This window comes from Streptomyces araujoniae, from assembly GCF_050871195.1.
GTDB lineage: Bacteria > Actinomycetota > Actinomycetes > Streptomycetales > Streptomycetaceae > Streptomyces > Streptomyces bacillaris.
In genome coordinates this window covers 566,279-623,148 of sequence record NZ_CP194070.1, presented here as the reverse complement: position 1 = coordinate 623,148, position 56,870 = coordinate 566,279, and the positions used below count along the sequence as shown (strand labels likewise).

Here is a 56,870-nt window from a genome sequence, read left to right as displayed (position 1 = left end):
TGGCGGAAGAGCTGAACCTCAGCCGGGCGGCACCCCGTCTCTTCGTCACCCAGCAGGCGCTCAGCAAGCAGCTCCGCGACCTTGAGGAGGCCGTCGGCGTGCGGCTGCTGGACCGCTCCACGCGCCGGATGGCGCTGACCCCGGCCGGGGAGGCGTTCCTGGCCTCGGTCAGGGAGGCGCTCGCCGTGCTGGACGCCGGGGTGGCCGCGGCGCGGAGCGCGAGCCCGGGCGGCACGGTGCGGCTGGGGTTCCTCATGGGCGGTGCGCTGGAGCTGACCACGCCGATCCTGGCCGCGTTCTCGGCGCGGTGCCCGGAGGTCGGGCTGGAGCTGCGCGAAACCGGCCTCGCCGACCCCTCCGCCGGGCTGGCCGACGGCTCCTCGGACGTCGCGATCGTCCGGCTCCCGCTCGCCCTGCCCGATCTCGACGTGCTGCCGCTGTTCGTGGAGCCCCTGGTCGTCGCGTTGCCGCCGCACCACCGGCTGGCCGGGCGCGCGAGTCTCACCGCCGAGGACGTGGTCGACGAACCGCTGGCCGTCGGCCGTACCGACGACGCGGTCTGGCGGAGCTACTGGACCCTGGACGAACAGCGCGGCGGCCGCCCGCCCGGCCTCGTCCGGGAGACCACCACCCACACCGAGGAGCTGCAGCTCGTCGCCGCCGGCCTGGCCTGCTCGATCACGGTGGCCGGCGCCCGGCGCCACACCCCGCTCGCGGGCGTACGGTACGTCCCGCTCACCGGGGTCCCCGGTTCCACGGTGGCCGTCGCCCGGCGGCGGGGGCACGGCGGCCCGGACGTGGAGCGGTTCGTGGCCGTCGCCCGGGAGGTACGTGACCGGGAGCGCGCCATCGTGCGCGCCATCGAGGCCCCGCTGGACTGATCGCGGCCCCGTCGGCCCGGGAGCGCTCTCTCGGTCCGGGGGCGTCCTGTCGATCCGCGAGCGCCCTGTCGGTTCGGCCGTCCCCGGGGTGCCCGCGCGCCCCGGGGGTGTTCCCGTGCCCTCAGGGGGCGAGCAGGGCGGTGAGCATCCTCCGTACGGCCAGGGTCAGTTCGGCCGGGTCCGGTGCCGGGCGGCTCGCGGCCGGGGCCCCGGCGAGGCGGTCGTACAGCAGGCCGTCGGTCCAGGCGACGAGCAGGTCCGCCGCCTGTTCCGCATCGGGGGCGCCGAGCGAGGCCAGCAGCGCGGCGGCCCTGGCGCGTGCGGCACGCCCGCCGGTCTCCAGGCCGGCGCGGAGTTCTGGGCGGCGGGTCGCCTCCAGGCTCAGTTCGAAGCGGGCCAGCTGTCGCTCGCGTCCCGTGGTCAGCCAGTGGTGCAGCAGCGCGGCGAGGGCCTCGGCGGCGGAGTCCGGGTCCGGGGTGCCGTGCTCCTCCTCCCAGCGGTCCACGTCGGTGACCGTCAGTGCGGCCAGGCGGAGGTAACAGGCGCTGATCAGGGCGGATCGCGTGCGGAAGTAGTACGACGTGCTGCCGGCGGGCAGCCCCGCCGCCGTGTCGACCGCGCGATGGGTCAGGCCGCGCAGGCCCGCGGCGGCCACGGTGGCGATGGCGGTGTCGGCGATCAGGTCCCGGCGGTCGGGGAGGGGAGCAGGCATGGTTCGCACTCTATAGGTGTAGAGTGCGGAGCGTGATCCTCTACAGATGTAGAGGGCGTGCGTGGGGAGGCGTTCCTGATGGGTGTTCGTCATGCTGTCGTGGCCGGGGGCGGGATCGGGGGCCTGACGGCCGCGGTGGCGCTGAGCCGTCGCGGGTGGCGGGTGACCGTGTGCGAGCGGGCTCCCGCCCTCACGGGGATCGGCGCGGGTATCGTGCTCGCCCCCAACGCCCTGCGCGCCCTGCACTCGATCGGCCTGGGGCCCGCGGTCTCGGAGGGCGAGCCCCTGGCCGGTGCGCTCGGCCTCCGTACCCCCGACGGCGCGTGGCTCAGCCGGACCGGCGCCGCGGCCTCCCGCTACGCGTTTCCCGCCCGCGCCGTGCACCGCGGCTTCCTGATCGACGCCCTCGCCACCGCCCTGCCGCCCGGCGCACTGCGCCTGGGCGTCTCGGTGAGCGGGGTGGACGACGACGGCGACGCGGTGGTGGCGGTGACATCGGCGGGGGAGCTGCGTGCGGATGCCGTCGTGGCGGCCGACGGGCTGCGCAGCGTGCTCCGGAGGCAGCTCTTCCCCCGGCACCCCGGTCCGCGCTACGCCGGAGAGACCGGCTGGCGGGCGGTGCTGTCCGGGGCCGGCCTGCCCGCGCTGCCGGCGGCCGAGACGTGGGGGAGAGGGGAGCGGTTCGGGATCGTCCCCCTCGTCGACGGCCGGGTCTATGTGTACGCGACCGCCGTCACCGGGCCCGGTGAGCGGCCGGCCGACCATCTCGCGGAGCTGATCCGGCGCTTCGGCACCTGGCACGACCCGATCCCCGCACTGCTGGCCCGCCTTGAGCAGTCGCAACGGCACGGCCCCGGTCCCGGTCCCGGCCCCGTGGGCATCCTCCACCACGACTTCTACGAACTGGCCGCGCCTCCGCCCCGGTTCCACTCCGGCCGGGTGGCCCTGCTCGGTGACGCCGCCCACGCCATGACGCCGAACCTGGGCCAGGGCGGCTGCCAGGCCATCGAGGACGCGGTCGTGCTGGCGCACCTCCTCGCGGGCGACGCCGCCGTACCGGCCGCGCTCGCCGCCTACACCGAGGCCCGGCGCGGGCGCACCACCCGGATCAGCCGCCGCTCCCGGCGCATGGGGGACCTCGCCCGGCTCTCCCATCCGGTGGCCGTCTCCGTCCGCAACTTCGCCGTACGGGCCACGCCCTCGGCGCTCACCACGAAAGGGCTGGACACCCTCCTCGGCTGGCAGCCCCCACCGGGCCCAGGCCCGGCGTCGGGTACGGCCACGGCGTCCGGTCCGGACCCGACACCCGGTCCGGCCATGGCACCCTGCCCGGCCACGGCATCCGCTTTGGCCGCGCGCCTGACCCCGCGATCCGGCCCGGACCCGCGATCCGGCCCGGACCCGCGATCCGGCCCGGACCCGACGCCCGGTTCGGACCCGGCACCCGGTTCGCCCGAGCGCCCGGCCCAGAGATCCGGCCCGGACCCGACGCCCGGCACAGCCCCGGCACCCCGCCCAGACCCAGCCCCGACATCAGGCCCGGCCGCGTCCCCGACACCCGCCCTGACCTCCCACCCGTCCGTCGACACCGAGGAGCAGCAGCCATGACCACCGCGACCCCCGCCGCCCGTACCTCCGCGGGAGGCGACGCCGTGCGGCCCTTCAAGGTCGGCGCCTACGGATTCGTCGTCCTCGGGGTCGGCCACCTCGCCCTCTCCGCCGCCGCGGCCTCGGCCGCCCCGACCCCTGAGCAACGTACGGCCGACACCGCGATGCGGGAGTCCGCCTTCACCCTGCTCGGTCTGGAACGCACCACCTTCGAGGTCACCCACGGGATGAGCATCGCCATGGCCCTCTTCGCCGTCGCCTGCGGTCTGCTGATGCTCGCCGCCGTCCGGCACGCCCCCGACCTCGTCCGGCGGCGTACCGCCTTCGGCCGGATACCCCTGGCGGCCTCCCTGGCCGTCCTCGGAACGGCGGTGATCCTGCTGCCCGCGCCGCCGATCGTCGTCCTGGCCGTCACCAGCTGCGCTTTCGCCCTGTCGCTGCGGAGAGGGGCCGCGGTCTGACGTACGGGCGGGGAACCCTGCCCCATGGCGCCGCCGCCCGTCGTGCCGCGATACTGCGGGCCAACCGTTTCTGCCGAAAGGGCCCACGTGACGCACCCGTTCCCCGCAATCACCCGGCTCGGCCTCGGCGGTGTGGCGCTGGCGCTCGTCCTGGCGGGCTCCACCCTGCCCGCCACGGCGGCCCCGGCCGACGCCGTGGGTACCACCGAGCTGACCACGGTCGAGGAGCAGCGCCTCGACCGGGCCGCGCCGCAGGAGATCCTGCGCCGCAGCGGATTCGATGTCCTCGCCCCGCGCTTCGCCCGCGCCCTGGAGGGCTCGCGCACCTACGCCCAGGCGGAGCGGGAGGTCACCCGCCACGCCTCGGCGCTCTGGCGGCGGGCCGTGGACCGTGCCCAGGGACGCGGCCCGGCCGGGGGCCATCTGAGCCGGGGCGACGACCGGCCCCTGTACTGGGCCCGGCTCGCGCTCAGCGGCGAACTCCGCACATGGGCACCCCGGTTCGCCCTGGACGAGCGGCAGCGCGCGGCCCTGCGCACCGCTCTGGAGACCGCCTCGCGCGGCCAGGACGACATCCGCCACCCCGGGCCCCGGGTGAAGCGCGTGCTCGTCACCGGCTTCGACCCGTTCACGCTGGACCGGGACGTCCGGATCGGCAACCCCTCGGGCGCGAGCGCGCTCGCCCTGGACGGCACCCTCGTGCGGACCGCCGGGGGACCGGCCCGGATCGAGACCGTGGTCTTCCCCGTCCGCTGGACGGACTTCGCCGAAGGGGCCGTCGAGCGGGCCCTCGCCCGGCACCTGCCCCACCTGGACCTGTTCACCACCGTCAGCCAGGGCCGGCCGGGCCGCTTCGACGTGGAACGCACCAACGGCGCCTGGCGCGGCGGCTTCCCGGACAACGAGAACCTGTCCCGCACGGAGACCGTCCCGGTCACCGATCCCGCCTCGCAGCCGCAGTGGACCTCGACCACCCTCCCGTACCGGCTGCTCACCGAGGCGGACACGGGCCGCTTCCCGGTGTACGACAACACCCAGGTCACCGAGATCCCGGCGGGCTCCACCCAGCCGGTGACCAGGCCGGACGGCCCCACCCCGGGCTCGACCGCGCGGGCCGGGGGCGGCGGCGACTACCTCTCCAACGAGATCGCCTACCGGGCCACCCTGCTGCGCGACCGGCTGGGACTGCCCGGCCTGCCCGGCGGCCATCTGCACACGCCGGTGCTCCAGTTCGGCACGGCCAACACGGACCCGGCCACGGGCACCGTCACCGACCCGGAGTTCGAGCGCAACCGCGAGGACATCGTGCGCCAGGTACGGGCCCTGGTGGTGACGGCGGCGGGGGACCGTCCCGGCGCCTCGTGATCGCGCGCACCGGACGCCACACGGCCGCCCTCCGGGCGACGACGGCAGTTTGACGGCAGGTCCTAGGGGTGGGCGCGGCCCCGGAAGACCGGGCGGACCGTCCGGGGGACGATCCGCCGATGAGTTTTCGTGCCCGGGGCGGTCCAACCGGGTATGAAGACTCACACGCTCACCACAGCCGGCGCGGATCTCGTCTACGACGTGCGCGAGCCGCAGGCCGGAGCCGACGGGCGTCCGCCGCTGTTCATGGTCGGCGCGCCCATGGACGCCACCGGGTTCACCGCGCTCGCGGCCCGTTTCCCCGAGCGGACGGTCGTCACCTACGACCCGCGCGGACTGGGCCGCAGCACGCGCGGCGACGGACGGACCGACCACACCCCCCAGACCCAGGCCGAGGATCTGCACGCCGTGATCGGGGCGCTCGGCGGCGGTCCGGTCGAGATGTTCGCCAGCAGCGGCGGCGCGGTGACCGGGCTCGTGCTCGTGGCGCGCCACCCCGGCGACGTCTCCGTCCTGGTCGCCCACGAACCGCCGCTCCTCACCCTCACCCCGGACGGCCCCGCCGCCGTCCGGGCCCGGGCCGCCGTCCGGGAGGCGTACGAGCAGCGCGGGTGGGGGGCCGGGATGGCCGCCTTCGTCGCGATGACCTCCTGGGAGGGCGAGTTCACCGACGCCTACTTCGCCCGGCCGGCCCCCGATCCGGCCGCGTTCGGGATGCCCGCCGAGGACGACGGGTCGCGGGACGACCCGCTGCTCTCCGACCGGTCCTGGACGATCAGCGACCACCGCCCGGACGTCGCGGCCATCACGGGTGCGCCCACCCGGGTGGTGATCGCCGTGGGGCAGGAGTCCCGGGCCGTCCTGACCGGGCGCACCTCCGACGCGGTCGCGGAACTGCTCGGGCAGCGGGCCACCGTCTTCCCCAGCCACCACGGCGGCTTCCTGGACGGGGAGTTCGGCTACCCGGGCAAGCCCGACGAGTTCGCCCACCGCTTGCGCGAGGTGCTCGACGGCGTCGCCTAGGGCCGCGGCGGGCCCGTGGGCAGCCGGGGCGTGCCCGGCCGTACGTACCCCGTCCGACCGAGTGATCGTTCCCGGGCGGGGTAGCGAACGGATATGACCACTGACAGAACAGCCCCCGCTCCCGACGGATACGTGCAGCCGCAGCTCGACGTCCCGGCCCTGACCGGGCTGCTCGACGGCGAGTACGCCGAGGTCCGCGACCTGGTCCGCACCAACCTGGTGACGTACGCCTCCGTCCTGGAGGAGGCCGAGGAACTCGGCATCGACGCGTTCCGCGAGCGGGTGCGCGAGCTGGTGGTCGCGATGGCGGCGACGGGGCAGACAGGCATGGGCTTCCCCAAGGAGTACGGCGGGGGCGGCGACGTCGGGGCCTCGATCGCCGCCTTCGAGACGCTCGCCTACGGTGATCTGTCGGTGCTGGTCAAGGTCGGCGTGCAGTTCGGGCTCTTCGGCGGCGCGATCCTCCACCTGGGCACCGAACGCCACCACGACGCCTATCTCCCCCGCCTGATCACCGGGGAGCTGATGGGCTGCTTCGCGATGACCGAGACCGGGCACGGCTCCAATGTGCAGGCGCTCGGCACCGTCGCGCGGTACGACGCCGCCACGGGGGAGTTCGTCATCACCACCGAGGGCGAGCAGGCCCGCAAGGACTACATCGGCAACGCCGCCCGCCACGGCGAGCTGGCCGTCGTCTTCGCCCAGCTGGAGGTCGGCGGCACGTCCGAGGGCGTCCACGCCTTCGTCGTACCGATCCGGGTCGGCGGCGAGCCCGCGCCCGGCGTCGGCATCGAGGACGACGGCCGCAAGATGGGCCTCAACGGCGTGGACAACGGGCGCATCCGCTTCGACGGGGTGCGCGTGCCCCGGGAGGCGCTGCTCAACCGGTTCGCGGACGTCACCCCCGACGGCGTCTACGAGAGCACGATCGACAACCCCGACCGCCGCTTCTTCACCATGCTCGGCACCCTCGTCCAGGGCCGGGTCAGCGTCGGCGGGGCCGGGGTGAGCGCGTCCAAGGTCGCCCTCGCCGTCGCCACCCGGTACGCCCTGCGGCGGCGCCAGTTCGCGGCCGGCTCCGGGGGCGAGGAGCAACTGCTCCTGGACTACGGGCTGCACCAGCGCCGGCTGCTGCCGCTCATCGCCCGTACGTACGCACTGCACTTCGCCCAGGACGTCGTCCGGGGCCAGCTGCACGACGTCTTCTCCGGCGTCGAGGACGACCCACAGGCCCGGCGCCGGCTGGAGGCCCGGGCCGCCGGGACGAAGGCGCTCGGCACCTGGCACGCCACCCGGACCATCCAGGAGTGCCGCGAGGCCTGCGGCGGCGCGGGCTATCTCGCCGTCAACCGGTTCGCCGCCCTCAAGGCCGACAGCGACATCTTCACCACCTTCGAGGGCGACAACCACGTCCTGCTCCAGCTCGTCGCCAAGGGACTGCTGACGGACTACGCCAGCGAGTTCGAGGACCTGGACCAGCTCGGCATGGTCCGCTACGTCACCAACCTCGCCGTCGAGACGGTCATCGAGAAGACCTCGGCCCACAAGCTGCTCGAACGGGTACGGGATCTGCTCCCCGGCGGCGACGAGTGGGACCAGGAGGCCGGTCTGCTCGACTCCGAGTACCAGCTCGCCATGGTCCGCTACCGGGAGGAGCACATGCTCGCCGGGGTGGCCCGCAGGCTCAAGAGCGGCATCGACCGCGAGCGCGACGCGGGCGCGGTCTTCTCCGAGGTGCAGGACCACGTCATCGCCGTCGCCCACGCGCATGTCGAGCGGCTGGTGCTGGAGGCGTTCGTCGAGAAGATGCGGACGCTGCCCGAGGGCGGCAACAAGGTCGCGCTCGGCCTGCTCTGCGACCTCTTCGCCCTGTCGACGATCGAGGCGGACCGGGCGTGGTTCATGGAGCACGGCCGGCTCACCGTCCAGCGCTCCAAGGCCATCACCCGCGAGGTGAACGACCTCTGCCGCAAGATCCGGCCCCTCGCGGGGGACCTCGTCGACGCCTGGGGCATCCCGGCCGAGATGCTGCGCGCCCCGGACCTGGTGGGCTGATCCGCCGCTCTCCGTGCCGCTCCCGGGGTGACGTCACCGCTCCTGGACCGGCTCCCGGGGCGGCGCCACTGTTCCCGGGTGACGTCACTGTTCCGGGGGGACGTCGCTGTTCCCCCGGGTGACGCCACTGCCCCTGGGTGAGACGTCACCGCTCCGGGGGTGAGGTCGCCGCCAGCACCAGCTGCACGCAGTGCGCCTCCAGCCGCTCGCGCGGGACGTCGAGCGTGCCGTGCAGCCATCCCGCGAAGAGACTCGCCAGGCCGCCCACCAGCGCGTGGGCGGCCATACGGCGGTCGACGCCGTCCCCCGTACCGGCGAGCTGACCGCCGACGAGATCGGTGAAGACCGGCATCAGCCGGTGGCTGTGGGCCCCGAGCGCCGGGTCCGCGAAGGGCTCCAGGAGCAGCAGCCGGCCCTTGTGCGGGGCGTCGAGGACCAGGGCGACGAAGGCGGCGACGGCGGCCCGGGCCCGGACCTCCGGCTCCGGGGCGCTCACCGCCACGGCCTCCTCCAGCGCCCTCCTGGCCTCGTCCGCCACCCGCTCGAAGGCGGCGAGGAGCAGTTCGTCGCGCCCGGCGAAGCTCTCGTAGAAGTAGCGGTCCGTCAGCCGCGCCCGCCTGCAGACGGAACGGACCGTGACGGCCGCGCACCCCTCCTCCCCGGCCAGGTGCTCGGCGGTGTCCAGCAGCGCCTGCCGGCGGGCCGCGCGACGATCGGCAAGCCTGGTCCCGCCCCAGCTCCGCTCGGCCAACTCGCCTTCCCTTCCACGTTGTTGCCCGCCAGCCCATTGACGACAGGTGTCCTCACATTTTAACGTTCCAAGTGATGACAGGTGTCCTCAGAAGTGGAGGCGCACGTGGAACCATCAGTCCATGCCCCCGACCCGCACGGCCCGGACCCGCACGGCCGGGGCCCGTCCGGTCCGGCCCCGGCGGATCCGCCGCCGGCCCCGACCGGACCGCGAACCGTCGAACCCCTCGGCCCCGACTCCCTCACCTGGCGCTGGTTCGGTGACTGGCGGGGGCTCCTCCTCGCTCCCTGGGCCGGGTCGATGCAGAACATGCACCCCGAGCTGGGCGCGGGCGTCGCCGAGCACTCGCGCTTCTTCGAGGAGCGGTGGGAGCGTCTCTTCCGCTCGCTCTACCCCATCGGCGGAGTCGTGTACGACGGCCCGCTCGCCGCCCGTACGGCCCGTGAAGTCCGCGGCTACCACGCCTCGATCAGCGGCATCGACGAGCGCGGCCGTCCCTACCACGCGCTCAACCCGGGAACGTTCTACTGGGCGCACGCCACGTTCTTCATGCTGACCGTGCGGATGGCCGAGTGCTTCGGCGGCGGCCTCACCGAGGCCCAGCGGCACACCCTCTTCGACGAGCACGTGCGCTGGTACGCGCTGTACGGGCTCTCCATGAAGCCCGTCCCCGGCAGCTGGGAGGAGTTCCAGCGGTACTGGGACCACATGTGCGCCCACGTCCTGGAGGACAACCGGCCGACCCGGGACGTCCTGAACATGCGCCGGATCGCCCGGCCGCCCGTCCTGCGCCGACTGCCGCAACCGCTGTGGGCCGTCCTCCGGTTCCCGATGGTGCGGCTGACGCTGTGGATCACGGTCGGCCTCTACCCGCAGGCGGTACGGGACCGTCTCGGGCTGCGCTGGACGCCCCGGGACGAACGGCTGCTGGCCGCGCTCGGGTGGCTGGTGCACCACCTCTGGCGCCGCGTGCCCGAGCGGTACCGCTACCACCCGCGCGCCCGTGCGGGGTGGGACCGCGAGCGGGGCCGCCCGGTGACCGGCCCGGTGGAGACCCCCGCCCGCAACCTGCCGCCGGAGGAGCGGCGGGGGCTCCCGCAGCACTACGTACCGGGGACGTGACGGGGCGGGTCCTGGCCGGGCGGCTGGGGGCGGGCTCCGGGCCGTCGGTGCGGGCGGGGCCGCGAGGGGGCAGACCCCGGGCGGGGCCCTGGTGAGACCCCGGGCAGGGCCCGACCGGCCCCGGGGCATGGCCCGCCCGCGGCTTCGCCCCGACCGCCGCCTCCGGGCTCCCCTTGCGACCTCGCCCCGGTCCTCCGCTTGCGCCCGCCGCCTCCGGGCCTCCGCCCGCGACCTCGCCCCGGGCCCCCGCCTCGCCCTCCGCCCCCGGATCACCCCCGCCGCAGCACCGTGGCCTCCGTGCCCCAGCCCAGCGCGACCGTCCGCTCGACCGCCCAGCCCGACCGCTCGGCCAGCGCGGCGAGCGCGGCCGAGTCGCGCAGCGGGCTGCCGGTCGCGGCGTACGCGTGCAGCCCCGCCTCGGCCGCGTGCGGGCTCAGGCCGTCCGGGCGGGAGGCCTCGACGAGCACCGCCGTCCCGGTCCAGCCGGCGAGACGGGTGAGCAGCAGGACGGCCTCCTCGTCGGTGCGGTGGGCCAGCGCCTTCGCGGCCACGGCGACATCGGCGGGCCCGGCCGTCCACTCGACGCGGTCCGGTGAGGTGACGTGCGCGCGCAGGACCGCCGCCGGGGTGGCGTCCTCCGCGACCCGCAGCCGCGGCCGCAGCTCCGCGTCGGCGAGGGCGGCCACCACCGAGGCGCTGCCCGGGCCGGTCAGGAGACAGCTCCCGACGCCCTCCCAGAGCGGATCGGCCGTCAGGCCGCCGAGCAGGAACACCAACTGCTCGCACTCCTCGACCAGTTCGCCGTAGCGCTCCGCGTCGCCCGACACCGTCTCGTGCAGTGTGGTCCCCGAGGCGAGACGCCAGGGGGAGGAGCCGCCCCGGAGCGCGGGGGCGAGGTGGGTGAGGGCGAGCAGCAGCTCGGCCTCGTGGCCGGTGTACTCCTCGCGCTCGTGCTCGTCCAGCAGCTCCTCGCCCGCCGTGCCCAGGCGCAGCCCGGACGCACCGTCGTCGTCGCCGACGACCACGTCGTAGGCGGCCAGCACCGGCAGCAGGACGCCGATCCCCGCTGCGGGCACCCCCAGCCGGGCCGCCAGCGCACCGGCCGTCAGACCCGGTGCGTCGGCCACCGTGTCCACGACACCGAGCCGCACCGCCGCCCGTACGGCCAGCCACGGCAGCGGCGAGGGGACCGGACCGGCGGCGGAAGCCCGTGCCGCGGCCTCGGCCGTGCCCTCTGCCTCCGTTCCGGCGGGGGAGTCCTCCCGGTGCCAGTAACCCGTGATGTTCAGCTGGCCCTTGGGCAGCCTCCGCTCCCGCTGGAGGTACCGGCGTACGGGAAGCAGCGCCCGGCTCTCCGCCGCCGCCCAGACGTACCCCTCGCCCTCCGGCACCGGCAGCGCCCGCACGGCGGCGTCCAGGGCCGCCGCGTCACCCGGCTCCGCGACCACCCAGGTGACCGTGTCGCCGTCGCGCAGGGCGAGTTCCTGGCGGGCGGAGGCGTCGGAGACGGTCACCAGGACGTGCGCCGGGGCGTTGACGGGGCGCTCGTCCAGGAAGCGGCCGATCGCGGGCAGTGCCGTCTCGTCCCCGACGAGCTGGATGCAGTCAAGCCGTTCCGGCAGCCGTAGCGACGACTTGGGCCCGACGAACCACAGCTCGTCGCCCTCCCGCGCCGACGCCGACCAGGCCTCCGCCGGTCCTTCTCCGTGCACCACGAAGTCGAGGTGCAGCTCTCCGGCGTCGAGGTCCACCCGGCGGGGCGTGTAGTCGCGGGTCAGCCGGTGTTCGGACGGCGTCCACTCGATGCCGTACGGCAGTTGGGCGGGCAGCGCCGCGCGGATGTCCCCGTCGGCGGCCAGGATCAGCTTGATGTGGTCGTCGAACCCGGGTGCGGCGAAGGCGGGATGGCCGGTGCCGTCCCGGGTGAACGCGGCGAGGTCGTCGCCCCCGAGGACGACCCGCCGCATCCTCGGGGTCACCTCGTGGACGCGGCGCACGGTGACCCGGCGCAGGACGAGGGGGTGCGTGGTGTACGCGCGCTGGGCGGCCATCAGGAGAACTTCTTCTCGATGATGTCGAGCAGCGCCATCGACTCGTCGTAGTCGCCGCGCAGCACCCAGTACGGCAGGTCGTAGGCGTGGTCGGTCTTGAAGGCGGGCAGCGCGCTGTAGACGGGGTTCTTCTTCAGCGTGGCGACATCGGTCGTGTCGGCGTTGAAGCCCATGACGAACACGGACGGCTGGGTGACGGTCTGGCCGGCCTTCTCGGTCGACAGCTCGAACATGTCACCGCCCTGCCCGTACACCTTGAACCCGCCGTCGGCGAAGACCGGCGCCGGTTCGATGCCGACCTTCTTCAGTTCGTTGGGCAGACCCACGCTCTCCACCAGGCCGAAGGCGGTGCCGTCGCCGGTGAAGGTGAGGTAGGAGACCGGGCCGGGCGGCGGTGTGATCGACGCCTTCACCTCCGCGATCCGCTTGTCGTAGGCGGCCACGTGCTCCTTGTAGACATCCGCCTTGCCGAAGACATCGTCCGCGAGGAACGAGAACTGGCTCCGCCAGTCTCCGAGCTTCTTGCCCACGAGCACGGTGGGGGCGATGCCCGAGAGGTCGTCGTACACCTTCTCCGCCTGGAAGAGCGGGAAGCCGATGCCACCGCCCACGATGAGGTCGGGCTTCAGGGCGAGGATCGCCTCCAGGTCGAAGCCGTCGACGCTCCAGGGCAGGAAGGTCGTGCCGTCCTCCTCGGCCTCCTTCTCCCAGTACGGGGAGAACTCGCCCTTGCCGTCCGCGTCCTCCGGGATCGTGGCGCGCACCGGCACGTCCAGGTCATAGAGGTACCCGGCGAGGGCGTGGTTGAGGACGACCACGCGCTTGGGTGCGGTCGGCACCTTCACCGTGCCGTAGTCGGTCGTGACGGTACGGGTCCCGGCAGCGGACCCCTTGTCCCCGTCGTCCGGCGAGGAGGAGGCCGAGCAGCCGGTGAGGGCCAGCGCTGTGACCAGCGCGAAGGCGAGAAGGCGGGCAGGAGCAGACATGGGACCTCATGTGACTGGGCAGGTTCGAACGTTCGAACCGGATTGGTAAGGTGAGGCTAACCTCGCTGGTACCGCCGCGCCGATCCGCGTACGACATCGCTGGTGACGGAGACGACGCGTCGCACACAACGGGAGGCACGCTTGCCGGTGACATCCCTCGGCACCGTGGTCGCGGAGAACGCCATCCGCTTCCTCGGCCACGACACCCACCAGCACGACGAACCGCACCTCGTCTACGTGGCCAGCGGCACCGCCCGGCTGACCGCCGACGGCGAGGAGTGGCGGCTCGGCCGCCACGAGGCCCTCTGGCTCGCCCCGCGCGTCCCGCACGCCCTGCGGATCGAGCCCGGCGGCATGGCGCTCGGACCCTTCCTCGACTCCGCTGACCAGCCACGATGCCGCGTCCAGCCACTTGGGGTGGTCCCCGCGATCGTCGAGGTCATGACCACCACGCTCGGCGCCGCGCCGACCACGGCGGAGCAGGTCGAGCCGTTCCGGCAGGCGCTGGGACGGGTGCTGAGAGGCATCTCCCGGCAGTACTTCCCCGTCGTCCTGCCCGCCCATCCCGCCGTACGCGCCCTCGCCCGCGAGGCCCTGCGCACCCCCGCCGAGACCCTGGAGCAGCTCTCCGTACGGCACCGGATGAGCGCCCGCCAGGTGCAGCGCGTCTTCCTGGACGAGACCGGACTGCCCTTCACACGGTGGCGCAACCGGGCCAGGATGAACGCCGCCGTCGAACACCTCCGCGGTGGAGGTGAGCTGACGGCGGCGGCCAAGGCGGCCGGATACGCGACCCGGGCCGGACTGCTGCGCGCGCTGAGCCGCGAGTCCGGAGTGCCCGTGAGCGCGCTCACCACGGATGCGGTGGGGGCGCTCGGCGGCCGCTGAAGCCATGGCCGGGCCGTACCGGTCCCACGCAGTTCACGTACGTCGATCACGCACGGCACTTCCGGCTGTCCGGTGGCGGATCGCTCAGGGAGGTCCGATGTCACAGGTGCTCACGAAGACGGCCGAGCCGCCGCCGGCCGCCCCGCCGTCGCGGCCGACGCGGCGCGGCACGCACCGGCTCCTCGGCCTGGGCGTCGCCCTCGGCGTGCTCTCCGTCGCCGTCCTCCTCAGCGTCGCGGTCGGCTCCGCGATGCTCCCCCTCGACGTGGTGTGGCAGGCGCTGACCCACACCGACGGCTCCGCCTCGCACGCCACGGTCGGCGACGCCCGCGTGGACCGTACGCTGCTCGGCGTCGTCGTCGGCGTCTCCCTGGGCGTGGCGGGGGCGCTCATCCAGGCGCTCACCCGCAACCCGCTCGCGGACCCGGGTGTGCTCGGCGTCAACGCGGGCGCGGGGTTCGCCGTCACCCTGGCCGTGGCCGGCTTCGGCGTCACCCGGATCGAGCAATATCTGCCCTTCGCCTTCGCCGGGGCCGTTGCCGGTTCGGCGCTCGTCTACCTCGCCGCGAGCGGTGGACGCGGCGGCCCCTCGCCGCTGCGGCTCACCCTCGTCGGGGTCGCCTTCACGGCGGTGCTGGCGGGCGTCTCCCAGACGCTCGCCCTCATCGATACGGAGACCTTCGACCGGATGCGGTTCTGGGGTGCGGGCACCATCACCGACCGCCCCACGGGCACCGCCGGAGACATCGTCCCCTTCGTCCTGGCCGGGCTGGTGGTCGCCCTCTGCTGTGCGCGCCCGCTCAATGCGATCGCCCTCGGTGACGACGCTGCGCGGGCGGTCGGGCTGCGGGTCGGCGCCACCCGGTGCGGGGTGGTGATCGCGGTCGCCCTGCTCTGCGGTGCGGCGACGGCCGCGGCGGGCCCCCTGATGTTCGTCGGCCTGATGGTCCCGCACGCAGTGCGTTGGCTCACCGGCCCCGACTGGCGGTGGATCCTCGCCTACTCCGCCGTCCTCGCCCCGGCCGTCGTGCTCGCCGCGGACGTTCTCGGCCGGCTGATCGTGATGCCCGCCGAACTCCCGGTCGGCGTCATGATGCCGTTCATCGGCGCGCCCGTCCTGATCCTGCTGGTCCGCGGAAGCCGGGCGAGGGAGCTGTGAACGGCGTGTACGTCCTCAGGGCCGGGATCCTGAGCCTGAAGGTGACGCGCCGCGCGGTCGCAGTCTGCGGGGTGCTGGCACTCGCGCTGGTGGCGCTGGCACTCTGGGCCTTCACCCTCGGCAGCTACCCGCTCAGCCTCGGGGAGCTGGCCGCCGTCGCGTCGGGCACGGCCGGGACCGGGGTCCGTACGGTCGTCCTGGAGTGGCGGGCGCCGCGCATCGTCGCCGCCGTCCTCTTCGGGGCCGCGCTCGCCGTGGGCGGCGCGGTCTTCCAGGCCCTCACCCGCAACCCGCTCGGCAGCCCCGACGTCATCGGCTTCACCACCGGCTCGTACACCGGCGTCGTCCTCACGCTGCTCGCGGGGGCGAGCAGCTACGCGGCGCTCGCCGCGGGCGCCCTGGCCGGGGGGCTCCTCACCGCCCTCACCGTCTACCTGCTGGCGTTCCGGCGGGGCGTACGCGGCTTCCGCCTCATCATCGTGGGCATCGCGGTCGGGGCTCTGCTCTCCTCGGTCAACACATGGTTCTCGGTGAAGGCCGACGTGGACACCGCGCTGCGCGCCGCCGTCTGGGGCGCGGGCTCCCTGAGCGCCATCGGCTGGCCCGCCGTCCTCATGTCCTCCGCCCTGCTGGCCGCCGTCGCGCTGGCCGCCCCGGTCGCCCAGCACCGGCTGCGCCGACTGGAACTGGGCGACGAGACGGCGACCACGATGGGCGTGCCGGTCGAGCGCACCAAGCTGCTGCTGGTCGTCCTCGGCGTCGCCGCGACCGCCGCGGTGACCGCAGCCGCGGGCCCCATCGCCTTCGTGGCCCTGGCCGCACCCCAGATCGCCCGCCGCCTCACCGGGCGCGGCACCTCCGTCGACCTGGCCGGCTCGGCCCTCGTCGGCGCCCTCCTGCTGCTGGGTGCCGACATCGCCGCCCAGCACGCCGTCCCGGGCGTGGTGCTGCCGACCGGCGCGGTCACCGTGTGTGTGGGCGGGGCGTATCTGCTGGTGCTGCTGGTACGGGAGTCCCGGCGCGGGCGGTAGGGGCGCCCGCGCACCCGGGTGCGCCCTCCGCGGATCCGCGGGACCGGCCCCTCAGCCGCGCCACCACGGCTCACGCACGTACAGGCTCTCCTCGCCCGTGCACCCCAGGCCGTTGGAGATCTCCCCTGTGTCCAGGTTCCAGCCCACGACACCGTTGCCCTTGCGGCCCAGCTCGATCAGGCGGTCGCTCCCGGCCCGGGTGCCGTAGGTGACCTCGCAGCGGACGATCGAGGTCCACGCCTGCCCGTCCAGCGCCGAGACGAAGCACAGAACGGGGAGCGCGACGGTGGTCAGGCCCAGCGCCACCCACTGTTCGAGGGCCGCCGCCCGGCGCAGCCCGGACGAGGGCCGGCCGCCGCCCTCGCCGCGCGCCCCGGCTGTCGTCGGCCGCCCGGCACGGTGTCCGTGCGGCCGTCGTCTGCCGGTGTGGTACTCCACCACGACGCCCTTGCGCAGCGCGTACGCGGCGAGTCCGGTGCCCAGCCCCCACCAGGGGCCGAAGAAGCACGCGACCACCACCCCCACCGCGATCGGGTTGACGACGGTCAGCGCCGCCCGCCGGACAACTGCCCGGAAACCGTCTCCCACCGGGACCGCGCCGCGCGCGGCGAACAGGGCGAACACCACCCGGGAGACCACGACGGCCAGCACGGAGGCGAGGAGCGGATCGGTGAGGACCATGCCGATCAGGACGTCCGGCCAGTTCGCGGGCTCCATGCCGACGAACACGTCACGGGCGGCGCCACCGCCCCCGACCGTGTAGGCGACCTTCGTCACCGGAACCGCGAGGACCAGCGCCAGCAGGACCGTATGCCCGGGGCCGCCCTTGAGGTCGGCGGACCGGGGCGGCTCCTCCCGGCCCGGTCCGGTGCCGCCGCTGCTCGGGCCCGCCTTCTCCGCCATGGCGCCTTCCGTAGAGGCAAGTCCGCCGACGGCGGAGACACGTGCCGTTCAGCAGTCTCCGCCGCCCGCCGCACACCGGCCACCGGCGCTACGCCGACCGGGACGCCACCGGACGACCTGCCGACATGACCTGCCGATGTTCCGAGGCCTGGAGACGTGCCCCGGAGGGGTTCGGGAGGCGCCTTGCCGGAAGTTGCCCCCGCCGTACAGCGCGTTCCTATCGGCCGGATCCTCACAGAGCCCGCACGGGAACTCCTGGATGTCGCTGTGAGCGCCCCTGCGGCTTCGACAGGGCCGTCCGTGCGAGGACCACGGCCTGGTGAGTACGAGGAATCCGCAGGGAATCGCCCCACAGATTATTTCCGGATCTCCGCGTGTGACGGTTCCGCGCGGTGCTAGCGTCACCGATTGTGTACAGCGATCTGCCCCACCCACCTCAACTGCCTGATGAAGGGCTGGTTCGTCGCGTCAAGGCGTTGGCCTGTACGGCGCCGTTGCAGGCGTTGGACCAGCGAAAGGCATCGTTGGAGTGGGCGGACGCCAAGGTGTATCACATGGCGGAGATCGCTCTGCATACGATCGATCAGGTCACCATCGCGATGGACTTCGACACCGGAGCCGAGCATGCCAAGGTGATTGAACAAGTAAAGCACTTCGTCGCGGCCCAGGCGCCCGACAGAGGTGACACCGAACATGAAGCGGTAGCCGACTGGGTGCTCCAGCGGCTGATCAATGTCGGCACCGTCGAGCGTGGATTCTCCTGGCCTTATGGTCTCGTCGGTGATGAGGGTACCTACGACCGTTTCGCGTTCGACTTCAAGTTGCTGGTGGAGCAGTCGACGTCCGACGGCTTTTCGCTGCGAGCCACCGACGAGGCCATCAACGTGCTCGTCGGCGCGTTGGACACGGATGTGGAGTCCGCGCAGATCGCCGCCGAGGTCAAACTCGACAACCTCATCAGACGGGGTCGGCTCGCCGATGCCAAACTCGCAGCCGAACAGGCCAGGTACCGCACGGTCCAGTACGGAGAGACCCTGCGCCGTTACCTCGACGCCACCCGTCGTGACGTACGTACGGTGGACTGGGAACGGGTGGTGCCGGACCTGCTGTTGGATGCGCTGAAACACATCGAGGGCCGCTACACGGCGGAGCACGCCATCCTGACCAACATCACCGCCGCACGTGACGATTCCGACGATCCGCGCCACAAGCAGCGGGCAGCGGAGCTCGTGGAAATCGTCCGCGACTGCATTCGCCGTCACATGCAGCTCCAGAAAGCTGTGCAGGAGGCGGGCGATCAGTTCCGGTCCGAACAGGACCGTCAGCTGTTCTCCGGGGAACCGCAGCGTGCCGCACTCCACCTGCACGGACAACTGTTGGTACCGCTACTCGGACTGACGGTGGGCAAGGCGATCGGGCCGGTCTACGACTTCTTCCGGGGCGCGGTCGCCCCGGCGCCCCCCGAAGTCCTCACGCTGGAGACACTTGTGGCGCGCCTCCTGCAACCGCCCCTGGAACCGGAGAGATTCGCTGGGGAGGTCCGGGAGCCGGAACTCGACCCCATGCCGGAAGCGGAGCTGTTCACCCCCGAACACTTCAGGAAGGCGAGCGAAATTCTCTCTCTTCCCGGCGGCCCGGCGCTGCTGACTGACTTGCTCGCCCGCGCGCGCCGCCACGAGCCGCAGGTCGCACGACTGGTGATGCACCGAGCCGCCCACGCGTTCAATCCGCCCGTAGGCGACGCGGTACGTGAGCGCTTGCCCGAGGTATTGATCGCCGTACCCACCGGGGAGCCCTTGCGCTGCGGGGAATTCGGTGGCGATGAACTGTGGCTCACAAAAGCCGGGGTGAAGCCGGATGAGCCGGATGACCCCAGATCGGAAGAGCCCGGTGCGGCTCGGTACGAGGAGTTCGGTGATGAGATCCCGCTTCACGGATGACGATGCCGAACAGGCTGCGCAGTTGCTCGCCTTCGCGATGCGCCCGCGATTGCTGCCCAGCCGGGACAACGCCTACAAGGAGCTTCTGCGCCGCTACCGGCACGAGGGTCCGTTCCGTACGCTGACCGGGCGGATCGCCACCGGTCTGGGGCTCAGGGTGCTCGGAGAACACGAGGACATCGGCCTCGCGATCGCGGCCGATGGGGGTTCTCCCTTCGAGACCAGGATGGAGACCTATGCCCGCCGCACCCAGAAAGAAGGCGGCTATGCCGAGCGTTTCCTGCACGGCATCATCCATCTGGCAGTGGCAGCGGTTTCCTTTCCCCGGCCGGACGACCTGGCCGAGGACGGCTACGTCGGCCGGGTCAGTGTCGACGTGGTCGACGCCGTTGTCCGCGAAGCCTGTGACCGACTGCGTGAAAAGGCGGCGTCCCGTGATGAGTCGACCGACGTGCCCAGCGACACGCCCGAGCTGGAGCTGGCGTGGCACGCGTACGCCAATCGACCCGAGACGTTTCCCACCAAGGACAAGCGCCGGGCGACGAACACCACCAAGGGCATGGTCTCCCGCGCCTTGAACTTTCTCGCGGAGCAAGGGTTCCTGACGTCGTTGAAGAACGCCGGCGAGGACGTCTTCCAGACCACGCGTCGCTATCAGCTCCAGGTGCGCGAACTTGCGGCCACCAAGGCTTTCGATGAGTTGATGGCGCTGGGGGTGGTACCCCCCATGGCTGGAGCGGCCGGCCAGGCGGCCACCACGGAGGACACGGAAGATGTATGAGCTGTCCCGGGTGCTCCTACAGTCCGTCGGGCCCAAGGGAGCTCGCTACGAGAACGTGCTCCTGGACCTCAGCGGAGTCGGGGACCCCGTAGCTGACCGCCCCACCACCCTGTTCAGCGTCAGGGACGAGGAGCCTGCCCGGCGGCCGTCCCCGGCCACGGTCCTCTTCCTGGAGAACGGCGGTGGCAAGTCCGTACTGATCAAGCTGATCTTCTCGGTTCTGCTGCCCGGGCGTCGTCAGGTGGTGGGTGCACGCGACCCTCGTACGCTGAGCGGGTTCGTGCTCGACGACGACGTGGCCCACATCGCGCTGGAGTGGACACACGCCCGCAGTGGACGTCGACTGGTGACCGGGAAAGTCGCCGAGTGGCGTCACCTCAAGGCCACCGCCGACGCGTCCAACCTGGGGGAACGCTGGTACCACTTCCGCCCCACACGACGGACCACACTCGACACCCTCCCGGTGGCCGAGGGCGGCCGTTACCTACGGTTGGCCGACTTCATCGGTGAACTCGACGAAGCTCAACGGGTCGAACCTGAACTTGAGTTCAGTCACTTTCGTATTCAGTCGGAGTGGACCGAACGGCTCACGGACCTTGGTCTCGACCCCGAACTCTTCCGGTACCAGAGGGCGATGAACGCCGGAGAAGGCGAAGCCGCAGATGTCTTCTCCTTTGCCACCGATGCCGCCTTCGTGGAGTTCCTGCTGTCGGCAGTCCTCCCCACAGGCCCGGCTCAGGACCTGGCTGACCTGCTGAACTCCTACGGCGACAAGCTCGGCCGACGGGGCGTGCTGACCTTGGAGCGGGACTTCGTGGCCGGCGTGCTGGATTTCCTCGAACCGCTGGCCGTCACACATACCGGCGCGCTCGCGGCCCAGGGGGAGCAGCGCGTGGCGCGGAAGACACTGGACGCCTTCGTGCGTTCCGTGAAGGTGCGCGCGTCTCGGGAGGCAAAGGCGGCGGAGACGCGCGAGAGTGTCGCCGAGCACCTGGGCGGGGACCTTCGGCGAGCCACCCTTCAGCATGAGCGGTTCGCGGCCGCGGTCCGTGAACTTGGTCGCCTTACAGCTCTGCTGAAGCTGCAGGACGCTGAGGAGGAGCGGCAGCAGGCGCGCGCCGCGCAGAAACAGGCTCAGGATACCGAGCGAGCTTGGCGGGTCGTTCCGGATCTGGCCACGAGCCTGGAAGCGACCGCGAACGCGAACCGGCTGGGTGATCTGGTTCGCCGGACCCAAGAAGCCGCTCTTCCGGCACTGCAGGCCCGGGACACCGCGCTCGCGGTTCTCGTCGGGGCGCTGCGCACCATGTCGCGGCACCTTACCGAGCAGGCGGCGACAGCACGGCGCCAGGCCGAGGGCGAACGTGCTCTGGCGGAGCAGGCCCAGGCCGAACACAATGCCGCCGTCGGCCGGGCGGCCGAGCACCAGGCACAGGCCAAGGCTTTTGAGGGCCGTATCCAGGAGGTGCGTGACACTCTCACGGGTGCGGTGAGCGACGGTGTGCTGAGCGACGGTACGACGGCTCGTGATGCCGCATCGCAAGCCGAGGAGGAGGCCAGGAAGAACGCGGAGGAGATCGCCCGCCAGGAGTCCGCCGCCGAGGACGCGGCGGAACTTCACGACGCTTCCCACCGTGCCTGCCAGGAGGCCGAGCGGACCTTCGTAGAGTCCCGGCACGCCCTCGACCTGGCCCGTCGAGAATGGACGGCCGCCGACACCCGCACCCGTGCCCTGGAAAGGGAACTTGAGCCGCTCGCCCTGCTGGACATCGACCGACTCGACCTGGAGGTGGACGCTCCCAGGCTGGCGAGCAAGCTCGCCCGGCGACGTGACACCGCGGACGCGGCCAGGGCCGAGGTGCGTATCGCTCTTGCCCGTGACGAACGGGCCAGGCTCGCACTGGAGACGAACGAACTGCTGCCACCCTCCCCAGAGGCCGCGGAAGCGTGTGAGAAATTGCGCGAAGCCGGTATCGACGCCTACACCGGCTGGGACTACCTCGCCGGTCTGCCCCGGATCGAGCAGCGCCGTGTGCTTATCGAACGCGTACCGCACCTGATCGCGGGCGTACTCCTCAACGACCCCGAGCAGGCTCCCCGCGCCGCGGAAGTCTTGGCCGACCGGAAGCTTTGGCCCAGCACCCTGGTGGCTCTGGGAACCACCACCGCGGTGCACGAACCCGCCGTGCCGCTCTCCGGGCTGGAGTTTGTGGTTCCTCCGCACCCGGCGCTGTACGACGAGCGGGCGGCAGGGGAAGAACGACTGGTGCTCGGCCGTCGCCACGACGAATACCGGGCGCGAATCAAGGAGTTGGAAACCCAACAGCGTGAGTTCCTTTCCCTGCTCACTCGCCTTGAGAAGTGGCAGGAGGACTTCCCCGAGGGAAGACTCACCGAGTTGCGGGAGAAGGTGACCGACCGCGAGCAGGCCCACGGCGAAGCCCGACAAGAGCTGACCCAGCAGACCGAAAAGCGTGAACTCGCGGCCGTCGCACTCAGAACCGTCCGCGACGCCATTCCGCCGCTCCGCAGGGCTCAGTCGGCGCTGGAGTCCCGCACGTCCCTGTTGAGGGGGCTGGCCGAGCAGGAAGCCCGGATTCCCGACTGGCAGACCGCCGTGGAGCGGGCCCGCACGGCACAGGTCCGAGAACGAGAGGCTGCCCGGAAGGCGGAATCAGCCGCCGAGGGCCACCGGGCCGCCGACGCCGATCACGTGCGCATGATGGACCGCCTGACCGGCTCCGCTCACCGCTTGACCGCTGAACTGGACGAGCTACCGGGCGCCGAGGCCGTCCCGGAGAGGCAATCGGAAGTTCCCGCGGAGCCCCTGCCGGTGCTGCGCCGCGCTTATGAGTCCGCGGCCATCGACTACGAACGGGCCTCCGTAGGAGCCGACCTGCTCCTTGACATGCGTCAGGCGGAGCAGCGGGCGAAGGACGCGGCACAGAAGCTGAGCGACTACGGTCCGGGGGTCCGAGCAGCCGCACAGACATTGCTGAACGGTCCCGACGGCGTGGACGGTGCAAGCCGGGCCGCTGCCCGGCGTCGAGCCGAGCAGGCCGTATCGGACCGCCAGACCGAGGTCGCCGAGGCGGATGCGCGCGTCGCGGAACACCGGGCGGTCCTCAAGGACTTTCCCGAACCGTTCGCAGACGTGGACCTTGCCCCCTACGGTCCGCCTCTGCATGTTGTGCACGGCATGCGTCTGATGGAGGCCGCGGAGCACGATCGGGACGAGGCCGAACGTATCCGGCGCGAACTCACCTACCACAGCGAGCGTGCCACGAGCGAAGCCCTTGCCCTGCGCTCCTCCGCGAAGAACTTCGCGGACCTGATCACCGTTCTGTCCCGGTCGGGCGAGCCTCGTGAGGACGACGTGCCGTACGACGGTGGTGTCTCGGCCGCCCGGGAGCGGCACACCGTGCTGAAGACCGAGTACGACCGGATCGGGACGAAGGTCGAGACGGCACTCGTCGAGGAGCGGACGCTGACGGATCAGTTGGTGGGGTTCGCCGCAGAGGCGCGGTTCGGAGCGTTGGTCCTGCCCAGCCGCACGGTCATCCAGTCCTGTCCTCGTGCCGATGTGCCGGCCCGGGCAGCCGAATGGAGCGACAACCTCCGCCCGAGACTGCGCAGCCTCACCGTGGACCTGGACTCCATCGAACGGCACCGTCGGCAGATCGTGCTCCAACTGTGCCAGCAGGTACAGGAGGCGCTGCGGACCTTGAAGCGGGCACAGACGCTCTCCCGGCTGCCCAAGGGGCTGCGGGAGTGGTCCGAACAGGAATTTCTGCGGATCCGTTTCACCGAGGTCTCCGAACAGGCGCTGGAGGACCGGCTCGGCACTGTGGTGGACGAGACCGCCGAAGCGGTGATCCGCGGAAAGGAGATCAAGCGGGACGGCCTGACACTGCTCCTGCGCGGAGTGACCGAAGCGGTGGCTCCGAAGGGGTTTCGAGTGCGCATTCTCAAACCGGACGCCGTACTGCGGACGGAGCGGGTGCCGGTCTCGGCGATGAAAGACATCTTCTCCGGCGGTCAGGTGCTCACTGCGGCCATCGTCCTCTACTGCACCATGGCAGCACTGCGCGCGAACGAGAAGGGCAGGGTGCAGCACCGCCGGAATTCGGGCGTGCTGTTCCTGGACAACCCGATCGGTCGTGCCTCGGCCGGCTATCTGCTGAGGCTTCAGCAGTCGGTCGCCCGCGCGTTGGGTGTTCAACTCGTCTACACCACCGGTCTGAACGACCTGTCGGTCCTGGACTCCTTCCCCCTCGTCATCCGGCTCCGCAATGACGCCGACCTGCGCGCACACCGTATGTATCTCACTGTCGTGGGCGACAGGAGGAGGCATCTTCTCGAGCCGCTCGAAGAGGGTGAGAACCCGGTGATCACGTCCATCAGATATCACGCCCGTGGCGGCGCGGAGCACGACCACCGCAAGGAATCCGAGGAAGAATCCGTTGACCGACCTGAGTCGTCCCGCCCGTGAACTGCGGGGCGCGCTGCATGAGTACGTCCGTACGCGGAAGAAGTGGAACGGTACACACAAGACCAGTGTTTCCTTGCCGGAGCTCCGCCATGTCTTCCGCGCGGTACCGCGTCCGAATGTCGAGGGCGAACTGGAGTCGGCGGCTCTGCGCCGCTGCCTGGACGAGCTGTACGGGTGTGGAGCGGTCAAGGCGATGAACGGTGACGACGGGGAGAAGATTCCGCTGCCGAAGGGTGTCTGGGTGCTTCCCACCCGCCAAGCGGCACCGAAAGTCCGAGAGCCCCTTCCGCCTCTGCATCCGAAGATCCGCAAGGTGGCCAGGTACTGGGAGAGCTCCGCGCCCAGGACTCGGATAGGCTATCGCGCCGTCAACAACTGGTTCTTCTCCGAGCCTGATGTGACGCCCGTACCGAAACGTGAGCGAGCTCTCGACATCTTCGGCAGCCGTCCCTATTCGGGGCAGTTCGACGCCGAGGAGAAGGCATTCGATGAGCTGAGTGGCCCGCTCTTCTCGGACCGGGAAACCTTGTATGAACTCTTGTGCATGTATTCGACGCCACCTCAGATCGTCACCGAGAGACTCATCCCGGAGAGCGATGGCTGCTACGGACGGATCGGTGACGGCGATATTCTCCTGGTCGTGGAGAACGTCACGACGTGCTGGTCGCTGATCGAAGCTCTGGACGCGGTGGAGGACCACGCGGTCGGCTACGTGGCCTGCGGGATGGGAAGTTCGTTCTTGGCCTCGCTCGCCGGTATCAAGATGCTCCGACGCGGCAGCATTTCGGAGATCCGCTACTTCGGTGACCTCGATCCCACCGGGTTGTCCATCCCGGCAGCGGCTGCCGTGGAGGCTGCCAAGGACGACGACCTGCCCGAGGTGCTCCCGGCGGTCGGGCTCTATGACGCGCTGTTGCGCATCGGCACCCCGTTGCCGCGCAAGGAGAGGCGCCTCACCACACAACAGGCAAGGGACCGGGCACGGTGGCTCGATTCCTCGCACCGGGCCACGGCAACCGCTCTGCTGTGCGGGGAGGACCGCCTCGCCCAGGAGTGGGTCGGCCTCCGCTATCTGAAGGCGAACCGTGACTGGCTCAAGGGCATGGAGAGATGAATCAGACATTCGCGTTGCCGGGCCGCGACCCGAGTTTCATCGGGCGGACCGAATTGATGAACGACGTGCTTCCCGGGTATCTGGATCGGGGCGGTGACGGCGTACCGGTCGTACTCAACGGCCGGGTGGGCATCGGCAAGACCGTGGTGACCAGTGAGCTGGCGCACCGCCAGCGGTCTCGCTACGCCGAGGTGAGTTGGATCGACGTGGCAACTGCCGGTTCCATTCGGCCGGCCGAATGGATTGCCACCTGTCTGGCCGCGGTCCAGAGGAGAACAGGGCCTCACCTTCTGGTGCTGGACGGCGTATCGGACCCGAACGACGTCGTTCGGGACCTCCCCCGGGACGAGACCAGGATTCTGATCACCTCCCGGGCCGACGCAGGGCTCTGGCGTCGGTTCGCTCGTGTGATCCAGGTACCGGCTCTGTCCCGAGGGGAGTCGGTGCGCCTCCTGACAGCACCGTGTTCCTGAACTCGCGGAGGCCGAAGCCGACCGCCTGGCCGGTGCGTTGGACGACCTGCCCCTTGCCATGGAGAATGCGGCGAGTTGGCTGACGAGCGGCATGACACCTCTCCAGGTGCTGGAACAACTGAAGGCGAGTGCTTCGAACCTTCTCAGTGGGTACCGTTCGTCCGATTTCGAGAAATCGCTCGTAGGCCGGCTCTCGGAAGCGATGAGCGTGCTTGCTGCCGGATCCGAGGAGGACCGGCGGATGCTTCACCTCCTTCACGCTCTGGCCGTTGTCAGTCCTGAGCTGTATTCCACCGCGCGTTGAGGAGGGATCGGTGGCAAGTTCCGGACTCGGACACGCAGTACCTCATGACCGTCTACGACCTTCACCGCAGGCTGGGAGGGCTGCGCGATCGAGGGCTGACCATTCTGGAGACCGGGTCGGCGAGACTCGATGAGATCAGTGGTGCGGTCATCCGTGATCTGCTCGTCGCACGTCCGCGGGATCGAGCAGGCGCCTTCGCGTTGGCGGAACAGTTGATCGTGGCGGCTGCACCGGAACGTGCCCCATCGGAGGGCGCCCGGGGCGACTGGGCGCTGATCACTCCGACCTGCCGTGCTTTAGGCCCCGCAAACATCCACACGGGACCTGGACGCAAGGCGTTGCTCGAGACGTAACGGCTACCTGGTGGATAGCGGTAGGTACAAGGAGGCCATGAGCGGTCTCGGTGAGCTTCGCACAGCATGGGCGGATCACCTGGCGCAGCATCGTGCCGATGACCATCTGGTGATGTCCGTGCTGGCCCGGGCCCACTTCGGATATGGGGATCACGAAGTTGCCGAGCGGCTCGACCTGCAGGTCTACCAGGAGAGGGAGGAGGAGCTGGGGCGCAGTGATTTCAGGACGCTGACGGCGCTGGCGTGTTACGCACTCGATCTTGGTGCCAGGGGTTACCACTCCATGGGGTGCCGGCTTGCCCAACAGTCCTGGCGGGAACAGTGCAGACTGTTCGGTGAGGAAAGTCGGGATGCGATGCGGGCGGGAAGCTACCTGGCACGGCTCGAGACATCGCAGGACCCCGACCGGGCTTACGAACTGTGCTTGCGTGTTCACCGTCTTGAGAGCACGCGCCTCGGCGTTCGCCACCAGCACACCCTTGAAACGGCCCATCACCTGGCGCTCTGTCTCGTCGCGCTGAACGAGTTCGGAAAGGCCCTCCCGCTGCTGGAGAGAACCCTGGAAGATCGGGTGACGACCTTGACCGCCAGTCACCCGGACACCCTGTGGACAGCCGCACACTACTTGCTGCTGTCGTCGGATCTGGGCCGCCCCGTCGCCGGACGGTTCGTACGACTGACCCGCGACCGTCTTCGCGCGATCTTCGGCAAGGATCACCCTGTCGTACGCCGCCTGACGCGGCTGGTGGATCGCTGACCCCCGCGGGTGCGGAGGTGCTCGGGGAGTGTGGGGAAACCGGCGGAAACACCGCGGCGGGACCGCCGTCCTGTGTACTTTGGCAGCCCGCGCCCGGCTCATGGGGAGACGCACGGTTCGCGGTGGATGGGCGTGCCCGTCGTCGGGTGGCGATGACGTGCGCGTGAGTGAGGGGGGCTGCTGCAACGTGAGCGACAACAAGGAACAGCTCGACGCGGTGCTGCGCAGACGCCGGGAGCAACTCCCGGTCGTCGACCGGCAGATCGGGCAATGGCGGCACATCCAGGAGCTGATCACCGGACTGGGCGACGCGGTCGCCGCCGTGCGGGCGGGGGAGCCGGACGGTACGGTGGCCGGTCTGCTGGCGGCGGTGGACCTGGCCGGAATGGACCGGGCGGCCGGGGAGGCGCTGCACGCGCTCGGTGCCGTACGGGCCAGGGTGAACCGGGAGACCGTCAACATCGGGGTGAGCGGCCGGGCCAGGAACGGCAAGAGCACGGTGCTCCAGTCGCTCTCGGGCCTGGACGACCGGCAGATACCCAGCGGGCGGGGGCAGCCGGTGACGGCGGTCCGCAGCCGGATCTACCACTCCCCGACGGACCGCGGCGCACGGCTGACGATGCACACGGAGCAGTCCTTCGTGGCGGAGGTGATCGCCCCCTACCACGCCGAGCTGGGACTGCTGCCGACCCCGCGGACCCTGTCGGCGTTCGCCTCCCACCCCTATCCGGGAACTCCCGACGGTCCGGCCTTCGAGGGCGCCGACCGGCCCAGGCTGGGACCGATGCTGGCGCGGGTGCGCGAGGCCCAGCAGGCGCTCGACTCGTACCGGGACTACCTCACAGGCGAGGCGCGCACCGTGGACCTGACCGACATCCGGGAGTGGGTGGCCTACCCGGAGGCCGACGCCCCACCCGGTCGGCGCCCCTATCTGGCCGTCCGGGACGCGGTGATCACCTGTGCCTTCCCCCTGGCGGACGTGACGGCGCTGGGGCTGGTGGACCTGCCGGGCCTCGGTGAGCTGACCCCGGGGGCGGAGGAACACCACCTCGCCGGCCTCCGCAACGACATCGACTTCGCGATCGTCGTCAAGCGGCCCACCGACACCAACGCCATGTGGGCCGAGGAGGACGCCCGCGCCCTCCAGCTGATCGGCAGCGCCTGCGAGGTGGCGGACCCGCGGGACTTCACCCTGATCCTGGTCAACACCGGCGCCTGCCTCCCGGAGAACATCGCCGCACTCGACGACGACCTCAGGGACCGGCTGAACGACCCGTCGGGGGAACGGGGTTACTGGGTGGTCCTCGCCGACGGCGCCGACCGGGACGCCGTGCGGGAACAGGTGCTGCAACCGGTCCTGGCCCATCTCGCGACCGCGCTGCCCCGGATGGACGAGGCGGTCATCGCGGACGCCGTCGCGGTCTGCCGGGAGCGACGGGAGCGGATCAGGGCGGACCTGGACGCCCTGGCCTCCGTCCTCCGTGTGGTCTCCGTCCCCACCCTCACCGAACAGACCATCGACCGCGCCGAGACGCTCCGCGAGGAGGTCGCCGCCTCGCTCCAGGCCTGGGTGGACACGCTGCGGGGGCGGGCCGGCGAGGACTACGAGGACATCGAGTTCTTCGACCGGGTCGCCGAGGCCCACCAGGACGTCCGCGAATGGGTGCTGAGCGGCTTCGGCGAAGGGCCCGACGAGTGGCGGCGGCGGGCGCTGAGCCGCTTCCGGGTGGACCGCGCGACCCTGCCGTTCGCCTCGGCCGAGCTGAACCGGGTCCGGGTGGAGATGGCCCGCCGGTTCTCGGTCGTGGACGATCTGCTGCTGCGCCGCCGCGACGAGTACTGGGCGGGGCTGGTCGACGCGCTCGGCCCCCGTTTCGCGCTGCTGACCGCCGGCGGCCCCGACGCCCGGCCCCGGGAGGCGCTCGCCGCCCTGGCGGAGACCCTGCGGGACGCACCCGAACCGTGTCCGGCGCTCGCCGAGACCCTCGACTTCGCCCTGGACGTCCGGCTCGACTACCGCACCCGTGTGCTGCCCCGGCTGCGCCGCGCCCTCGACGTGCTCTTCCCCGAGAGCGACCCGGGCGACAGCCAGGCGGCCCACACCCTGCTCGCGGTGGCGCGGACGGAGGAGGGCAGCGCCGAACTCTTCGACCGGGTGACCCAGTTGGCCCGGCAGGCTGCCTATGACGCGCAGGCCGTCCTGGCGCAGGAGCCGGGCACGACGGCCCAGGTGCTCTTCGCGTACGGCGAGCAGTTCGAGGACGCCTTCGTGCGCGCGGACTCCTCCGAGGCGGAGTTCCGCCGCCTCGTGGCCGTCTTCCAGGACCGGCTGTGGCCGGGCAAGGAGTCCGGCCCGGCCGCCGCGACCGAGGGGCTCCGGCGCGTGCGCCGGCTGGCCACCGATCTGCGCACCCTGCTCTCCGACGAGCATCCGCACACCGACGCGGCAGAGAGGACGAGGCGTTGACGCTGTCATTCAAGGCGTCGATGGTCGGTCCGAGCAGGGTCGGCAAGACCACCCTGCTCACGGCCATCCTGGCCGAGACCGAGACCATGCTGTCCGGCAGCGGGATCGCCCTCGCGCTGGACGAGGCGACCGAGATGCGGATCCGCAGGAACCGCAGGGACCTGCGACGGGCCATCGAGGCAAGGGAGTTCGACGCGGCGTCGCTGGGCGGCAGCCAGTCGATGTTCCTCTACGAGGTGGAGCTGAAGGCGGCGGGCGACACCCTGCCGGGGATCCCGTTCTCCCTCCTCGACTATCCCGGGGCCTGGCTGGATCCCGCCGAGCGGGCCGAAAGGCCCGAGGCCAAGAGGAAATGGCCGGAGTGCGAGGCCCACATCGCCGAGAGCCTGATGCTGCTGGTGCCGGTGGAGGCGGCCGTCCTGATGGAGGCGGTCACCCCGGCCCAGCGCGGGGCCGTGGCCGATCTGCTCGGCTTCGAGGACGTCGAGGCGATGGCCCGCAAGTGGGCCCGCGCGCGGAACCTCCCCGAGCACCGCGACGAACCGGCCGTGCTGGTCCTCGCCCCGCTCAAGTGCGAGAAGTACTTCGACGACAACGGCGGCAAGGGCCGGGAGGCGGCCCGGCTGAGGAACCTGGTGCGGGAGAAGTACCGGTCGATGATCGAGGTGGTCCAGGAGGAGACCCCGGGCCGCACGGTCCGGGTGGTCTACGCGCCGGTCGACACCTACGGCTGTGTCGACCTGATGGAGGGTGAGTGGGTCCCCACCGACGACGAGGGAGGGCCCGCCCTGGACTTCCAGGGCCACTACCGGTTCCGTGAGCTGCCGCCCAGGATCCGGGTGAAGGCGGCGGGCACGGTCATGCGCGAGCTGTGCCGCTGCGTCGTCTCCGGTCAGGACCGGGCGGAACAGCAACGGGCGGCCGACGCGCGCACGACGTACAACGAGGCTCTGGAGCGCAAGGCGGAACGCAAGGGGTTCTGGGGAGCGGTCGAGTTCTACCTCTCCGGTGAGTCCCGGGCCAACCGGAACACCCTGCTCGCCAGCCGGCGGAGCCTGGCCGACGCGGAGGCGCGCGCGAAGCGGCTGGCCGAGGCGCTGCGGAGGATCGCCGCCACACCGGCCGACCCCCGAGTGGAGGAGTGGTGATCCGCCGATGCGCGCTTATGTGATGACGCGGGGAACCGAGCGGCGGATGGACTACGCCTTCCTCGGCCAGTCCCCGCCGCTGTCGTGGTGGGACGGTCTCACCGAATGGCTGCTGCTGGAGGCCGAGGAGCTCGTCCTGAACCGCCCGGACGGCCGGAGCGCGGGGCTGCTGCTGAGCGGCATCCCCTCCGGCCGGTCCGATGTGATCGGCACCCGCATCCGGTACACGGTCGTGGTGGACGGTGTCCACGAGGAACCGGCCCTCGGCGCCTGGCTGGTCCGGTGCGGGCTGGAGGAGCCCGAGCGGGACCGGCTCGGGCGGGACCTGGACGCGGTGTTCGCGGCGGACCGGGTGGACGCCTGGCTGAGGGGGGCGACGGACGGGGACCCGGCGAGGGAGGTGGAGGACCGGCTGCTCGCCGCGCTCAGGAAGGGGGCGGCGGGGGCCGGCGAGGGCGGGTTGCGGGACGAGGAACGGCATACCTCCTGGGTGGGGGACATCCGGGACCCGGCGGCGCGAGGGGAGTTCGAGGCGCGGGCCGACCGCCTGCTGCGCGGGAGCCGCCCCGGCACCGCCTTCACCACCCATGCACTGGGCTCGGTGCCGGGCGCGCGCCGGGCGGCCCGGGCCCTGGCCGGCGAGGTGGCCGTCCTGCTCCACGAGGGCGGACCGGAGGAGGTCCGGAGCCTGTCGGAGCCGGCCGGCCGGGGAGCGGTGAGCGCGGGAAAAGCCCGGGCCCCGGAGGTCCGCCGGGGCGGGGAGGACCGGTCGAGGGCGGGGCTCGTGACGGCGGTGGCCGCGCTGGTGCTGGTGGTGGTCCTGGGGATCCTGCTGCTGACGGGGTGAGCGGGAGCGTGGCCCGGCGGCCGTCGATCGAGACGTACGAGGGCGAGTTCACCCTCAGGATCAGGTCCAGTGCCAGGAAGCAGACGAAGGAGCACCGCTCCCGTCTGCTGATCGTGCCGCCCATGGTGGGCGGCACCGTGACCTGGGCCGACGAGGGCCGGACGGGGAGCACCAAGGGGTTCTTCGTCCTGCGGGAGCGGCGCTCCCACACGTTGCGGGGGGAGCTGACCATCGTCATCGAGCGGGACGGCGCGCAGTGGCGCCTTCCCTTCGAGACGGAGTACGGGTCGCTGGCCGGGGCCACCGAGTCCTTGAAGAAGGCGTTCACCGGCCGGCGGTCGGCGGACCTCCGGCGCCATCTCGGCCACATCCTCGCCGGAGCCGAACAGGATCTCGCGGAGACCCGCCGGGCGTGCGCGGAGCTGGCCGGGCGGGACGCACCGAAGGAACTGCTCAGGCACGCCGATGAGTTGTGGAACCAGGCCCGTCTGCTCCTGCTGCTGGGCGCGGCGGAGGAGGCCGCTTCCCTCGCCGTACACGGAGGGGAGCGGGCCACCCGGTCGGGGCTGCGGCCCGGCGCCGCCATGACGGCATCGGGCGCGGCCCTCGCGTACGTCCTCGGCACGCAGGGGCAGGCCCGCGCCGCCGAGCAGGTCCGGACGGTCACCGGCGGCCCGGACGCCTGAGGAGGCGGGGAGAGCGATGTCCGGGACCGGGGAGAGAACGAGAGGGAGGTGACCGGTATGCGGCCGCTGCGGTTCGTCGGCCGGGTGGGCATGGTGGCGCTCGACCGGATGGCCCGCGCGGCCCGTGCGCGGGCCGCGCGGACCGGGCTGCCGGACGATCTCGCACGGGCGGTGGCGCTCTCCCGGCGGACGGTGGAGCGGACGCGCCCGGGAGACCCCCTGCGGCCCGCGCTGCTGAACACGCTCGCCGGCACGCTCTGCCTCGTGTACAACCTGACCGGCGACGCGGAGGCCCTGGCGGAGGCGGTCACGGTGAGCCGCGAGGCGGTCGACGACCCCGGGAGCGCCCCCTTCCGGGGGATCTGTCTCTGCACGCTCGCCACGGCCCTGCGCCTGGAGCTCGAACGCACCCGGGACCCCGGCCGCCTCGCCGGGGCCGAGGCCGTCGCCCGCGAGGCCGTGGCCGCCACCGGACAGGACCGCCGGGAGCACGGCGGCGCGCTGCTCGTCCTGTCCAACGTCCTGCTGACCTGCCATCAGATCACCGGCGAGGTACCGGTGGCGCGCGAGGCGGCCCGGTGCGCGGAGGCGGCGGTCGAAGCGCTCCCGGCCGGGGCGCACCGCGCGGTCGCCTTCAACGCCCTGGCCAACGCCTGTCTGCTGGTGCACCGGGCCACCACGGACGACGCCCTTCTGGAACGGGCGGCCGAGGCGGCCCGGCAGTCCGTCGAGGAGACGCCACCCGGGGACCCGGGCCGCGCGGCGCACACGAACACCCTCGCCTCCGCCCTGCTCACCCGCTACGGACGGACGGGGCGCATCGCGGATCTGCGCGAGGCGCTCCGGGTCTCCCGGGCGGCCGCCGGCACCATGCCACCGGGCCACGTCCTGCGGCCGGCGGTGCTCCACACCCTGGCCGGTGTCCTGCTCGAACTGTACGGGCGTACGGGGCAGGAGAGCGCCCTCGACGAGGCGATCCAGGCGGCCCGCCTGGGCTTGGACCAGGGCGCGGGCGGTCCGGTGACGCCCGGCCTGCACAACACCCTGAGCATGGCCGGGATGATGGGATATCTGGACACCGGCGACGGCAAGGCCCTCGCGCAGGCCCGCACCGAGGCGTCACGGGCCTGCGCGGCCGGTGGGGACGGCCACCCCCAGCGGGCCGTGTTCCTCAGCAATCTCGCGAAGGCGCTGAGGGCCTCGTACGAACGGGAGCCCGCCCCCGGCCTGCTGGACGAACTCGTGGCGATGGGCCGGCTGGTGGCCGCCGCGAGCACCGGCACGGCCCTCCACCGCGCCGATCACCTCATCGAACTCACCCTCGCCCTGCTGCACCGGCACGAGCAGCTCGGCGACCCGGAAGCGCTCCGTGAGGCCAGGGACCACGCGACGGAGGCCGCGGGGAGCCCGCACGCACTGCCGTGGCAGCAGGTCACCGCCCACCGGCTGCTGGGCCGTGCGCAACTCGCCCTGGGCGAACGGGAGGCAGCCCTCGGCGCCTACCGGACCGCCGTCGGGCTGCTGCCCAAGGTGGCCCCGCGCCGACTGGAGCGGATGGACCGCGAGCAGGGGCTGAGCCGGATCGCCGGGCTCGGCCCGGAGGCGGCGAGCGCCGCCCTCGCGGCCGGAGCACCCGAACTCGCCCTCGAACTCCTGGAACAGGCACGTGGCGTGCTGGTCGGGGAGCGGCTGGGCACCCGTTCGGAGACGGCCCGGCTCGCCGCGGCCGATTCCGCGCTGGCCGGGGAGCTGGACCGCGTACGGGCGCTGCTGGATCTGCCGCAGGAGCAGCCGGGCGACCTCGGAGGGCCGGCCCGTGCGGGGGCCGGGGGCCCGCCGCGCGCGGGACTCCCGGCGGCGGCCACGGCCGCGCTGCGCGAGGCGGAGCGTGCGCGGGGGCGACGCGGGGAACTGGAGGCGGAGTGGGACGGCCTCATGGCCCGTATCCGGGCACGGGAGGGGTTCGAGGACTTCCTCGGCCGTCCCTCGATCGCCTCGCTGAACCGTGTGGCGGCCTCCGGACCCGTGGTGCTGGTCAACGCGAGCAGGCATGGCTGCGATGCCCTGATCCTCACCGGTGACGGCGAACGGCCCGTGCGGGTCGTGCCGCTGGAAGGGGTGACGGAGCCGGCGGTCGCGGAACAGGTCATCCGGCTGCGGGACGCCCTGGAGGACCGCCGGGACATCGATGACGTCCTGGGCTGGGCCTGGGACCGGGTCACGGAACCGGTCCTGTCCGCACTCGGCCGCACCGAGCCCCGCCCCCTGGGCCGACGGCCGCGGCTCTGGTGGGTCGCCACCGGGCCCTTCGCCTTCCTGCCCCTGCACGCCGCCGGCCACCACGGCCGGGAGGCGGCAGGGCACGGCGCGGGCCGCACGGTGATGGACCGCGTCGTCTCCTCGTACACCCCCACGGTCCGGGCACTCGGCCATGCGCGGCGCGCCGTCCCGGCACCACAGGGGACCGGCCCGCGGAGCGTGCTGATCGTGGCCATGCCCGAAACGCCCGGGGAGGCACCCCTGCGCGGCGTCGGCAGGGAGGCGCGCGAGATCGCGGAAGCCGTACCGGCCGCCGAGACCCTGGCCGGCCCGCGGGCGACCCGGGAATCGGTGCGGGGCGCCCTGCCCCGGCACACCTCCGCCCACTTCGCCTGCCACGGCGTGAGCGAACCCCGGAACCCCGCCACCAGCAGGCTGCTGCTCGACGACCACCTGGAGGCCCCGTTCGACGTCGCAACGGTCTCCGGACTGGACCTCGCGCGCGCCGAACTGGCCTACCTCTCCGCATGCAGCACGACGGAGTCGGGCGTCCGGTCGGCGGACGAGTCCGTCCACATCACGGCCGCGTTCCTGCTGGCCGGGTTCCCCGGCGTCGTCGGCACCCTGTGGCCGGTCCAGGACTCGGCCGCGCGACGCATCGCGGTCGCCTTCTACGAGGAGATGTACGCGGAGGGGGCCGGGGGCGGACCGGTGGACCGGGCCGCGTACGCGCTCCAGCACGCGGTGGACCGGCTGCGCGTGAAGCGGCCGGACCTGCCGGCGCTGTGGAGCGCGCATCTCCACATGGGGGTCTGACCCGCCCGGCCCGCCACCCCGGTCAGGGAGTCCCCGCACGCAGTCGGCGGCGCATGAACAGCCAGCTGCAGCCGAAGCAGGGGAGGGCCACCGCCCAGGTCAGAGCCACGGAGGAGCCCCGGCCGGTGAGCGCGTGGGTGGTCACGGTGACCGCCAGCCAGCCCGCCGTGCCGCCCACCAGACCGGCCAGCAGCGAGCCCAGCTTTCCCGGCCCCCGTTCCCCCGGCGGCGTGGCCAGCCAGAGGACGAGCGTGGCCAGCAGCAGGGCGAGGGCCCCGAGCAGCGCGATGAGGGCGGGCACGGCGGGAGGGGCGAGGGCGGGAACCCGGTACGAGAACGCCTGGACGGCGGCGAGCACCATCAGGACGGCACCGAGGAACGCGCTCTGCAGCAGATTCAGCGTGCCCTGCCGCCGCTGGAGTACCCGCTCGCGTTGCTGCGTGAGCTCCCGCCGGTGCTGCAGGACGTTCTCGGCCTCCAGCGCCAGGACGGACACGGCGTCCCGGGCGCGTTCCCGGTCCGCCTCCAGATAGACCAGGTCGTCGGTCAGTCGCTGGACGAACCACTGCGCCAGGGCGAGATCCTCGGCAAAGAACCCCCGGGCGTCGGCGGGGACCCCGGCGGCGTCCCGCCGGGCGCGCAGGGTGGCCTCGCTGATCCCCACCGTCGTCCGCATCTCCCGTACGCGGGTGATCCGCTGGGTCAGCCCCGAGGAACCGGCGGTCAGCGCCAGCAGCCTGTTCCGCCACCGGGCGAGCTCCGCGGCCCGGTCGTCGTCCTCGGCCGTCGCGGGCCGGTCCAGGGCGCCGAGGGCACGGTCCACGAGCGCTCCGGCCCCGCCGTGGTCGGGCGAGCCGGGGCCGCCGCCGTCGGGGGCCGCGTGCACCCGTGTCTCGTAACGGACTTCGGCCGCCGCCGCGAGGTAGCGGGCGAACGGTGCGGGCGCCCCGCCCCCTTGGTGCCACAGCCAGCGCTCGACGTCCCGGGGCTCGTCGCCCCGGTCCACCGCCACGGCCGCGAAGCGGCGCACATGCTCTGCCCCGGCCTCCCCGGCGACCTCCCACACGGTGACCGGCGGGCGCACCACCCGGACGCCCGCCCCCAGGCGGGGCCGCGGAGCGGGGGAGCGGTACGGCAGGCCCGCCCGTACCGCGTCCTCCAGGTCCGGCGGGCCCGCCGTGGTGCCGCCGCCACCGGCTCCGTCGTCGCCGCGGTAGGCGACGTACAACCGCGCCTCGCCCACCGCCCACTCCCCGGTGTCCCCACGGACCTCCGCCCACCGCCGGTCCCACTCCGCCCACGAACCCTGCTCCCCGGGCGCGGGCGAGAGGGCCACCGACAGGTGCAGCAGGTCGTGGTGGCGGAGCAGGATCGCCTGGAACCGGCCGTCACGACTGCGCCGCGCCGCCACCGCTCCGGGCGCGGGCAGCCCCTCCGCGCTCTCCGGAAGGGCGTCGGGCAGCCCGCTCGCGACCACGGGACGCGCCATGCCGAGGCCTGTTCCGCACGCGGCCCACAGCTCCCGCAGCAGCCGGTACGACCTCTCCCGCCGGGGCCCGGTCGTGGCGGCGACCAGATGGACGACGAGCGACTGGTCAGTGAGGGTCACCATGGGCCGGCTCGTCGTCCGGTGCGTCGTCCGGGGCTCCGCCGCGCAGCGAGTGCACCAGCCGGCCGACCCGGTCCAGCACGTCCTGCGACGCCGGCTCGTCGTCCTCGGCGATCCGCGTACGGACCCTGGTGCCCCCCGCGCTCTCCAGCAGCCCGGTCGCGGTGCGCAGCGCCTCCGTTTCCCCGCTCCCGACCGCCGCTTCGAGCGACCCCAGCGCATGTACCACCTTGGCCCACCGCCCGGGCGGCAGCACCAGCCCGACGACCTCGTCCAGGGCGTCCAGCGCCTCTTCCCGGTCCTCGGGTGGGTGCACGGACGCCCGCCCGTCCTCCGACAGGTTCATGTCCCCAGATTAGGGGGCGGGCCCGCCTCCGGTCCGCCCTTTGCCCGAGGAACCCCGATGGGCCTCGCACCGCTCCTCCGTGGCGGGGGCGAGGGCGCACGGATCCGCCCCGCCCCCACCGTTTGCGGAGAGCCGGGCCCCGGGTTTGAGTGGATGGGACCCCTCCACCCGCCTCCCTGGAGCCGGTATGTCGATGGCCTTCGGTTCTCCCTCCGGTTCGCCGGACCCCTTCAGCGACCTGCTCAACCGCTTCTTCGGAATGTCACCGGCCTCCTCGCCCCCCGCCGTGCAGCGGGTGCCCATCGGGCGCCTCCTCACCGAGCCCGCACGGGAGCTGCTGGACGCCGCCGCGGGCCGGGCGGTCCAGGACGGCACGTCGGACCTCGACACGGAGCATCTGCTGTGGGCCGCCACCCGGGTGGAGCCCACCCGCAGACTGCTCGCCCGCGCCGGGGTCGATCCCGACGCGCTCGGCGAGCGGATCGCCGAGGTGCTGCCCCGCGAGTCCCAGGAGCCGTCCTCCGAGCCCGGACTCACCCCGGCGGCCAAGCGGACCCTCGCCCTGGCCCACGCCCGCTCGCAGGCGGCCGAGGTCTCCTACATCGGGCCCGAGCACATCCTCGGCGCGCTCCTGGGCGACGCCGACTCCGGCGCCTCCCGGTTCCTGCGCGCCCAGGACATGGACGTCTCCGAGCTGCGCGGCATGGCCGACCGGGCGCCCGGCGGCCAGGGCTCCCCGGGCACCGGGGCGAAGGAACCGGCCACCACGCTCGACGAGTTCGGCCGCGACCTGACCGAGGAGGCCAGGGCGGGCAGGCTCGACCCCGTGGTCGGCCGGGCCGAGGAGATCGAGCAGACCATCGAGATCCTGTCGCGGCGCTCCAAGAACAACCCCGTCCTCATCGGGGAGCCGGGCGTCGGCAAGACCGCCATCGTGGAAGGGCTCGCCCAGCGCATCGTCGCGGGCGAGGTCCCCGACACCCTCAAGGACAAGCGGGTCGTCTCGCTGGACCTGTCCGGCATGGTCGCCGGGGCCCAGTACCGCGGCCAGTTCGAGGAACGGCTCAAGAAGGTCATCGAGGACGTCCAGCAGGCCGAGGGCGAGGTCGTCCTCTTCATCGACGAACTCCACACCGTCGTCGGCGCGGGCGCGACCGGCGAGGGCTCGATGGACGCGGGCAACATGCTCAAGCCCGCCCTCGCCCGCGGCGAACTGCACGTGGTCGGCGCGACGACCATCGACGAGTACCGCAAGCACGTCGAGAAGGACGCCGCCCTGGAGCGCCGCTTCCAGCCCGTGCTGATCCCGGAGCCCACCGTCGAGGAGACCGTACAGATCCTCGAAGGGCTGCGGGACGCGTACGAGGCCCACCACCAGGTCCGCTTCGCCGACGGGGCCCTGACCTCGGCCGCCGTGCTGTCCGACCGCTACATCTCCGACCGCTACCTCCCCGACAAGGCCATCGACCTGATGGACCAGGCCGGGGCCCGCGTACGGCTGCGCAGCGCCAACCGCTCCACCGAGGTCGTCAGCAGGGAGGACCGCCTCGCCAAGCTGCGCCGGGAGAAGGACCAGGCCGTGGCCGCCGAGGAGTTCGAGCGGGCCAAGGAGCTGAAGGAGCAGATCGCGGAGGTGGAGGGCGAGCTCGCGGGCATCGAGGAACGCCGTGAGGGCGTCGTCTCGGTGACGGCCTCCGACATCGCGGACATCGTCTCCCGCCGCACGGGCATCCCGGTCGCCCAGCTCACCGCCGGGGAGAAGGAGCGGCTCCTCGGGCTGGAGGAGGAGATGCACGCCCGGATCGTCGGCCAGGACGAGGCCGTCACCGCCGTCTCCGAAGCCGTCCGCCGCAACCGCGCGGGCATGGGCGACCCCGACCGGCCCGTCGGCTCGTTCCTCTTCCTCGGTCCCACCGGCGTGGGCAAGACCGAGCTGGCCAAGACCCTCGCCGAGCTGCTGTTCGGCGACGAGGACCGGATGATCCGGTTCGACATGAGCGAGTTCCAGGAGAAGCACACGGTCGCCCGGCTCGTCGGCGCGCCGCCCGGCTACGTCGGGTACGAGGAGGCCGGCCAGCTGACCGGGAAGGTGCGCCGCCGCCCGTACAGCGTGGTCCTCTTCGACGAGGTGGAGAAGGCCCACCCCGACGTCTTCAACACGCTGCTCCAGATCCTCGACGACGGCCGTCTCACGGACGGGCAGGGCCGCACGGTCGACTTCCGCCACTGCGTCGTCATCATGACGTCCAACATCGGCGCCCACCGCATCCTCGCCCACGAGGGGGACGCCGCCGAGCTGAAGGACGAACTGATGGAGGACCTGCGGGGGCGGTTCCTGCCGGAGTTCCTCAACCGCATCGACGACATCATCGTCTTCCACAGCCTCACCGAGGACGACCTCTCCGAGATCGTCGAGCATCTGCTGGACCGCAGCAGGCACCGCGTCCATGCGCAGGGGCTGACGCTGGAGGTCACCGAGGCGGCGAAGAAGCTGCTGGTGGCCCACGGACACCAGCCGGCGTTCGGCGCCCGTCCGCTGCGCCGCACGATCCAGACGGAGCTGGACAACCGCGTCGCCTCCCTGCTCCTCGGCGGCGAGGCCGGGCCCGGCGACACGATCGTCGCCGATGTGAAGGACGACTCCCTCCACTGCACGATCCGCACGGACAAGGAGTGACCATGTCCCATCACCACCACAAGTCCAACGAAGAGGTCGAGGGCGACCCGGACACCGGCCACGCCCGCGGCATGCCCCGCCGCCCCGACGAGAGGAAGCTCGACGAGCGCCTGGAGAAGGACCGCGAGGAGGTACGCCGTCCGCCGGAGGACGACACCCGGGGCGACTAGCGGCCCGTCCCCCGAAGGGCGGCCGGCACCCGAGTCGGCCGACCGCCGGTCCGCCGGGGCCGATGGGGTGCCGGTCCGCCCGGGCCGACCGGGATCCGTCACGCCGGTCCTGGCGGCCCTGCCGAAGGCCTTCCCGGAAGGGGCTTCAGCGGGCCGGGGCCGTCCGGCCGAGGGCGAACCGGGGGAGACCCGGTCCGTCCTCGACCAGATCGGCGGCCAGCTCCCCGAGGGCGGGGCCGAACTTGAACGCGTGCCCGGAGCAGCCCGCCAGCACGGTGACCGCACCCTGCCGGTCGATGACGAAGTCCTCGTCGGGCGTGGTGGTGTAGAGGCAGGTCAGGGGCTCGGGTTCGGTACCCGCCACACCGGGGAGCCACTCCTCGGCGTAGGCACGGAGCCGGTCGAGGGCCGCCGGGTCCGGCGTACGGTCGCGGTGGTCGGGGTCCACGACCGGCCCGGCCCCGTGCAGCCCGATCTTGACGCCGTCCACGCTGCCCAGCCCGTACACACCTCCCGGCAACCGCAGCCCGGCCCCCGGGTGGTGGATGAACGACGGCCACTCCAGTGCGTCCGGCACCGGGAAGTGCACCGGCTGCTCCTGGGTGACCCGCAGCGGCGGCAGGCCGCTCACCACGCCCGCCGCCGGACCGGGTGCCCAGCCGCCGACCGCGACGACGACCGCGTCCGCCACCAGCGCCTCATCGGCGTCCGTCACGACGGTGGCCCCGCCCCCGGTACGCCGGATCTCCGTCACCCGCACCCCGTGCCGCACCTTCGCGCCCCGCCGCCCGGCCGCGTCGAGCAGCGCGGCCACGGCGTCGTCGGCGTGCACCCGGCCCGCGTCCGGGTGGTACAGCGCGGCCGTGTCGGCCCGCAGCCCCGGCCACCGCTCGGCCACCTCCCCCGGGGAGAGCCGCCGCCCCGGCCGCCCCGCCCGGGCGAGCACCTCGGCCAGCCGCTCCAGCACCTCCGGCGGCCCGTGGTCGACGGCCCCGGTGAGGGTCAGCACCGCCCGCCCGCTCTCCTCCTCCAGCCGTCGCCACAACGGCAGTGCCCGCAGGGCCAGTTCGGTGTACGAGGGCTCCGCGTACGCCAGCCGGAAGATCCGGGACGTCCCGTGCGAGCTGCCTCGGTCGTGGCCCGGCCCGAACCGCTCCAGCACGGTGACCCGGTGGCCGCGCGCGGAGAGCCGCCAGGCGGCGGACGCCCCCATCAACCCGCCGCCGACGACGAGGACGTCGAGCGCCATGAGCGTATGTCCTTCCTGTGTCCGACCGGGTCGGCACGTGGTGGCGAAGGCGGCTCGCCCGTCACGGCAACACGCGTGTCGGCCCGTCCGTCCGGCCCCGCTCGTACCGGCCGACGGGGCAGCGTACACGCCCGGCCCCGCCCGGGCGGGGCCGGGCCCTCGGGGGGAAGGGGCGGCACCGCGGCGGGAGACGGCCGGACACGGTCGGCCGGGTGGGTCAGCCCGGCCAGGTGCCCGTGAGGCGGCGGGTCGCCTGGGCGCCCGAGCGCTCGACCGTGGCCTTGACCACGGCGAAGATCGCGCCCTGGACGGCGGCGGCGAGGAGGATCTGCCCCCAGGGGCGGTCCTCGTCCAGGGCGTCGGGCGCGTCGCCCTCGCCCTCGACGAGCTTCCAGGCCTGCCTGAACGCGGCGCCCGCGATCAGGCCGCTGACCGCGCCCAGGGCGAGCCCCACCGGCTTGTACGCGAGGGCGGACGCCTTCATCGGTTGCGTCCCCGGCTGCGGCGGATGAGCAGGAGGACGACCAGCAGCGCGCCACCCGCCAGCAACGGGGCGCGGTTGGCGCGGGCGGCCGTCAGGGCCCGGTCCGTCTTCTCCCGCAGCGGCTCGGACGTCCGGTCCGCCGCGTACCGCCGCGCCTGCTCCGTCTTCTCGCGCACCTGCGCGGCCGCCTGAGCCGTCTTCTCCCGTACGGCCTCCGGCGTCCGGTCCTCCACGGCCCGGGCCGCCCGCTCCGTCTTCTCGCGGAGCCGGTCCGAGGCGGCCGCGGCCTTCCCGGCGGCCTGCTCCCTGACGGCCGCCGCCTGTTCCCGTACCACCGCGGCCTTCTCCTTCGCCTGCGCCGCGAGGTCGCCCTCGGGCGCCGGTGGACCGACGGTCCGCGCGAGTCCGTCGTGCGCCCGCTCGACCTGCTCGCGCAACTCCTCGGGGGTGGGGGTGCCCAGCTGGTCCGGTGCTTCGTCGTTCATCGGTGAGCCCTCTCCTTGACCTCGGTCGGGGCGGGGTACGCCCTCGCGGCCCGGCTACCCGGCATCCGCGCGGACATCCCCCGGACCGGCCGGGGTGCGCTGCCCGGCAGCGCTACCAGGCCGGAGAGCCCGCCGGACCGCCGGACCCCGGGGCGTCGAGCAGCGAGATCCGTACGCGGACACGCTTCCCCACCGGTTCGCGGCGCACCTCGAAGCTCTCGCAGACCGCGAGGACGATCTCCAGCCCGTGCTGACCCGCGCGCGTGGGGTCGGCCTGCCGGGCGGTGGGCAGCACGGAGCCGGTGTCCCACATCGTGATGTCCAGTACGGTGTCGCCCGCTTCGAGGTCGAGCAGACACGGGCCCGGCGCGTACTTGCAGACGTTGGTGGCCAGCTCGCTCACCACCAGCTGCGCGAGGTCCATCGCCCGCTCGGAGACGTACATACCGTGCGGCGACCGTGCGTCGGTGAGGAACTCGCGTACGAACGCCCGGGCGCGGGCGATCTCTCCGGAGCCCATGTCATACGCGGCACTGCCCACCAGCGGGACCGAGTCCGCGCCCGTATCCGTCGGCCGCCGGTCCCGGCCGGTGTCTCGATCCGTCATCAGCAGTTCCACGTCGTGCTCCATGTCCCCCGGCGGATGGGCCGCAGCGCACGGCCCGCAAACGCCATCCGCCTACCCACTGCCACACCTTTCAGTCCCGGCCGGTTCCGGGAAAGGACCGGCCCCGGAAATCCGGGCCCGGGAAGCGCCGCCCCCGGCGGAGCAGCGGAGCCCAACGGTCCCCGGGGGGAGGGCCGATCGGCCCTCCCCCCGGGGCGGGACCGGCCGGGATGCTGGTTCCAGGGGCCGGACGGAGAGCCGGGGCCCATGGACGTACGGAGGCAGACCCGTGAAGAAGGCCGTAGTCGTAGGGGTGGACGGTTCGCCGGAGAGTCTGGCGGCGGCCGACTGGGCGGCGCGCGAGGCCGCCCTGCGGGGACTGCCGCTGCGCATCGTCCACGCCTGGCTCTGGCAGCCGCTGGACATCCCGCTCGTCCAGAACCGGGAGGCGGAGGCCCAGGCCGCCCGTGCCGTGCTGCGGGAGGCGGAGGAGCAGGTCGTCGGCCGCTACCCGGAACTGCCGGTCTCCTGCCGGGTGCTGCCCGAGACGGCCGTCGTGGCGCTGCTGGCCGAGGCCGAGCGGGCCGAGCTGCTCTGCCTGGGCACCCGGGGCCACGGGGCGCTCCTCGGCTTCCTCCTCGGCTCCTACGGGCAGCAGGTGATCGCGGGGGCCAAGGGGCCCGTCGCCTCCGTACGCGCCTACGACGGCGAGTACCCGGTCCGGGAGAACGGCGAGGTCGTCGTCGGCCAGCAGGGCAGCCCCGAGGAGAGCGCCGATGTGCTCGGCTTCGCCTTCGAGGCAGCCGCCGTACGGGGAGTCCCGCTGCGGGCGGTCCGCGCCTGGAGCCTGCCGCCCGTCTACACCTGGAGCGCCTCCCTGGCCCTCGCCGACGCCTCCGGAGGGCTGGAACCCTTCGAGCGCAAGGCGCTCCGGGAGGCGCTGGCCCCCTGGCGCGAGAAGTACCCGGAGGTGCAGGTCACGGAGCACGTGGAGATGGGCAGCGCAGGGCAGGTGCTGGTGGAGGAGTCCGCCGAGGCGCAGCTGATGGTGGTCGGACGGCGTGCCCGCCGGGCCCCGATCGGCACCCGGATCGGCTCGGCCGCCCACGCGGTCCTGCACCACGCCCGCTGCCCGGTCGCGGTCGTGCCGCACGCCTGACACCCGTACGCCGCGCCCCGCCCGTCCTGACCCCTCCCCGCCTCCGTCCCCCGCACGACGAGCCCGCCCCGTCTCCCCACGGGGCGGGCTCCTGCGTGCGGCGGCGGCCCCATAGAGTGGCGCGGTAGGTGTCGGGGGGTGGAGGGGAGAAGAGGCACTGTGGGGGACGAGCAGCCGCTGTCGCGGATGCCGCAGATGCGGCTGGACGAGCTGCTGGAGGAGCTACAGGCAAGGATCAACGCCGCCAGGGGCACCCGGGACCGGGTGCACAGCCTGCTGGAGGCCGTCGTCTCCGTGGGCCGCGAACTCGACCTCTCCCAGGTGCTGCGCCGCATCGTCGAGGCCGGTGCGCACCTGGTAGACGCGCAGTACGGCGCGCTCGGGGTGATCGGGCCCGACGGGCGGAGCCTGTCGCAGTTCCTCACCTCCGGGCTGACGGACCGGGAGCGCGAGCGGATCGGACCGCTGCCGGCCGGGCACGGCCTGCTGGGCGAGCTGATCCGGCACCCCGAGCCCCTGCGCCTGAGCGAACTGGGCGCGCACGAGGCCTCGTTCGGGTTCCCTGAGCACCATCCCCCGATGCGTACGTTCCTCGGCGTGCCGATCCGGGTGCGGGACGAGGTGTTCGGGAACCTCTACCTCACCGACAAGCGGGACGGCCTGGACTTCGACGCCGAGGACGAGTCCGTGATCACCACCCTCGCGGTGGCGGCCGGAGTGGCGATCGACAACGCCCGCCTGTACGAGAGTTCACAGCGCCAGCACCGCTGGCTCCGGGCGGGCGCCGAGGTCACCAACCACCTGCTGTCCGGCGACGCGCGGCAGGACGTGCTGGAACTCGTCGCGCGCCGCGCCGGAGAGATCACCGGCGCTCGGCTGGCCGAGGTCTCCACGCCCGTCCCCGGCACGGACGACCTGGTCGTGGAGGTGTCCGTGGCGGCGGGGAAGGGCACCGGCGAGACTCCCGGCGACGGTGACGGCGGCACCGACGGGCTCCGGGGCCTCGTCGTACCGGCCGACGGCACGCTGGCGGGCGCGGCCTCGGCGGCGGACACCCATGTGGTCTCCGCCTGCCTGGGCAAGGACCCCCGCTTCCGTACGGACCCCCACCTGCCCGCCAGTCCGGGCCCCGCCGTGGCCGTACGGCTGGGGGCGCCCGGCGCTGCCGTCCTCCTGCTGGTCCGCGCGGTCGGTGAACCCGCCTTCACCGAGTCCGAGCTGGAGCCGCTCCTCGCCTTCGCGGGCCAGACGGCGCTCGCCCTGGAGCTGGCGGTACGCCGGCGGGACGCCGAGCACGTCGCGCTCCTGGAGGACCGGGACCGGATCGCCCGCGACCTCCACGACCTGGCGATCCAGCGCCTCTTCGCGACCGGGATGACGCTCCAGAGCACCGCCCGGCTGATCGAGCACACCGGGGCGGCCGAGCGGGTGGGCCGGGCCGTCGACGACCTGGACGAGACCATCAAGATCATCAGGTCCACCATCTTCGGCCTGCGGGCCCGTGACGAGGGCGCCGCCGCCAGCCTGCGCGCCCGCGCCTCCCGCGCGGTGGGCGACGCGGTGACCTCGCTCGGCTTCCCGCCCCGGCTCAGCATGGAGGGCCTGCTCGACACCGACGTCCCCCTCGACGTGGCCGAACACGTGGTCGCCGCGCTCGGCGAACTCCTCAGCAACGCCGCCCGCCACGCCCATGCCACCCGGGTCGAGGTGAGCCTCAGGGCCACGGCGGACGAGGTGCTCCTCACGGTCACCGACAACGGCAGGGGCATCCCGGCGCAGAGCCGCCGCAGCGGGCTGGACAACCTGGCCGGGCGGGCCCGAGAGGTCGGCGGTGCCCTGGAGCTGTCGGTGCCCGAGGGCGGCGGCAGCCGGCTGCTCTGGCGCGCTCCGCTGGGCTGAGGCGCCGACGAGGGGGCGGATCAGGGCCGATGGGCCCTGTTCACCGGACACGGCCGTACGGGACGATCGGGACAGTCCACCGAGGTGGGCACGGACGACGGATGACGGAGTGTGTGATGACGGACAAGGGCGCGGGCCTCGGCGGGAAGGTGCCGGGGGAGGCTTCGGCAGAGGCTCCGGTGAGGGTGTTCCTCCTCGACGACCACGAGGTGGTGCGCCGGGGCGTGCACGACCTGCTGGACGCCGAGCCCGACATGACCGTCGTCGGCGAGGCGGGCACCGTGGCCCAGGCCCTCGCCCGTGTCCCGGCCCTGCGCCCCCAGGTCGCGGTCCTGGACATCCGCCTGCCCGACGGGGACGGGGTGAGCGTCTGCCGCGAGCTGCGCTCCCGCATGCCGGACCTGGCCTGCCTGATGCTGACGTCCTTCGACGACGAGGAGGCGCTGCTCGACGCCATCGTGGCGGGCGCGTCCGGCTACGTACTGAAGCAGATCACCGGCACCGATCTGGTCCAGGCCGTACGGACCGTCGCCTCCGGGCGCTCGATGCTCGACCCCGGCGCCACCGCCCGCGTGATGGCCCGCCTCCGCGGCGACGCGGTCCGGGACGACCGCCCCTCGGGGGTCGGCGCGCTGACGGCCCGGGAGCAGGACATCCTGGCGCTCGTCGGGGAAGGGCTCACCAACCGGGAGATCGGCCTGCGGCTCCACCTCGCCGAGAAGACGGTGAAGAACAACATCTCCCGCATCCTGGCCAAACTCGGCGTCGAGCGCCGGGTGCAGGCCGCGGTCATCGCGACGGAGGCGCGGCGGGCGGGGTAGCGCGCGGGCGGTCCGGGGCCGCCCGGGCTGCCGCGGCCGTCCGGACCCGCCCGGGGTTCGACCGGTCGTCCGTATGCCGACCACCCACTCCCCGTACGACGTCCTGTCGGCCAGGACCGATCAGACGGCGGCCGGTGGCCGGTCGACGAGGTGATGACGTGCAGCCATGCCCCTTCTCCGTTCACGGGCTGGTACCCGCGTTCGATTTTGCCGCCCATCGGGCGCCTCCGCCGTTCGGCGGGAGGGGGAATGCGCGGGAGCGGGGCCCTCCGCGCCCACGCGGGTGAACCCCGCCGCCCGCCGTTTTGGCCGGCCCCCGCACATGGCATGGCCACGGAGTGCTTCGGAGGTGAGGTACTCCCGGTGGCCACGGATGTCGTGCGGGTGGTGCTCCCTGACGTACCACCCGCGCCGCAATCCCGCCCCGGCGACCGAGATCCCGCACGGCGAGGAGATGAGTTCGCCCCCATGGCCGAGGAAAGTCCGTACGCCGACGATCCCGACACCGCCGCGGCGTTCCGCCGTCTCGTCGAGCTGCCCGGCGGGCCCGTGAAGGAGCGACTGCGTGGCGAGGTCATCTGCGCATGGCTGCCCATGGCCCATCGGCTGGCCGCCCGCTACCGCAACCGGGGCGAGACACTGGAGGACCTGCGGCAGATCGCGGCGATCGGTCTCGTCAACGCCGTCGACCGCTATGACCCCTCCATCGGCCGGGCCTTCGCGCCGTTCGCGGTGCCGACCATCACGGGGGAGATCAAGCGGCACTTCCGGGACCGCATGTGGTCCGTGCACGTCCCCCGCCGGATCCAGACCCTCCGCAACATCGTCCGCCTGGCACATGCCGAGCTGGCCGCCTCGGGAACCCCGCCCTCGCCCGCCGGCATCGCAGGTCACACCGGGCTCAGTGAGGAGGAGGTACGGCAGGGGAGCGAGGCGCTGCACGGCTTCAGCGCCCTCTCCATCGATGCCGCCACCGCGGCCGACGGCGGCGAACTCCTCCTCGGGGACCGGCTGGGGACCGTGGACGAGGCGTACGACCTGGTGCTCGACCGCGAGGCGGCGAAACCCGGCATCAGCAGGCTGGCCGAGCGTGAGAGACGGGTGCTCTACATGCGGTTCTTCGCGGGGATGACGCAGAGCGCCATCGCTGCCGAGCTGGGCGTCTCGCAGATGCACGTCTCCCGGCTGATCTCCGAGTCCTGCCGCCGCATCCGCGAGAGCGCGGGGGAGCCCTCCCGCGAGAGCCACCTCCATCGACGCCCGCTCCGGGCCGCGCACCCGATGTGACGGACCCCTCGGTCTCCCGGGCAGGCGAGGGGGGCGGACGACCGGACGGCGGCGGAGGCCGGAGCCCGCAGATCAGAAGGCGACGGTGTCCGCCGTCCGCACCGTGGCGTTCATGTTCCGCTCCATCATGCGCAGCGCCGCCTCCGCGAGATCCCGGTGGATGGGGGCCACCGCGTCCTCCGGCACAGTGACGCGCAGCTGCCGGATGTGCGCGTCGAGCGCCGAATAGAGCACGCACTGTTCCGTCACCTGGCCGCAGAGCACGACATGGTCCGCGCCCAGCCGCGAGAGCAGATGGCTGAGCGGGGTCTCGTAGAAGATGGAATGCCGTGCCTTGACGACGAAGAGGGAATCGCCGTCCGGCAGGATCGGCTCGACCAGTTCCGCGTTCTTCCCGGCGAGCGTCTTCTCGATGATCTCGCCGTGGTGGGACCGCCATTCACCGAAATTGTCGTTCGCGTAGATGACGGGAACGCCTTCGGTCCGGGCGCGGTCGATCAGCCGGGTGATCTGCGGGAGGGCGGCACGGACGGAAGGGACGAGCAGCTCGGCGTCGGGATGGTCATAGGCGTTGATCATGTCGATGACTATGAGGGCGCTGTTTCCCATGAGATCCATCCTGGCACCCGGGGCGCGGTCCCACACAGCCGGTGTTTGACCCGGGGGCCCATGGGAACCCGGCAGTGGCCCGGGCTTCGGGAGAACGGCCGGGAAGCCATTCCTCGCGACCCGGTGAAGGAGGCCGTGTATCCGGCACGGAACACCGCCGGAACGACCACCCCGGCCAAGCGCCCGGACCGGCATGCGCAAGCCGAAAGCCGAGCCGGAACGCGTGGGCGAAATGCGGGAACGGGCGGCGCAGAGGCGTGAACCCGACGCCCGGGCAATGCGAGAGACAAGGAGTGGCACCGTGCGCGCACTGACCTATCAGGGAAAGCGGGACGTCCGGGTGGAGACCGTTCCGGATCCGCGGATCCAGGACCCCACGGACATCATCGTCAAGATCACTTCCACCGGGATCTGCGGTTCGGACCTCCACCTCTACGAGGTGCTCGGTCCTTACCTCGATCCCGGCGACATCCTCGGCCACGAACCGATGGGCGTGGTCGAGGAGGTGGGGCCCGAGGTGACCGCCGTCGCCCCGGGGGACCGGGTGGTCATCCCGTTCAACGTGTCCTGCGGCCACTGCCACACGTGCGGTCAGGGGCTGCACTCCCAGTGCGAGACCACCCAGGTCCATGAGTACGGCACCGGAGCCTCGCTCTTCGGCTACACCAAGCTGTACGGTCAGGTACCCGGCGGCCAGGCCGAGTACCTGCGGGTGCCCTTCGGGAACGCCCTGCCCATCAAGGTGCCGCACGGCCCCTCGGACGACCGGTTCGTCTACCTGTCGGACGTCCTGCCGACCGCCTGGCAGGCCGTGGAGTACGCGGACATCCCGCCCGGCGGCAGCGTCACCGTCCTCGGTCTCGGCCCGATCGGCGCGATGGCGGCCCGCATCGCGCTGCACCGGGGCGCCGGACTCGTCATCGGCGTGGACCTGGTGCCCGAGCGTCTGGACCGGGTCAGCCGGTACGGGGCCACCTGCCTGGACCTCCGCCGGTACGACAAGGGCGAGGAACTCGGCGACGCGGTCCGGGACCTCACCGACGGGCGTGGTACGGACGCGGTGATCGACGCCGTCGGCATGGAGGCCCACGGGGCGCCCGTCGCCAAGGCGGCGCACGCGGCGGTGGGACTGCTGCCCGACAAGGTCGGCCGTCGCCTGATGGAGACGGCGGGCATCGACCGCCTCACCGCCCTCCACACCGCCATCGACCTGGTGCGCCGGGGCGGCACGATCTCGATCTCCGGTGTCTACGGCGGCTCCGCTGACCCGATGCCGCTGCTGACCCTCTTCGACAAGCAGATCCAGCTCCGCATGGGCCAGGCCAACGTGAAGCGCTGGGTCGACGACCTGCTGCCGCTCCTGGTCGACGGCGACCCGCTGGGTGTGGACTCCTTCGCCACCCACCGTCTTCCGCTCGAGGACGGGCCGAAGGCGTACGAGACGTTCCAGAAGAAGGCCGACGGCATGATCAAGACCCTGCTGGTCCCCTGACCACCACCGCCCGACGGAAGGACGCGTTCATGGAGACCAGCACCGAACGGCCCGGTGGCAGGCGTGTCGTGGTCACCGGAGCCACCGGCAACGTCGGCACCGGCGTGGTCCGCGCGCTGGCGGCGGACCAGGAGATCGGCTCCGTACTCGGCCTGGCGCGCAGGCGCCCCGGCCTGGACATCGCGAAGGTGGTCTGGGACACCGTCGACCTCTCGCGCCAGGACAGCGAGGAGCGGCTCACCGCCCTGCTGGCCGGCGCCGACGCCGTCGTCCATCTGGCGTGGCGTTTCCAGCCCACCCACGATCCCGTCACCACCTGGCACAGCAACGTCCTCGGCTCCCAGCGGGTCTTCCGCGCGGTCGAGCGGAGCGGTGTCCCGGCCCTGGTGCACGCGTCATCCGTCGGTGCCTACTCGCCGGGGCCCAAGCACGAGCCCGGCGTCGACGAGCTCTGGCCGACCGACGGCTGGCCGGACGCAGCCTACTGCCGGGAGAAGGCCTACCTGGAGCGCGTCCTCGACGCCTACGAGCTGCGTAACCCGCAGGTCCGGGTGGTACGGATGCGGCCCGGCTTCCTCTTCAAGGAGACGGCCGCGCCCGAGCAGCGCCGGATCTTCGCGGGCCGCCATGTCCCTGGCACCCTCATCCGCCCCGATCTGCTGCCCTTCGTGCCCGACCTGGAGGGGCTGCGCTTCCAGGTCCTGCACACCGACGACGCAGCCGAGGCGTACCGGCTGGCCGTGCTCCGCGACGTACGCGGCCCCTTCAACCTGGCGGCTGACCCGGTGCTCGACGCCGGCCGGCTCGCGGAACTGCTCAACGCCCGTGCCGTACGGGTCCCGAGGGCGCTGGTCCGCACCGCGCTCGCGACCGCCTGGCGCGCCCACGCGGTTCCGGCCTCCCCGCACCTGTTCGACGCAGTGCTGCGGCTGCCCGTCCTGGACTCCACCCGGGCGCACGAAGAACTCGGGTGGCGGCCGACCCGCACGGCCGAGGAGGCGCTCAGGGCCTTCCTGCGGGGCGTGCGGGAAGGCCGGGGAGAGGACACCGCGCCGCTCGTCGGCCGCAGGATCGGCTGAGCGGCGGGGCGGTGTCCGACCGTCGGCACCGGCCGCGACCACGGTCCCGATCACGCATCCGCCCCGGGGCGCCGTCGGGATCCGGCTCAGCGGAATGCGCGGATCCTGCTGCACGACGTCGTACGAACTCCGTGCCGGGAACCTTGCACTCGGGCAGGACCGCGACCGTGAGGTCCTGACCGGGGCACCGGTGGCCGCCACGGGACTGCCTCCCCGAGTGACCGGCGTGTCGGCACCGCCCGGGGTGTCCGTGCGGGGCACGCCCGGGCTCTGTGTGGTGCCGGTGCGCCGGGTCATCCGGCAGCGGTCCGCCGGCCGCCTTCCTCCTGCTCGGGCGTGAGGTCGTCGAGCAGCGCCCGGCAGCCCGCCAGCAGGCTGCCCAGGGAGGCGTCCGCGTCGGAGTCCGACCCGCGCAGATACTCCTTCGCCCCCGTGAAGGCCCGGTGCGCAGCGGCCAGATGGGCGTCGCGGCGGCCTCGGCGCTCCTCGTCCGGACCGTGCTCCATGACCTCCTGCTCGACGGAGCAGACCTCCGCCGCGGCGGAGAGCAGCTCGCTCAGCCCGGCCAGAGCCCCGGTCGGCGGCCGGGGGAGGCGCCGCCGTTCGGAGGCGGCCTCCCACAACGTCAGGGTCAGGGTCAGTAGTCGGTCCCCCACGCGGGCCCAGAGCACGTCCCAGGCGTCGGACGGCGCCGGGGTGCGGCGGCGGAGGCGGTGACCGGGGTTGAGCCGGAAGCTCTCCGAGGCCCATCCCCGTGCGGTCCGGAGTTCCGCGAGGGCGCCGAGCATGTCACCTGCCGATCGGTACCACCGCTCGGCGCGCTCCTCGTCGTACCCCTCGCGGATCCCCTCGCTCAGCTCGCCCAGCAGCCGCGCGCAGTCTCGGGGCAGGGCGTACGCCAGCTTGTTGACATGCTGGGAGTGCACGGGCGGCAGCACGAGCGCGTTCACCGCGATGCCGACGGCGGCCCCGACCACCGTCTCCAGGAGCCGGTGCCCCACAGCAGGCAATGAGTAGGAGCCGTACGCAAGCACGAACAGGGCGGTGGTGGGCGCGTACAGCCCCTGGCCGCCGGCGCGGGCCCAGTTGCCCAGCAGCACGGCCGGAGGGAGGGCGATGAGCAGGGCGGTCATGGTGTTGCCCGTCAGGAGAGCGGCACCTGCGGCCATCAGGGTCCCGGCCGTGATCATCAGGAAGAGCTGTACCGCGGAGCGCAGGGAGCGGTAGACGGTCCCCTGCACCAGGGCGACGGCCGCCCAGGGGGCCATCAGCGCCATCGGGGCCTCCAGCCACCACCCGGTCACCGCCCAGGCGACGACGGCCGCACCGGCGGCCTTGAGGGACTGCACCACCTGGTAGCGGTCGGGGGGCCGGATACTGCGGCCGATCCGCGTGAGACGTTCCTTCACGCCGGTGCCCTCACACGGCCCCCGGGACGGCCCTGGCCACCGAGTGGGCGCCGGTCTCCTTGAGTGCCCCGGCACGGACCCGTGCGCAGGACTGGCTGATCAGCCGGGAGACGTGCATCTGCGATATGCCGAGGTGCTCAGCGATGCCGAGCTGGGTCATGTCACGGAAGTACCGCAGGTAGAGAATGGTCCGCTCGCGCTCGGGAAGCCTCCGCAGCCCGGGCTTCGCGGCCTCGCGGTCGACGGCGACGTCCAGGGCGTGGTCCCAGGAGCCCAGCCCGTCGGCCAGGGTGGCCCCGCCGTCCACGCCCGCCGGTTCGGCGTCCAGGGACAGGGCGCTGTAGCTTTCCAGCGCCTCCAGGCCGAGCAGGACGTCCTCCTCCGGGAGATTCGCCTCCTCCGCGATCTCGGCGCAGGTGGGGGCCCGTCCGCCCAGCCGCTGGGCGAGGTCGCGGCGCGCCGTCCGGACCTGGTTGCGGAGGTCCTGGACCCGGCGCGGCACATGGACGTCCCAGGTGTGGTCGCGGAAGTGCCGCTTCAGTTCGCCCGTCACGGTCGGTACGGCGTAGGTCTCGAAGGCCTTGCCCCGCGAGGGGTCGTACCGGTCCACCGCCTTGACGAGCCCCATCGCGGCCACCTGGCGCAGGTCGTCCATCGGCTCGCCCCGGTTGCGGAAGCGGGAGGCAAGGCGATGGGCCATCGGCAGCCAGGCGCAGACGATCCCCTCGCGCAGGGCGTCCCGCTCCGGCCCCCGGGGAAGCGTGACGAGCGTCCGGAATGCCTCGTCGGACGACGGGGCACCCGTGTCCGTGGAGGGCTGGGGGACAGATGCAGCCTGCATGGTGCTCACTCCTCTGCGGTGACATTCGTGTGATGACGCTCGATCACCGTGGGAGCACACAGGAGTCGGACCGATGCCGCCCGGGACTCCCACGGGCGCCTCTTGTCCGAAGCACTTTCAGCCGCATACCCGTGCGGATAGTGGCCAAACGTATGAAACAAGAGTAAGTCGGCAGCGTTGCGTCGGCCAAGGGAGCGCACGGCGGCGTACGGGGAGTGACGGGAACGGTTGCCCGCCTCCGCCGAGCAACCCGGCAGAACGGGGCACCCCATGGATCTCGCGCCCCCGGACGTCCCTGTACGAACGCCCGGCCCCGGGCGTCGAGGTTTCTCGGCGTCTCCTTCGTCGACGAGGCCCCCAGCCGCGGCGCGCCCGACGGACGGCGGATCGCGAGGAACCGGCCGCGCACAGGGTCGGCGAGACGGTCTGCCGGGCCGTGCGCCGGGCCGTCGACTCCCGCACGTACGGTCATAGCGCCCGGCCGCGCGCCGAGGGGCCGGGACGGTCCACCGCCGCCCAGGGACGGGACCGCGCCACCGAGGCCGCCGACGGCGCCGCCCCTTCCGGTCCGCTGCGCCGTACGGCCACTACGTCTGCGTGAACGGGCTCTCGTCCAGCCGGGCGAGCAGATCGGCCACGTCCTGGAAGACCGCGTCCGCGCCGGCCCGCTCGAGATCCGCGCGGGGAATGCCGCCTGACAGCAGCGCCACCGTCCGCACCCCGGCCCGGGCCCCCGCCTCCATGTCCCACACCGTGTCACCGACGAAGACCGCCTGTCCCGCCTCGGCACCCGCCAACTCCAGGGCCAGCTGCACGGGCTCCGGGGACGGCTTGCCCGCGTCCACGTCATCCGAACTCGCCGTGCCGGCAATGGCCTCGTCCGCGTCGACCGCACGCCTCAGGGCCGCCAGTTCCGGCCCGCCGGCCGAGGTGGCCAGCACGACCCGCCAGCCGCGCCCGGCCAGGGTGCGCAGCAGATCGCCCGCCCCCTCGAAGGCGGGGAGGCGGTCGAAGTGCGTGCCGTAGAGCGCCTTGTGCGCGGAGCTGATGGCGGAGTCCTCCGCGCGGTCCCGGTCCGGGCCGAGCAGCCGCTCGATCAGGGCGTCCGAGCCCAGCCCGACCGCCCGGTGGATGTCCGGCATCGGCACGGTGTGCCCCGCCTGCCGGAACGCCTCCCACCACGCCACCACATGCAGGTGATTGGTGTCGGCGAGAGTGCCGTCCACATCGAAGACCGCCGCGCGCGCTGCCATGTCCACCTGATTCCTTGTTCCTTCGCTGCCGTGCCGTGCGGTCATCGTCCGAAAGGCCGGAGACCGCGGATTCAGGCGCCCCTGGCCGGACCGTCCTCGTCGGTCACGTGCACGGCCGCTTCCTCCGCCGACGCGGCCCCGCCATCGATTCCGACGTCCTCGGCGAAGACATCGGTGTGCCGTCCCGTCGCGTCGTCCGCCTCCGCGAGCCGCCCGGCACGGACGTCGCCCTCGATGTGCTCCTGCGGTTCGCCCTCGCCCCGCGGAAGGTCACCGAGGCCGTCACCGGCCGGCGGTTCCACGTCCGGGACCTCCTGGGCGAGCCGCTGGTCGAGCGATTCGCCCTCCCGCTCCTCCGCACCCGTGGTGCCGAACCTGGTCACACCCAGCGGACGTTCGGGCGGGGAGTACCCCTCGTCCAACTGGTCGTCCAGGTCCCGTTCACCGAGCGTGTTCTCCAGGTCGAGATCGTCGTTCGGCGGGTCCTGGCCGTCGTCGCCCTGCGGCTGGTACACATCGTCGCCGCGTGCCTGGTCACTCATGGAACTCCTCCGCGTAGGGGTGTCCGCCGGGCCGGCAGGAGCCGGCGTCCCGGGGCGGGTTCAGCGTCCGAGGGCCTTCTTCAGCTCCGCCTTGTTCATCGAGGAGCGGCCGTCGATGTTCTTCTTCCTGGCCTCCTCGTAGAGCTGGTCCTTCGTCGGCCCCTGCGCGCCCCGGTGGGAGCGTTCGCCCCCGCGCTCATACGCGGACTTCTTGTCCTGGGTCGACGTCCTGCTCGCTGTCCTCGATTCACCGGCGCGCGCCCGCTCCTTGTTCACCGTCCGGGCGGCGATCTCCTTGGCGCGCTTCTCGGAGGCGCCCCGTTCCTCCTGGCTCTCCTTGATGTGCTCGTACTGGCGTTCACGCTTCGCATTCGATCCAGCAGGCATGAGATTCTCCTGTTCCGGGTCGGCCGCCCATGTTTGTTTCGGGGGCCGCCACCCGCGTTTCCCCTACGAGCCCCAATAAACAGCGCCGGAGGGCGGGCGGCACGCCGTCCCGTGAGTTCCCGGGGCCACTGGAGTGACACCCCGCCCCCCGAGCCTCCGCCCGGGGACAGGACAGCGCCGGGGGCTGCTTTCCGAACCGCCCGGCGCCTGAGCTCCGCGTACGTCGGATACCTGATTGCTGAGTACCCCTGGTCCGGAGGCTAAACGCGTGGCGGAAAAGCTCCCACGCTTGCATGAATCGTGCACGGCTGGGCACAGTTGAAGGGCCAGGTCAGGAAGCGGCCGGCTCGAATGCGTCCGAATTCCTCCAGGTGGGCCGTGTTGTCGCCGGGCCGCCCCTGGATATCTCTCTTCCGCCGTGTGCGCGATGCGCTGACCGACGCGTATCCGTATGTCCGCGGTTCGGCATGAGAGAAAGTCCGTCACGAGAGAAAGGCAGAGCACCATGCTGATGGCCCACCCCGCGGTACTCGAAGAACTGCTGCGCCGTTACGAAGAACTCCGGACCCGGCGCGGCGAGGGGGCGGTGCGGCAGCTGGAGGACGTCAGCTACACGCTCTGCGTCACCACCGGGACCAGGGACATCGTCGCCGCGCTCACCGCCGCCCGGCACCAACTGCGCCACTCCGCCCCGGCACGGGACGACGTGGTCCCCGCCTGAGCGGCCGGGAGGGCATTCAGGGCCGGGGGCGCAACGGGGGGCCGCCCGGCGGCATGCTTCCCGACACGGAGCCGACGAGCTGCGCGCAGAGGTCGCGCAGCTTGACGTTGCGGTGCTGCGAGGCGCTCCGCAGAGTGCGGAGTGCCTCCTCCGGGGTGCAGCGCCGCTGATTCATGACGATGCCGACCGCTTGGTCGATCACCGCACGCGACCGCAGGGCGGTCTGGAGGTCGGCGGTGAACGTCTGCGCGTCGGCGAGCCGCTGGGCCAGGGCGATCGCCCCCGTGGCCTGGGCCGCCAGGTGGCGCAGA

The 56,870-nt window shown here is 72.7% G+C and carries 49 protein-coding genes and 1 pseudogene (2 of these 50 running past the window's edge); 32 read left to right on the top strand and 18 right to left on the bottom strand.

Going from position 1 to position 56,870, the window contains the following annotated elements; genetic code table 11:
* On the top strand, window positions 1-881 hold the 3' portion of the coding sequence (locus ACQ9ZG_RS02580; RefSeq protein WP_499279794.1) for a LysR family transcriptional regulator. It extends 34 nt beyond the left edge of the window; only the last 881 of its 915 coding nucleotides appear in the window; its start codon lies beyond the left edge, outside the window; the stop codon is at window positions 879-881.
* 121 nt (window positions 882-1,002) lie between these two features.
* Here ACQ9ZG_RS02580 and ACQ9ZG_RS02575 read toward each other — a convergent pair whose 3' ends face one another.
* A complete protein-coding gene (locus ACQ9ZG_RS02575) occupies window positions 1,003-1,593 on the bottom strand; it encodes a TetR/AcrR family transcriptional regulator (protein WP_499279793.1) in 591 nt (196 codons plus the stop codon).
* A gap of 78 nt (window positions 1,594-1,671) precedes the next feature.
* Here ACQ9ZG_RS02575 and ACQ9ZG_RS02570 point away from each other — a divergent pair.
* From ACQ9ZG_RS02570 to ACQ9ZG_RS02550, 5 genes and pseudogenes are all read left to right on the top strand, one after another.
* Window positions 1,672-2,892: pseudogene (locus ACQ9ZG_RS02570) on the top strand (FAD-dependent monooxygenase); the annotation flags it as partial.
* A 305-nt stretch (window positions 2,893-3,197) separates the two neighbouring features.
* Entirely contained in the window at window positions 3,198-3,662 is a 465-nt protein-coding gene (locus ACQ9ZG_RS02565; protein ID WP_109914708.1) for an LIC_13387 family protein, read from the top strand.
* 87 nt (window positions 3,663-3,749) lie between these two features.
* Complete coding sequence (locus ACQ9ZG_RS02560) at window positions 3,750-5,027, top strand: pyroglutamyl-peptidase I (RefSeq protein WP_499279792.1); 1,278 nt, start codon at window positions 3,750-3,752, stop codon at window positions 5,025-5,027.
* A 153-nt stretch (window positions 5,028-5,180) separates the two neighbouring features.
* Window positions 5,181-6,050, top strand: a complete 870-nt coding sequence (locus tag ACQ9ZG_RS02555) for an alpha/beta fold hydrolase (protein ID WP_109916077.1) — start codon at window positions 5,181-5,183, stop codon at window positions 6,048-6,050.
* Window positions 6,051-6,143: 93 nt separating this feature from the next.
* Window positions 6,144-8,105, top strand: coding sequence for an acyl-CoA dehydrogenase family protein (locus ACQ9ZG_RS02550; RefSeq protein WP_084996509.1), 1,962 nt, complete (start codon window positions 6,144-6,146; stop codon window positions 8,103-8,105).
* Window positions 8,106-8,250: 145 nt separating this feature from the next.
* On the opposite strand, the gene ACQ9ZG_RS02545 is transcribed toward ACQ9ZG_RS02550, so the two are convergent.
* Window positions 8,251-8,856 (bottom strand): TetR/AcrR family transcriptional regulator, encoded by a 606-nt coding sequence (locus ACQ9ZG_RS02545; RefSeq protein WP_099218569.1) that lies wholly within the window; start codon window positions 8,854-8,856, stop codon window positions 8,251-8,253.
* Between the two features lie 93 nt (window positions 8,857-8,949).
* On the opposite strand from ACQ9ZG_RS02545, the gene ACQ9ZG_RS02540 reads away from it, so the two are divergent.
* Window positions 8,950-9,978 (top strand): oxygenase MpaB family protein, encoded by a 1,029-nt coding sequence (locus ACQ9ZG_RS02540; protein WP_499281566.1) that lies wholly within the window; start codon window positions 8,950-8,952, stop codon window positions 9,976-9,978.
* 269 nt (window positions 9,979-10,247) lie between these two features.
* Here ACQ9ZG_RS02540 and ACQ9ZG_RS02535 read toward each other — a convergent pair whose 3' ends face one another.
* Window positions 10,248-12,029 (bottom strand): siderophore-interacting protein, encoded by a 1,782-nt coding sequence (locus ACQ9ZG_RS02535; RefSeq protein ID WP_499279788.1) that lies wholly within the window; start codon window positions 12,027-12,029, stop codon window positions 10,248-10,250.
* Window positions 12,029-13,015: an ABC transporter substrate-binding protein gene (locus ACQ9ZG_RS02530; protein ID WP_109917038.1), complete on the bottom strand. Its 987-nt coding sequence runs from the start codon at window positions 13,013-13,015 to the stop codon at window positions 12,029-12,031. Before ACQ9ZG_RS02530 ends, ACQ9ZG_RS02535 begins: the two co-directional genes overlap by 1 nt.
* Before the next feature lie 141 nt (window positions 13,016-13,156).
* Between ACQ9ZG_RS02530 and ACQ9ZG_RS02525 the strand changes: the two genes are divergently transcribed.
* The 3 genes from ACQ9ZG_RS02525 to ACQ9ZG_RS02515 all read left to right on the top strand — a co-directional run bounded on the left by ACQ9ZG_RS02525 (window position 13,157) and on the right by ACQ9ZG_RS02515 (window position 16,093).
* Window positions 13,157-13,903 carry a helix-turn-helix domain-containing protein gene (locus ACQ9ZG_RS02525; RefSeq protein ID WP_109917039.1) on the top strand — a complete coding sequence of 249 codons (747 nt, stop codon included), beginning with the start codon at window positions 13,157-13,159 and terminating at the stop codon, window positions 13,901-13,903.
* A gap of 97 nt (window positions 13,904-14,000) precedes the next feature.
* The gene (locus tag ACQ9ZG_RS02520) at window positions 14,001-15,062 is read left to right on the top strand and encodes an iron chelate uptake ABC transporter family permease subunit (protein ID WP_499279787.1); all 1,062 of its coding nucleotides are present in this window, start codon (window positions 14,001-14,003) and stop codon (window positions 15,060-15,062) included.
* Window positions 15,059-16,093 (top strand): FecCD family ABC transporter permease, encoded by a 1,035-nt coding sequence (locus tag ACQ9ZG_RS02515; RefSeq protein WP_499279785.1) that lies wholly within the window; start codon window positions 15,059-15,061, stop codon window positions 16,091-16,093. Before ACQ9ZG_RS02520 ends, ACQ9ZG_RS02515 begins: the two co-directional genes overlap by 4 nt.
* 51 nt (window positions 16,094-16,144) lie before the next feature.
* Here the strand turns inward: ACQ9ZG_RS02515 and ACQ9ZG_RS02510 are convergent, their stop codons facing one another.
* Window positions 16,145-16,996, bottom strand: a complete 852-nt coding sequence (locus ACQ9ZG_RS02510; RefSeq protein ID WP_499279784.1) for a hypothetical protein — start codon at window positions 16,994-16,996, stop codon at window positions 16,145-16,147.
* Between the two features lie 410 nt (window positions 16,997-17,406).
* Between ACQ9ZG_RS02510 and ACQ9ZG_RS02505 the strand changes: the two genes are divergently transcribed.
* The 13 genes from ACQ9ZG_RS02505 (at window position 17,407) to ACQ9ZG_RS02445 (ending at window position 35,433) form a co-directional block, all read left to right on the top strand.
* Window positions 17,407-18,936, top strand: coding sequence for a hypothetical protein (locus ACQ9ZG_RS02505; protein ID WP_219995632.1), 1,530 nt, complete (start codon window positions 17,407-17,409; stop codon window positions 18,934-18,936).
* Entirely contained in the window at window positions 18,914-19,717 is an 804-nt protein-coding gene (locus ACQ9ZG_RS02500) for a hypothetical protein (RefSeq protein WP_109916666.1), read from the top strand. The genes ACQ9ZG_RS02505 and ACQ9ZG_RS02500 overlap by 23 nt, the downstream gene beginning before the upstream one ends.
* A complete protein-coding gene (locus ACQ9ZG_RS02495; protein ID WP_109916667.1) occupies window positions 19,710-24,209 on the top strand; it encodes a coiled-coil domain-containing protein in 4,500 nt (1,499 codons plus the stop codon). The genes ACQ9ZG_RS02500 and ACQ9ZG_RS02495 overlap by 8 nt, the downstream gene beginning before the upstream one ends.
* On the top strand, window positions 24,181-25,323 hold the full coding sequence (locus ACQ9ZG_RS02490) for a hypothetical protein (RefSeq protein WP_109916668.1): 1,143 nt from the start codon (window positions 24,181-24,183) through the stop codon (window positions 25,321-25,323). Before ACQ9ZG_RS02495 ends, ACQ9ZG_RS02490 begins: the two co-directional genes overlap by 29 nt.
* Entirely contained in the window at window positions 25,320-25,796 is a 477-nt protein-coding gene (locus ACQ9ZG_RS02485) for a hypothetical protein (protein WP_109916669.1), read from the top strand. Before ACQ9ZG_RS02490 ends, ACQ9ZG_RS02485 begins: the two co-directional genes overlap by 4 nt.
* A 37-nt stretch (window positions 25,797-25,833) precedes the next feature.
* Window positions 25,834-26,100, top strand: coding sequence for a hypothetical protein (locus ACQ9ZG_RS02480; protein WP_109916670.1), 267 nt, complete (start codon window positions 25,834-25,836; stop codon window positions 26,098-26,100).
* Between the two features lie 44 nt (window positions 26,101-26,144).
* Window positions 26,145-26,453: a hypothetical protein gene (locus ACQ9ZG_RS02475; protein WP_146225797.1), complete on the top strand. Its 309-nt coding sequence runs from the start codon at window positions 26,145-26,147 to the stop codon at window positions 26,451-26,453.
* Between the two features lie 37 nt (window positions 26,454-26,490).
* Complete coding sequence (locus ACQ9ZG_RS02470) at window positions 26,491-27,210, top strand: tetratricopeptide repeat protein (RefSeq protein WP_109916671.1); 720 nt, start codon at window positions 26,491-26,493, stop codon at window positions 27,208-27,210.
* Window positions 27,211-27,397: 187 nt separating this feature from the next.
* A complete protein-coding gene (locus ACQ9ZG_RS02465) occupies window positions 27,398-29,677 on the top strand; it encodes a hypothetical protein (protein WP_109916672.1) in 2,280 nt (759 codons plus the stop codon).
* Window positions 29,674-30,825 carry a hypothetical protein gene (locus ACQ9ZG_RS02460; RefSeq protein ID WP_146225798.1) on the top strand — a complete coding sequence of 384 codons (1,152 nt, stop codon included), beginning with the start codon at window positions 29,674-29,676 and terminating at the stop codon, window positions 30,823-30,825. The genes ACQ9ZG_RS02465 and ACQ9ZG_RS02460 overlap by 4 nt, the downstream gene beginning before the upstream one ends.
* 7 nt (window positions 30,826-30,832) lie before the next feature.
* Window positions 30,833-31,672 carry a hypothetical protein gene (locus ACQ9ZG_RS02455; RefSeq protein WP_499279781.1) on the top strand — a complete coding sequence of 280 codons (840 nt, stop codon included), beginning with the start codon at window positions 30,833-30,835 and terminating at the stop codon, window positions 31,670-31,672.
* Window positions 31,669-32,358 (top strand): hypothetical protein, encoded by a 690-nt coding sequence (locus tag ACQ9ZG_RS02450; protein ID WP_181398414.1) that lies wholly within the window; start codon window positions 31,669-31,671, stop codon window positions 32,356-32,358. Before ACQ9ZG_RS02455 ends, ACQ9ZG_RS02450 begins: the two co-directional genes overlap by 4 nt.
* Window positions 32,359-32,415: 57 nt before the next feature.
* Window positions 32,416-35,433, top strand: a complete 3,018-nt coding sequence (locus ACQ9ZG_RS02445) for a CHAT domain-containing protein (protein WP_499281565.1) — start codon at window positions 32,416-32,418, stop codon at window positions 35,431-35,433.
* Window positions 35,434-35,455: 22 nt separating this feature from the next.
* Here the strand turns inward: ACQ9ZG_RS02445 and ACQ9ZG_RS02440 are convergent, their stop codons facing one another.
* Together ACQ9ZG_RS02440 and ACQ9ZG_RS02435 are read right to left on the bottom strand one after the other, a co-directional pair.
* Entirely contained in the window at window positions 35,456-37,045 is a 1,590-nt protein-coding gene (locus ACQ9ZG_RS02440; protein WP_499279776.1) for a CATRA conflict system CASPASE/TPR repeat-associated protein, read from the bottom strand.
* On the bottom strand, window positions 37,029-37,388 hold the full coding sequence (locus ACQ9ZG_RS02435; protein WP_109916563.1) for a CATRA system-associated protein: 360 nt from the start codon (window positions 37,386-37,388) through the stop codon (window positions 37,029-37,031). Before ACQ9ZG_RS02435 ends, ACQ9ZG_RS02440 begins: the two co-directional genes overlap by 17 nt.
* Before the next feature lie 187 nt (window positions 37,389-37,575).
* Between ACQ9ZG_RS02435 and ACQ9ZG_RS02430 the strand changes: the two genes are divergently transcribed.
* Together ACQ9ZG_RS02430 and ACQ9ZG_RS02425 are read left to right on the top strand one after the other, a co-directional pair.
* Complete coding sequence (locus tag ACQ9ZG_RS02430; RefSeq protein WP_109916564.1) at window positions 37,576-40,065, top strand: ATP-dependent Clp protease ATP-binding subunit; 2,490 nt, start codon at window positions 37,576-37,578, stop codon at window positions 40,063-40,065.
* A 2-nt stretch (window positions 40,066-40,067) separates the two neighbouring features.
* Window positions 40,068-40,235, top strand: a complete 168-nt coding sequence (locus ACQ9ZG_RS02425; RefSeq protein WP_181398316.1) for a hypothetical protein — start codon at window positions 40,068-40,070, stop codon at window positions 40,233-40,235.
* Between the two features lie 145 nt (window positions 40,236-40,380).
* On the opposite strand, the gene ACQ9ZG_RS02420 is transcribed toward ACQ9ZG_RS02425, so the two are convergent.
* The 4 genes from ACQ9ZG_RS02420 to ACQ9ZG_RS02405 all read right to left on the bottom strand — a co-directional run bounded on the left by ACQ9ZG_RS02420 (window position 40,381) and on the right by ACQ9ZG_RS02405 (window position 43,084).
* Window positions 40,381-41,484: an FAD-dependent oxidoreductase gene (locus tag ACQ9ZG_RS02420; protein ID WP_499279775.1), complete on the bottom strand. Its 1,104-nt coding sequence runs from the start codon at window positions 41,482-41,484 to the stop codon at window positions 40,381-40,383.
* A gap of 217 nt (window positions 41,485-41,701) precedes the next feature.
* Window positions 41,702-41,968 carry a DUF4235 domain-containing protein gene (locus ACQ9ZG_RS02415; protein WP_018492487.1) on the bottom strand — a complete coding sequence of 89 codons (267 nt, stop codon included), beginning with the start codon at window positions 41,966-41,968 and terminating at the stop codon, window positions 41,702-41,704.
* Entirely contained in the window at window positions 41,965-42,453 is a 489-nt protein-coding gene (locus ACQ9ZG_RS02410) for a hypothetical protein (RefSeq protein WP_109916311.1), read from the bottom strand. Before ACQ9ZG_RS02410 ends, ACQ9ZG_RS02415 begins: the two co-directional genes overlap by 4 nt.
* 112 nt (window positions 42,454-42,565) lie before the next feature.
* A complete protein-coding gene (locus ACQ9ZG_RS02405) occupies window positions 42,566-43,084 on the bottom strand; it encodes an ATP-binding protein (RefSeq protein WP_181398294.1) in 519 nt (172 codons plus the stop codon).
* Between the two features lie 265 nt (window positions 43,085-43,349).
* Here ACQ9ZG_RS02405 and ACQ9ZG_RS02400 point away from each other — a divergent pair, with 265 nt between their 5' ends.
* The 4 genes from ACQ9ZG_RS02400 to ACQ9ZG_RS02385 all read left to right on the top strand — a co-directional run bounded on the left by ACQ9ZG_RS02400 (window position 43,350) and on the right by ACQ9ZG_RS02385 (window position 48,226).
* Window positions 43,350-44,219: a universal stress protein gene (locus ACQ9ZG_RS02400; protein WP_026238317.1), complete on the top strand. Its 870-nt coding sequence runs from the start codon at window positions 43,350-43,352 to the stop codon at window positions 44,217-44,219.
* A 159-nt stretch (window positions 44,220-44,378) separates the two neighbouring features.
* Window positions 44,379-46,118 carry a GAF domain-containing sensor histidine kinase gene (locus tag ACQ9ZG_RS02395; protein WP_109916310.1) on the top strand — a complete coding sequence of 580 codons (1,740 nt, stop codon included), beginning with the start codon at window positions 44,379-44,381 and terminating at the stop codon, window positions 46,116-46,118.
* 116 nt (window positions 46,119-46,234) lie between these two features.
* Window positions 46,235-46,939 (top strand): response regulator, encoded by a 705-nt coding sequence (locus tag ACQ9ZG_RS02390; protein WP_050451579.1) that lies wholly within the window; start codon window positions 46,235-46,237, stop codon window positions 46,937-46,939.
* 468 nt (window positions 46,940-47,407) lie between these two features.
* A complete protein-coding gene (locus tag ACQ9ZG_RS02385) occupies window positions 47,408-48,226 on the top strand; it encodes a SigB/SigF/SigG family RNA polymerase sigma factor (protein ID WP_109915427.1) in 819 nt (272 codons plus the stop codon).
* 72 nt (window positions 48,227-48,298) lie between these two features.
* Here ACQ9ZG_RS02385 and ACQ9ZG_RS02380 read toward each other — a convergent pair whose 3' ends face one another.
* Window positions 48,299-48,835 carry a cysteine hydrolase family protein gene (locus tag ACQ9ZG_RS02380; protein WP_018492480.1) on the bottom strand — a complete coding sequence of 179 codons (537 nt, stop codon included), beginning with the start codon at window positions 48,833-48,835 and terminating at the stop codon, window positions 48,299-48,301.
* A gap of 301 nt (window positions 48,836-49,136) precedes the next feature.
* Between ACQ9ZG_RS02380 and ACQ9ZG_RS02375 the strand changes: the two genes are divergently transcribed.
* On the top strand, window positions 49,137-50,327 hold the full coding sequence (locus ACQ9ZG_RS02375) for a zinc-dependent alcohol dehydrogenase (protein ID WP_109915426.1): 1,191 nt from the start codon (window positions 49,137-49,139) through the stop codon (window positions 50,325-50,327).
* A 29-nt stretch (window positions 50,328-50,356) separates the two neighbouring features.
* Window positions 50,357-51,406: an NAD-dependent epimerase/dehydratase family protein gene (locus tag ACQ9ZG_RS02370; RefSeq protein ID WP_109915425.1), complete on the top strand. Its 1,050-nt coding sequence runs from the start codon at window positions 50,357-50,359 to the stop codon at window positions 51,404-51,406.
* 293 nt (window positions 51,407-51,699) lie between these two features.
* Here the strand turns inward: ACQ9ZG_RS02370 and ACQ9ZG_RS02365 are convergent, their stop codons facing one another.
* The 5 genes from ACQ9ZG_RS02365 to ACQ9ZG_RS02345 form a co-directional block, all read right to left on the bottom strand.
* Complete coding sequence (locus tag ACQ9ZG_RS02365) at window positions 51,700-52,815, bottom strand: FUSC family protein (protein ID WP_258312160.1); 1,116 nt, start codon at window positions 52,813-52,815, stop codon at window positions 51,700-51,702.
* A gap of 10 nt (window positions 52,816-52,825) precedes the next feature.
* A complete protein-coding gene (locus ACQ9ZG_RS02360; RefSeq protein ID WP_109915424.1) occupies window positions 52,826-53,656 on the bottom strand; it encodes an RNA polymerase sigma factor SigF in 831 nt (276 codons plus the stop codon).
* 587 nt (window positions 53,657-54,243) lie between these two features.
* Window positions 54,244-54,909 carry an HAD family hydrolase gene (locus ACQ9ZG_RS02355; RefSeq protein ID WP_109916879.1) on the bottom strand — a complete coding sequence of 222 codons (666 nt, stop codon included), beginning with the start codon at window positions 54,907-54,909 and terminating at the stop codon, window positions 54,244-54,246.
* Window positions 54,910-54,980: 71 nt separating this feature from the next.
* Window positions 54,981-55,451, bottom strand: coding sequence for a DUF5709 domain-containing protein (locus ACQ9ZG_RS02350; RefSeq protein ID WP_109916880.1), 471 nt, complete (start codon window positions 55,449-55,451; stop codon window positions 54,981-54,983).
* Window positions 55,452-55,511: 60 nt separating this feature from the next.
* Entirely contained in the window at window positions 55,512-55,838 is a 327-nt protein-coding gene (locus ACQ9ZG_RS02345) for a hypothetical protein (protein ID WP_018492473.1), read from the bottom strand.
* 505 nt (window positions 55,839-56,343) lie between these two features.
* On the opposite strand from ACQ9ZG_RS02345, the gene ACQ9ZG_RS02340 reads away from it, so the two are divergent.
* A complete protein-coding gene (locus tag ACQ9ZG_RS02340) occupies window positions 56,344-56,559 on the top strand; it encodes a DUF5133 domain-containing protein (protein WP_109916881.1) in 216 nt (71 codons plus the stop codon).
* 16 nt (window positions 56,560-56,575) lie between these two features.
* On the opposite strand, the gene ACQ9ZG_RS02335 is transcribed toward ACQ9ZG_RS02340, so the two are convergent.
* A protein-coding gene (locus ACQ9ZG_RS02335) for a GAF and ANTAR domain-containing protein (RefSeq protein WP_109916882.1) crosses the window boundary here: on the bottom strand, window positions 56,576-56,870 show its final stretch. It continues 437 nt past the right edge of the window; 295 of the gene's 732 nt are visible here — the last part of the coding sequence; its start codon lies off the right edge, out of view; the stop codon is at window positions 56,576-56,578.

Bases quoted from the DNA above. Each gene is read 5' to 3' on its own strand.
- ACQ9ZG_RS02360 (WP_109915424.1), bottom strand. From the start codon at position 53,656: ATGCAGGCTGCATCTGTCCCCCAGCCCTCCACGGACACGGGTGCCCCG.
- ACQ9ZG_RS02425 (WP_181398316.1), top strand. From the start codon at position 40,068: ATGTCCCATCACCACCACAAGTCCAACGAAGAGGTCGAGGGCGACCCG.
- ACQ9ZG_RS02555 (WP_109916077.1), top strand. From the start codon at position 5,181: ATGAAGACTCACACGCTCACCACAGCCGGCGCGGATCTCGTCTACGAC.
- ACQ9ZG_RS02485 (WP_109916669.1), top strand. From the start codon at position 25,320: ATGAATCAGACATTCGCGTTGCCGGGCCGCGACCCGAGTTTCATCGGG.
- ACQ9ZG_RS02435 (WP_109916563.1), bottom strand. From the start codon at position 37,388: ATGAACCTGTCGGAGGACGGGCGGGCGTCCGTGCACCCACCCGAGGAC.
- ACQ9ZG_RS02470 (WP_109916671.1), top strand. From the start codon at position 26,491: ATGAGCGGTCTCGGTGAGCTTCGCACAGCATGGGCGGATCACCTGGCG.
- ACQ9ZG_RS02340 (WP_109916881.1), top strand. From the start codon at position 56,344: ATGCTGATGGCCCACCCCGCGGTACTCGAAGAACTGCTGCGCCGTTAC.
- ACQ9ZG_RS02385 (WP_109915427.1), top strand. From the start codon at position 47,408: ATGGCCGAGGAAAGTCCGTACGCCGACGATCCCGACACCGCCGCGGCG.
- ACQ9ZG_RS02405 (WP_181398294.1), bottom strand. From the start codon at position 43,084: ATGGAGCACGACGTGGAACTGCTGATGACGGATCGAGACACCGGCCGG.
- ACQ9ZG_RS02495 (WP_109916667.1), top strand. From the start codon at position 19,710: ATGTATGAGCTGTCCCGGGTGCTCCTACAGTCCGTCGGGCCCAAGGGA.
- ACQ9ZG_RS02550 (WP_084996509.1), top strand. From the start codon at position 6,144: ATGACCACTGACAGAACAGCCCCCGCTCCCGACGGATACGTGCAGCCG.
- ACQ9ZG_RS02430 (WP_109916564.1), top strand. From the start codon at position 37,576: ATGTCGATGGCCTTCGGTTCTCCCTCCGGTTCGCCGGACCCCTTCAGC.
- ACQ9ZG_RS02370 (WP_109915425.1), top strand. From the start codon at position 50,357: ATGGAGACCAGCACCGAACGGCCCGGTGGCAGGCGTGTCGTGGTCACC.
- ACQ9ZG_RS02455 (WP_499279781.1), top strand. From the start codon at position 30,833: ATGCGCGCTTATGTGATGACGCGGGGAACCGAGCGGCGGATGGACTAC.
- ACQ9ZG_RS02345 (WP_018492473.1), bottom strand. From the start codon at position 55,838: ATGCCTGCTGGATCGAATGCGAAGCGTGAACGCCAGTACGAGCACATC.
- ACQ9ZG_RS02575 (WP_499279793.1), bottom strand. From the start codon at position 1,593: ATGCCTGCTCCCCTCCCCGACCGCCGGGACCTGATCGCCGACACCGCC.
- ACQ9ZG_RS02380 (WP_018492480.1), bottom strand. From the start codon at position 48,835: ATGGGAAACAGCGCCCTCATAGTCATCGACATGATCAACGCCTATGAC.
- ACQ9ZG_RS02535 (WP_499279788.1), bottom strand. From the start codon at position 12,029: ATGGCCGCCCAGCGCGCGTACACCACGCACCCCCTCGTCCTGCGCCGG.
- ACQ9ZG_RS02565 (WP_109914708.1), top strand. From the start codon at position 3,198: ATGACCACCGCGACCCCCGCCGCCCGTACCTCCGCGGGAGGCGACGCC.
- ACQ9ZG_RS02410 (WP_109916311.1), bottom strand. From the start codon at position 42,453: ATGAACGACGAAGCACCGGACCAGCTGGGCACCCCCACCCCCGAGGAG.
- ACQ9ZG_RS02445 (WP_499281565.1), top strand. From the start codon at position 32,416: ATGCGGCCGCTGCGGTTCGTCGGCCGGGTGGGCATGGTGGCGCTCGAC.
- ACQ9ZG_RS02420 (WP_499279775.1), bottom strand. From the start codon at position 41,484: ATGGCGCTCGACGTCCTCGTCGTCGGCGGCGGGTTGATGGGGGCGTCC.
- ACQ9ZG_RS02350 (WP_109916880.1), bottom strand. From the start codon at position 55,451: ATGAGTGACCAGGCACGCGGCGACGATGTGTACCAGCCGCAGGGCGAC.
- ACQ9ZG_RS02500 (WP_109916666.1), top strand. From the start codon at position 18,914: ATGAGATCCCGCTTCACGGATGACGATGCCGAACAGGCTGCGCAGTTG.
- ACQ9ZG_RS02355 (WP_109916879.1), bottom strand. From the start codon at position 54,909: ATGGCAGCGCGCGCGGCGGTCTTCGATGTGGACGGCACTCTCGCCGAC.
- ACQ9ZG_RS02415 (WP_018492487.1), bottom strand. From the start codon at position 41,968: ATGAAGGCGTCCGCCCTCGCGTACAAGCCGGTGGGGCTCGCCCTGGGC.
- ACQ9ZG_RS02390 (WP_050451579.1), top strand. From the start codon at position 46,235: ATGACGGACAAGGGCGCGGGCCTCGGCGGGAAGGTGCCGGGGGAGGCT.
- ACQ9ZG_RS02440 (WP_499279776.1), bottom strand. From the start codon at position 37,045: ATGGTGACCCTCACTGACCAGTCGCTCGTCGTCCATCTGGTCGCCGCC.
- ACQ9ZG_RS02530 (WP_109917038.1), bottom strand. From the start codon at position 13,015: ATGTCTGCTCCTGCCCGCCTTCTCGCCTTCGCGCTGGTCACAGCGCTG.
- ACQ9ZG_RS02520 (WP_499279787.1), top strand. From the start codon at position 14,001: ATGTCACAGGTGCTCACGAAGACGGCCGAGCCGCCGCCGGCCGCCCCG.
- ACQ9ZG_RS02510 (WP_499279784.1), bottom strand. From the start codon at position 16,996: ATGGCGGAGAAGGCGGGCCCGAGCAGCGGCGGCACCGGACCGGGCCGG.
- ACQ9ZG_RS02475 (WP_146225797.1), top strand. From the start codon at position 26,145: ATGACCGTCTACGACCTTCACCGCAGGCTGGGAGGGCTGCGCGATCGA.